The 57,671-nt window shown below is 45.3% G+C and carries 47 protein-coding genes (1 of these 47 running past the window's edge); 23 read left to right on the forward strand and 24 right to left on the reverse strand.

The window, feature by feature from the left end:
• Positions 1–128: 128 nt before the first annotated feature.
• The 4 genes from R7Z47_RS13985 to argR form a co-directional block, all read right to left on the reverse strand.
• Complete coding sequence (locus R7Z47_RS13985) at positions 129–566, reverse strand: universal stress protein (protein WP_005379654.1); 438 nt, start codon at positions 564–566, stop codon at positions 129–131.
• A gap of 45 nt (positions 567–611) precedes the next feature.
• Positions 612–3,191, reverse strand: a complete 2,580-nt coding sequence (locus R7Z47_RS13990) for a TRAP transporter permease (RefSeq protein ID WP_005383099.1) — start codon at positions 3,189–3,191, stop codon at positions 612–614.
• Positions 3,192–3,482: 291 nt separating this feature from the next.
• Positions 3,483–4,451: a TAXI family TRAP transporter solute-binding subunit gene (locus R7Z47_RS13995; RefSeq protein WP_005379657.1), complete on the reverse strand. Its 969-nt coding sequence runs from the start codon at positions 4,449–4,451 to the stop codon at positions 3,483–3,485.
• Between the two features lie 405 nt (positions 4,452–4,856).
• Positions 4,857–5,327, reverse strand: a complete 471-nt coding sequence (gene argR, locus R7Z47_RS14000; protein WP_005379659.1) for a transcriptional regulator ArgR — start codon at positions 5,325–5,327, stop codon at positions 4,857–4,859.
• 359 nt (positions 5,328–5,686) lie between these two features.
• Between argR and mdh the strand changes: the two genes are divergently transcribed.
• A complete protein-coding gene (gene mdh / locus R7Z47_RS14005; RefSeq protein ID WP_005379660.1) occupies positions 5,687–6,622 on the forward strand; it encodes a malate dehydrogenase in 936 nt (311 codons plus the stop codon).
• Between the two features lie 113 nt (positions 6,623–6,735).
• Positions 6,736–6,927 carry a hypothetical protein gene (locus tag R7Z47_RS14010; protein WP_005379661.1) on the forward strand — a complete coding sequence of 64 codons (192 nt, stop codon included), beginning with the start codon at positions 6,736–6,738 and terminating at the stop codon, positions 6,925–6,927.
• A 93-nt stretch (positions 6,928–7,020) separates the two neighbouring features.
• Here the strand turns inward: R7Z47_RS14010 and ispB are convergent, their stop codons facing one another.
• Positions 7,021–7,992: an octaprenyl diphosphate synthase gene (ispB, locus tag R7Z47_RS14015; protein WP_005383097.1), complete on the reverse strand. Its 972-nt coding sequence runs from the start codon at positions 7,990–7,992 to the stop codon at positions 7,021–7,023.
• A gap of 256 nt (positions 7,993–8,248) precedes the next feature.
• On the opposite strand from ispB, the gene rplU reads away from it, so the two are divergent.
• The 6 genes from rplU (at position 8,249) to folA (ending at position 12,184) form a co-directional block, all read left to right on the forward strand.
• Complete coding sequence (rplU, locus tag R7Z47_RS14020) at positions 8,249–8,560, forward strand: 50S ribosomal protein L21 (protein WP_005383096.1); 312 nt, start codon at positions 8,249–8,251, stop codon at positions 8,558–8,560.
• 20 nt (positions 8,561–8,580) lie between these two features.
• The gene (gene rpmA, locus R7Z47_RS14025) at positions 8,581–8,838 is read left to right on the forward strand and encodes a 50S ribosomal protein L27 (RefSeq protein WP_005383095.1); all 258 of its coding nucleotides are present in this window, start codon (positions 8,581–8,583) and stop codon (positions 8,836–8,838) included.
• Between the two features lie 212 nt (positions 8,839–9,050).
• Complete coding sequence (gene cgtA / locus R7Z47_RS14030) at positions 9,051–10,226, forward strand: Obg family GTPase CgtA (protein WP_005383091.1); 1,176 nt, start codon at positions 9,051–9,053, stop codon at positions 10,224–10,226.
• Between the two features lie 195 nt (positions 10,227–10,421).
• Positions 10,422–11,222, forward strand: a complete 801-nt coding sequence (locus R7Z47_RS14035; protein ID WP_262606797.1) for a threonine/serine exporter family protein — start codon at positions 10,422–10,424, stop codon at positions 11,220–11,222.
• Positions 11,222–11,695: a threonine/serine exporter family protein gene (locus R7Z47_RS14040; RefSeq protein ID WP_053306852.1), complete on the forward strand. Its 474-nt coding sequence runs from the start codon at positions 11,222–11,224 to the stop codon at positions 11,693–11,695. The genes R7Z47_RS14035 and R7Z47_RS14040 overlap by 1 nt, the downstream gene beginning before the upstream one ends.
• A gap of 9 nt (positions 11,696–11,704) precedes the next feature.
• A complete protein-coding gene (folA, locus tag R7Z47_RS14045) occupies positions 11,705–12,184 on the forward strand; it encodes a type 3 dihydrofolate reductase (protein WP_262606798.1) in 480 nt (159 codons plus the stop codon).
• A 269-nt stretch (positions 12,185–12,453) separates the two neighbouring features.
• Here the strand turns inward: folA and apaH are convergent, their stop codons facing one another.
• The 6 genes from apaH to lptD all read right to left on the reverse strand — a co-directional run bounded on the left by apaH (position 12,454) and on the right by lptD (position 19,211).
• A complete protein-coding gene (apaH, locus tag R7Z47_RS14050) occupies positions 12,454–13,260 on the reverse strand; it encodes a bis(5'-nucleosyl)-tetraphosphatase (symmetrical) ApaH (protein WP_169644226.1) in 807 nt (268 codons plus the stop codon).
• Between the two features lie 15 nt (positions 13,261–13,275).
• On the reverse strand, positions 13,276–13,656 hold the full coding sequence (apaG, locus tag R7Z47_RS14055) for a Co2+/Mg2+ efflux protein ApaG (protein ID WP_005379668.1): 381 nt from the start codon (positions 13,654–13,656) through the stop codon (positions 13,276–13,278).
• Positions 13,657–13,728: 72 nt separating this feature from the next.
• Entirely contained in the window at positions 13,729–14,538 is an 810-nt protein-coding gene (gene rsmA, locus R7Z47_RS14060) for a 16S rRNA (adenine(1518)-N(6)/adenine(1519)-N(6))-dimethyltransferase RsmA (protein ID WP_005379669.1), read from the reverse strand.
• On the reverse strand, positions 14,535–15,533 hold the full coding sequence (gene pdxA, locus R7Z47_RS14065; RefSeq protein ID WP_005383085.1) for a 4-hydroxythreonine-4-phosphate dehydrogenase PdxA: 999 nt from the start codon (positions 15,531–15,533) through the stop codon (positions 14,535–14,537). The genes rsmA and pdxA overlap by 4 nt, the downstream gene beginning before the upstream one ends.
• Positions 15,523–16,806, reverse strand: a complete 1,284-nt coding sequence (surA, locus tag R7Z47_RS14070; RefSeq protein ID WP_053306855.1) for a peptidylprolyl isomerase SurA — start codon at positions 16,804–16,806, stop codon at positions 15,523–15,525. The genes pdxA and surA overlap by 11 nt, the downstream gene beginning before the upstream one ends.
• Positions 16,807–16,865: 59 nt before the next feature.
• Positions 16,866–19,211 (reverse strand): LPS assembly protein LptD, encoded by a 2,346-nt coding sequence (lptD, locus tag R7Z47_RS14075; protein WP_005379673.1) that lies wholly within the window; start codon positions 19,209–19,211, stop codon positions 16,866–16,868.
• A gap of 266 nt (positions 19,212–19,477) precedes the next feature.
• On the opposite strand from lptD, the gene djlA reads away from it, so the two are divergent.
• Positions 19,478–20,332 (forward strand): co-chaperone DjlA, encoded by an 855-nt coding sequence (djlA, locus tag R7Z47_RS14080; protein WP_005383076.1) that lies wholly within the window; start codon positions 19,478–19,480, stop codon positions 20,330–20,332.
• 142 nt (positions 20,333–20,474) lie between these two features.
• Here the strand turns inward: djlA and R7Z47_RS14085 are convergent, their stop codons facing one another.
• The 5 genes from R7Z47_RS14085 to leuA all read right to left on the reverse strand — a co-directional run bounded on the left by R7Z47_RS14085 (position 20,475) and on the right by leuA (position 26,439).
• A complete protein-coding gene (locus tag R7Z47_RS14085) occupies positions 20,475–21,257 on the reverse strand; it encodes a DUF547 domain-containing protein (protein WP_262606799.1) in 783 nt (260 codons plus the stop codon).
• A gap of 335 nt (positions 21,258–21,592) precedes the next feature.
• Positions 21,593–22,195 (reverse strand): 3-isopropylmalate dehydratase small subunit, encoded by a 603-nt coding sequence (gene leuD, locus R7Z47_RS14090; protein WP_005383071.1) that lies wholly within the window; start codon positions 22,193–22,195, stop codon positions 21,593–21,595.
• Positions 22,196–22,206: 11 nt separating this feature from the next.
• The gene (gene leuC, locus R7Z47_RS14095) at positions 22,207–23,607 is read right to left on the reverse strand and encodes a 3-isopropylmalate dehydratase large subunit (protein WP_005383069.1); all 1,401 of its coding nucleotides are present in this window, start codon (positions 23,605–23,607) and stop codon (positions 22,207–22,209) included.
• Positions 23,608–23,717: 110 nt separating this feature from the next.
• Positions 23,718–24,809: a 3-isopropylmalate dehydrogenase gene (leuB, locus tag R7Z47_RS14100; protein WP_258454482.1), complete on the reverse strand. Its 1,092-nt coding sequence runs from the start codon at positions 24,807–24,809 to the stop codon at positions 23,718–23,720.
• Between the two features lie 82 nt (positions 24,810–24,891).
• A complete protein-coding gene (gene leuA, locus R7Z47_RS14105) occupies positions 24,892–26,439 on the reverse strand; it encodes a 2-isopropylmalate synthase (protein ID WP_005379685.1) in 1,548 nt (515 codons plus the stop codon).
• 517 nt (positions 26,440–26,956) lie between these two features.
• Between leuA and R7Z47_RS14110 the strand changes: the two genes are divergently transcribed.
• From R7Z47_RS14110 to R7Z47_RS14145, 8 genes are all read left to right on the forward strand, one after another.
• Positions 26,957–27,754, forward strand: a complete 798-nt coding sequence (locus R7Z47_RS14110; protein ID WP_025998525.1) for an SH3 domain-containing protein — start codon at positions 26,957–26,959, stop codon at positions 27,752–27,754.
• Positions 27,755–27,906: 152 nt separating this feature from the next.
• Positions 27,907–28,455: a phosphatase PAP2 family protein gene (locus R7Z47_RS14115; protein ID WP_033906038.1), complete on the forward strand. Its 549-nt coding sequence runs from the start codon at positions 27,907–27,909 to the stop codon at positions 28,453–28,455.
• 3 nt (positions 28,456–28,458) lie between these two features.
• The gene (locus R7Z47_RS14120) at positions 28,459–29,505 is read left to right on the forward strand and encodes an MJ1255/VC2487 family glycosyltransferase (RefSeq protein ID WP_005379691.1); all 1,047 of its coding nucleotides are present in this window, start codon (positions 28,459–28,461) and stop codon (positions 29,503–29,505) included.
• A gap of 555 nt (positions 29,506–30,060) precedes the next feature.
• Positions 30,061–31,020, forward strand: a complete 960-nt coding sequence (gene calR / locus R7Z47_RS14125) for a LysR family transcriptional regulator CalR (RefSeq protein ID WP_005379693.1) — start codon at positions 30,061–30,063, stop codon at positions 31,018–31,020.
• A gap of 293 nt (positions 31,021–31,313) precedes the next feature.
• Positions 31,314–33,122 carry an AMP-dependent synthetase/ligase gene (locus R7Z47_RS14130; RefSeq protein ID WP_005379694.1) on the forward strand — a complete coding sequence of 603 codons (1,809 nt, stop codon included), beginning with the start codon at positions 31,314–31,316 and terminating at the stop codon, positions 33,120–33,122.
• Positions 33,123–33,570: 448 nt separating this feature from the next.
• Positions 33,571–35,295: an acetolactate synthase 3 large subunit gene (locus R7Z47_RS14135; protein ID WP_005379695.1), complete on the forward strand. Its 1,725-nt coding sequence runs from the start codon at positions 33,571–33,573 to the stop codon at positions 35,293–35,295.
• Between the two features lies 1 nt (position 35,296).
• Positions 35,297–35,791: an acetolactate synthase small subunit gene (gene ilvN, locus R7Z47_RS14140; RefSeq protein WP_005379697.1), complete on the forward strand. Its 495-nt coding sequence runs from the start codon at positions 35,297–35,299 to the stop codon at positions 35,789–35,791.
• A gap of 110 nt (positions 35,792–35,901) precedes the next feature.
• Positions 35,902–37,782, forward strand: a complete 1,881-nt coding sequence (locus R7Z47_RS14145) for a GGDEF domain-containing protein (RefSeq protein WP_213869518.1) — start codon at positions 35,902–35,904, stop codon at positions 37,780–37,782.
• A 54-nt stretch (positions 37,783–37,836) separates the two neighbouring features.
• Here the strand turns inward: R7Z47_RS14145 and R7Z47_RS14150 are convergent, their stop codons facing one another.
• Together R7Z47_RS14150 and pykF are read right to left on the reverse strand one after the other, a co-directional pair.
• Complete coding sequence (locus R7Z47_RS14150) at positions 37,837–38,523, reverse strand: GntR family transcriptional regulator (RefSeq protein ID WP_318130167.1); 687 nt, start codon at positions 38,521–38,523, stop codon at positions 37,837–37,839.
• Positions 38,524–38,680: 157 nt separating this feature from the next.
• Positions 38,681–40,093, reverse strand: a complete 1,413-nt coding sequence (pykF, locus tag R7Z47_RS14155; protein WP_005392243.1) for a pyruvate kinase PykF — start codon at positions 40,091–40,093, stop codon at positions 38,681–38,683.
• Between the two features lie 433 nt (positions 40,094–40,526).
• On the opposite strand from pykF, the gene R7Z47_RS14160 reads away from it, so the two are divergent.
• Positions 40,527–41,288, forward strand: a complete 762-nt coding sequence (locus R7Z47_RS14160) for a DeoR/GlpR family DNA-binding transcription regulator (RefSeq protein WP_005379701.1) — start codon at positions 40,527–40,529, stop codon at positions 41,286–41,288.
• Between the two features lie 110 nt (positions 41,289–41,398).
• A complete protein-coding gene (gene glmS, locus R7Z47_RS14165; protein ID WP_033906046.1) occupies positions 41,399–43,231 on the forward strand; it encodes a glutamine--fructose-6-phosphate transaminase (isomerizing) in 1,833 nt (610 codons plus the stop codon).
• An 83-nt stretch (positions 43,232–43,314) separates the two neighbouring features.
• Here glmS and R7Z47_RS14170 read toward each other — a convergent pair whose 3' ends face one another.
• The gene (locus R7Z47_RS14170) at positions 43,315–44,397 is read right to left on the reverse strand and encodes a glycerol dehydrogenase (protein WP_005379703.1); all 1,083 of its coding nucleotides are present in this window, start codon (positions 44,395–44,397) and stop codon (positions 43,315–43,317) included.
• A 353-nt stretch (positions 44,398–44,750) separates the two neighbouring features.
• Between R7Z47_RS14170 and dhaK the strand changes: the two genes are divergently transcribed.
• From dhaK to ptsP, 3 genes are read left to right on the forward strand one after another with little or no spacing between them, the layout of a single operon-like run.
• Positions 44,751–45,809, forward strand: a complete 1,059-nt coding sequence (gene dhaK / locus R7Z47_RS14175; RefSeq protein ID WP_005383055.1) for a dihydroxyacetone kinase subunit DhaK — start codon at positions 44,751–44,753, stop codon at positions 45,807–45,809.
• Positions 45,810–45,824: 15 nt separating this feature from the next.
• Positions 45,825–46,460: a dihydroxyacetone kinase subunit DhaL gene (gene dhaL / locus R7Z47_RS14180; protein ID WP_005379705.1), complete on the forward strand. Its 636-nt coding sequence runs from the start codon at positions 45,825–45,827 to the stop codon at positions 46,458–46,460.
• 1 nt (position 46,461) lies between these two features.
• Positions 46,462–48,861 (forward strand): phosphoenolpyruvate--protein phosphotransferase, encoded by a 2,400-nt coding sequence (gene ptsP, locus R7Z47_RS14185; protein ID WP_318130169.1) that lies wholly within the window; start codon positions 46,462–46,464, stop codon positions 48,859–48,861.
• 78 nt (positions 48,862–48,939) lie between these two features.
• On the opposite strand, the gene dhaR is transcribed toward ptsP, so the two are convergent.
• The 5 genes from dhaR to R7Z47_RS14210 form a co-directional block, all read right to left on the reverse strand.
• Positions 48,940–50,865 (reverse strand): dihydroxyacetone kinase operon transcriptional regulator DhaR, encoded by a 1,926-nt coding sequence (gene dhaR / locus R7Z47_RS14190; protein ID WP_031779030.1) that lies wholly within the window; start codon positions 50,863–50,865, stop codon positions 48,940–48,942.
• Between the two features lie 145 nt (positions 50,866–51,010).
• On the reverse strand, positions 51,011–51,541 hold the full coding sequence (locus tag R7Z47_RS14195; protein WP_005379708.1) for an MltR family transcriptional regulator: 531 nt from the start codon (positions 51,539–51,541) through the stop codon (positions 51,011–51,013).
• A gap of 86 nt (positions 51,542–51,627) precedes the next feature.
• Positions 51,628–52,776 carry a mannitol-1-phosphate 5-dehydrogenase gene (locus R7Z47_RS14200; RefSeq protein ID WP_154204858.1) on the reverse strand — a complete coding sequence of 383 codons (1,149 nt, stop codon included), beginning with the start codon at positions 52,774–52,776 and terminating at the stop codon, positions 51,628–51,630.
• Between the two features lie 111 nt (positions 52,777–52,887).
• Positions 52,888–54,840, reverse strand: coding sequence for a PTS mannitol transporter subunit IICBA (locus tag R7Z47_RS14205; protein ID WP_005379710.1), 1,953 nt, complete (start codon positions 54,838–54,840; stop codon positions 52,888–52,890).
• Positions 54,841–55,448: 608 nt separating this feature from the next.
• A complete protein-coding gene (locus R7Z47_RS14210) occupies positions 55,449–57,200 on the reverse strand; it encodes a lysophospholipid acyltransferase family protein (protein ID WP_262606801.1) in 1,752 nt (583 codons plus the stop codon).
• A gap of 233 nt (positions 57,201–57,433) precedes the next feature.
• Between R7Z47_RS14210 and R7Z47_RS14215 the strand changes: the two genes are divergently transcribed.
• Positions 57,434–57,671: the start of an SIMPL domain-containing protein gene (locus R7Z47_RS14215; RefSeq protein ID WP_130544775.1), read on the forward strand. 482 nt of this gene lie beyond the right edge of the window; 238 of the gene's 720 nt are visible here — the first part of the coding sequence; the start codon lies at positions 57,434–57,436; its stop codon lies beyond the right edge, outside the window.

Genomic DNA, 57,671 nt, shown 5'->3' on the forward strand with positions numbered 1-57,671 from the left:
TCTTTTAGTGGTTGATTTCATAACACTCTCCAATTTTTGGGGTGGAAAGTGTCAACCTTATTTAGGACGGCATAATTTAATATAAAAAGGACGCTAATGTTAGCGTCCTTTTTCGTTTCTGTATTTACTTAGCCTTGCGGTTTTACGACCATCACATTGATTGGAGAATATTCCACAACCTTACTCGCGACAGAGCCAAGCATTACTTTATTGATTTTAGAGCGCTTGTGACTTGGCATAATGATGAGATCTGCGCCTAAACGTTCTGCATAATCAAGAATGGTCGCGTAGGCCTTGCCTTCAGCAACATGCACTTGGTAAACCACATCTTCAGCAATATGCTCATTAGCGAAAGTTTTTAGTTGCTGCTTCACGTCTTGCTTCATTTTGGCCGCAGCATCTTTCGGAAAGTATGTGGCAACCATCGACATGTGAATACCAGGTAGTACCGTCAGAAGATGGATTTGAGCATTTGCTTGCTTTGCCTGCCAAACCGCTAGTTCAACCGCTCGGTCTGAAAAGCCTTGGTCATTTAGATCAACCGGAACAAGAATTTGTTTGTACATTCAATGTCTCTCATTAAGGCCCCTTTATCCTCGGGGCCAAATCGGTTATGCGCTCAATTGTTCCTTACGAGCACGACGTTTTTGGTTCATTGCAAGCACCAGCAAAATCATTAAGCATGGTACAAACACCCACTCTTTCATCGGACGGTCTGCATCCTGGATAACCCACTTGATTTCCCAATCAAAGTCGATACCTGCGGACTCTGCTGGACTACCAAATTCAACCATATCGACAATCATTTTGTTGTCACTTTCGGTCAGCATTAGACCCATAGATGAAATACGTGCGTCTGCTGTTGTCGCACTGTCTTCGAATGGAAGACGAACCGTTTTCTCAATGTAGTCGCCCTCAAGGTTTTCACCGGCAACACGTAACTCCAATGATTCTCCTACATTTAGTGTTTCCGTGATTTGAGCTACCTCAACGCCAGGAGAAAGAACTTTCGCTGGGTACAGCATGTCCCACCAAAAACCTGGACGGAAAAACGAAAACGTCAGTACTAATAATAGGACTGTTTCCCACCACTTGTTACGCGTGAACCACCACCCTTGAGTTGCCGCAGAGAAAATCAGCATTGCAATGATCGATGAGATGACCGTGAGTGCCAAATGCCACCAAGAGTCAATCCCCATTAACAATAGCTGGGTATTGAACACAAACATGAACGGCAAAATAGCGGTTCGAATATCGTAAGTAAAACCTTGGATACCAGTACGAATTGGATCTGATTTCGCAATTGCTGCTGCTGCAAAAGCCGCAAGGCCTACAGGTGGGGTATCGTCGGCCAAAATACCAAAGTAGAAAACGAACAAGTGCACCGCTATCAACGGAATAATTAAGCCATGCGCTGCGCCGAGCGTAACAATAACCGGCGCCATTAGCGTAGAGACCACGATGTAGTTCGCCGTTGTTGGCAGACCCATCCCCAGAACCAAGCTAATGATGGCGGTAAAGAGCAGCATAAGAATGATGCTGCCACCAGAGATAAACTCGACGAAGTCGGTCATCACTAGGCCGATACCCGTTAGTGTAACAACACCAACAACGGTGCCCGCTGCCGCGGTTGCAACGCCGATACCAATCATATTGCGCGCACCAGAAACTAAGCTCTCGGCAAGATCGACAAAGCCATCTTTGGTTTGCTGAAGCATGTCACCTTGCTTTGACAGCAGTGCAATCAACGGACGTTGAGTCAGCAAAATGAAAATCATGAACACCGTTGCCCAGAATGCCGAAAGGCCAGGTGAGAAACGTTCGACAGTCAAACACCAAACCAATACGACGATAGGGAGTAGGTAGTGCAAGCCTGACTTAACGGTTGGGCCAGGATCAGGTACTTCTGTTAATTCTGCATCAATCTCAATTGCGCCATCTTGCACGTGATTTGCTGAGACTTTCACCAACCCAACGTACGCGATTAATAGTGCGACGGTAACAATTGGTGTCGCGGCATCACCAAAGACGTCCTTTGTCCAACCCACTCCGTAGTAAACCAATGCGCTGATCACACACAATCCTAAGATTGTGCCAGTAAAGGACAGCAGACTTTGTACTAGTGTTGGGTTGTGGCGACGAGGAAGGCCTGTCATGCCTGCTTTACATGCTTCAAGGTGAACAATGTAAATTAAAGCAATATAAGAGATTAGCGCTGGAAGTAGGGCAGCTTTAATCACCTCAACGTAGGAGATACCGACGTATTCCACCATCAAAAATGCTGCTGCACCCATGATTGGCGGTGTTAACTGACCATTGGTTGAAGCCGCTACCTCTACCGCACCCGCTTTTGTGCCGGGAAAGCCAACACGCTTCATCAGTGGAATGGTAAAGGTGCCAGTTGTTACTACGTTTGCGATTGAAGAACCAGAAACCAGACCAGATAAACCTGATGCAACAACGGCCGCTTTAGCTGGACCACCTTTCATATGGCCAAGCAACGAGAAGGCAACTTTAATGAAGTAAGCACCAGCACCAGCGCGTTCCAGCATTGCTCCAAACAATACAAACAAGAAGACAAAAGAGGTAGAAACACCTAGCGCAACTCCAAATACGCCTTCAGTTGTTAGCCACAAGTGAGACATGGCCTTGTTCAAGCTTGCCCCTTTGTGCGCGATAACGTCAGGCATGTAAGGGCCTGCAAAGGTGTAAGTAAGGAAAACAGCAGCCACGACCATTAATGGTGGACCAAGTGCTCGGCGTGTTGCTTCTAAAAGGAGGATCATACCGATAACAGCAACAACGATATCAACCGTTGTCGGTGCGCCTGAGCGTCCTGCTAGCTCGGTATAAAAAAGGTATATATAGGCTGCTGAAAAGCTGCCAGCCAACGCGAGTATCCAATCAACAAGAGGGATATGATCGCGAGGAGAATTCTTCATCGCTGGATAAGCAGTGAAAGCCAAAAAGATCGCGAAAGTAAGGTGGATAGATCGCGCTTCCGTGTCGTTCAGTACGCCAAAATTGAAAATAAATGGTAACGGGGATGCGTACCATAATTGAAATAGTGACCAACACAGAGGAACAAACCAAAGGATTCGTCCTTGCATTCCCGAAGGGCTACGTGCACCTGTGTCTGCCTGAGCCACCATTTCTTGCACATCTTGTGACGGAGCTTGATTCGTCGCCATGTACTTTTTCCTTATTATTGATGGTCCTGTCTGATTTTTATCGAGAACCACACTTCGCCTCTATCAGTGTAGTGAATGGAGCGAAGTTTGCTTTCGAGTATTTTGCTGCCTGAACTCAAAGTGTTGATTGTTGGATACTCTGTTAGGCGGCGTTTAAGTTTTCTTGGGTATGAGCTCGCAGTTTTCAGAAGAAAACTGGCGAATGAAGCATACAGTTAGAACGTGCTACAACCTGTATGCTCAAACAGGCAGAAAATATTCTTTCCTGCCTGTATGTAGAGTCTGAGGAAATTACTTAATTAGACCCATTTCTTTGTAGTATTTTTCTGCACCTGGGTGAAGAGGAATAGAAAGACCAGCTTTCACCATGTCTTCTTTCTTCAAGTTTGCGAATGCAGGGTGTAGACGTTTGAAGGTATCAAAGTTTTCAAACACAGCTTTTGCCACGTTGTAAGCGACATCGTCTGAAACATCAGAGGTCGTTACCATTGTTGCTGCAACACCAAAGCTGTTTACGTCTTTGTCTGTGCCGCGGTACATACCAGCCGGTACTGAGCTAAAGGCGTAGTATGGGTTGTCGGCAACAATTTTATCGATTTTAGGGCCTGTTGCTGAAACTAGCTTCGCATCACATGATGTGGTTGCTTCTTTGATTGAACCGTTCGGGTGGCCGACCATGTAAATGAAGGCGTCAATTTTGTTATCACAAAGTGCCTGAGAGCGTTCAGAGCCTTTTAGCTCAGACGCCAATTTGAAGCTGTCGTTTGTCCAACCCATCGCTTCCATGACAACGCCCATCGTTGCACGGTCACCAGAGCCTGGATTACCGATGTTTACGCGCTTACCTTTCAGGTCTTCAACGTTTTCAATACCTGAATCTGCACGCGCAATGATGTTGAAAGGTTCTGTATGAAGAGAGAACATTGCGCGTAGCTTCTTGTACGGGCCTTGTTCTTCAAACTTGCTCGTACCGTTGTAGCCGTGGTACTGCCAATCCGATTGCACGATACCAAAATCTAATTCGCCTGCACGGATAGTGTTAACGTTGTAAATTGAGCCACCAGTCGATTCTACTGAACAACGGATGTTGTGGTCTTTACGACCTTTATTTACCAACTTACAGATAGCACCACCAGTTGGGTAGTAAACACCTGTCACAGAGCCAGTACCGATGGTAATAAACTCTTGAGCGTTAACTGCGCCTGCGCCCATTACGGCTGCAGCGATAGCGCCTACTTTGAGAAGTTTGTTAAATGCCATGAATTTCCCTTCCTTATATTCATTATTTACCCGGAAATAACCATAAATCACTTCTGGAGTTTCCTATTTGGAAACGGCACCTTTTTCAATCCAATCGTTTGAAAAAGCGAGCGAATCATAACAAAAAATTGGCAGAAAATTATCCAATTGTTAAATGTTATAGTTGATAAGTCTGAATTTTGTATCAGGGGATAGGATTCAATTTGTGATTTAATTCTTTTTAAAACAATTGCTTAATTAACGTTTAGTGACTGAAATGAAAAAGATCAATTGCGTGATGTTAATCACAAAATGGATGGTTGAAGAATGAGCGGAGTAAGCAAAAAATTTACATAAATTATGGGCTACAAAATGAGACTTCTTTTATAACCCACAATGAGTTAGCTGATTGAAGCTTTATAGAACTTAACCAGTATATTCGAACAGCTCGCACACTGATTTGAAGAGTTGCTCAGTCGTAATTGCCATGGTTGGCGTAATGAAAATGGTATCGTCACCTGCGACAACACCAAGAATACCTTCGGATTTACCGAGTGAATCAAGCAAGCGAGCAATCAACTGTGCTGCACCTGGGCCAGTGTGAATTACCACTAACGCTGCGTTACGATCGATGTCTAGTACTAGTTCACGCAGAGAGCTGCTGACTGTTGGGACACCTAGCTCAGCAGGAAGACAGTAAACCATTTCCATTTTTGCATTGCGCGTACGGACAGCGCCAAATTTAGTCAGCATACGTGAGACTTTAGATTGGTTGATACTCTCAAATCCTTGCTGTTTGAGTGCGTCAACAATCTCGCCCTGTGAGCCAAAGCTTTCTTCTTTTAACAGGGCTTTAAAGGCGCGAACTAAGTTGTCTTGTTTTTCTGAATTGCGCATAGTCATTACAAATCTCTTATTACGGGTCAGCAATTTTGCATATTCTCGCATATATATTCAGGCGGTGCCAAAGAGTCCCAGGATTATGTTAGATGCGTCACTGTAAACTATATACCACATAGAATTCTTTAGCGCGCTGAAGTAGGGCTGTATCTGTTTTCTTGAATTCCTTGTCATTTCAACAGAATAAAAGAATAATCCAAGCCCTATTTGTAGCACGGTAACAGCGAGTTGCGCGAGGTCGCAAAGCTAGCGTTAATTGATTGTAATCAAGTTGTGATTCCGATAGCTTTATTTAAGTTGGTTACAAACTACCCTACGAATACGTTTATAAGAGAAATACTCTCAAGGAGAACTACATGAAAGTAGCCGTTATTGGTGCCGCTGGTGGCATCGGTCAAGCCCTGGCCCTTCTACTTAAGAACCGTCTTCCTGCTGGTTCTGATCTAGCCCTATATGATATTGCTCCAGTAACTCCTGGTGTGGCCGCTGATCTTAGCCACATCCCTACGCCAGTTTCTATCAAAGGTTACGCTGGTGAAGATCCTACTCCAGCACTAGAAGGCGCGGATGTTGTGCTAATTTCTGCTGGTGTTGCGCGTAAGCCAGGTATGGATCGTGCGGATCTATTTAATGTAAACGCTGGTATCGTTAAATCGCTAGCGGAGAAGATTGCGGTTGTTTGTCCGAAAGCTTGTGTTGGTATCATCACAAACCCTGTAAATACAACAGTGCCAATTGCTGCTGAAGTTCTTAAAAAAGCGGGTGTTTATGATAAGCGTCGTCTATTTGGTGTAACAACGTTGGATGTTATCCGTTCAGAAACGTTTGTTGCTGAGCTAAAAGACAAAGATCCAGGTGACGTTCGCGTGCCAGTTATTGGTGGTCACTCTGGCGTAACGATCTTACCTCTACTGTCTCAAGTAGAAGGTGTTGAGTTTACAGCTGAAGAAGTAGAAGCATTAACGAAACGTATTCAAAATGCAGGTACTGAAGTTGTAGAAGCGAAAGCGGGTGGTGGTAGTGCAACACTATCAATGGGCCAAGCTGCATGTCGCTTTGGTCTGTCTCTGGTTCGTGCTCTTCAAGGTGAAGAAGGCGTAGTTGAGTGCGCTTACGTTGAAGGCGACGGCGAACACGCGACGTACTTCGCGCAACCTGTGAAACTGGGTAAAGAAGGCGTTGAAGAAGTACTAAGCTACGGCAAACTCAGCGATTACGAAAAGTCTGCATTAGACGGTATGCTAGAAACACTAAATGGCGACATCAACATTGGTGTTGAATTCGCAAAGTAATCTAGAAAGCCTATATAAGAAGAAAGCCGATCATTTTGATCGGCTTTTTTGATCCTTGATTTCTCAACTTCGTAAAAATGGTCGAATAAAACCACGTAGTGAAGGAGAAGATGATGGAAGCGAGTCGAATCCGTAAAGGCATGGTTGTTGAGTGCCAACAAGGCGTCGGTACGATATTAGTGGTCGACCATGAAGCAGAGACGGTATTGTTGTCCAAACAAGGGACTGAACAGCAGCTCGCCGTTAGCTTTGATGAAATAGAAGATGATCCACAACTGCATGGCGGTAGTGACAGATATTACTAGCGTCTCGGGCGTCGTCATTAGGTATCAAACGTAAAAAAGGAAGAGCATGCTCTTCCTTTTAGCTATAAGCCTTGCGTTATGGGTAGCTATTGATTACTTCGTGCGTTGTACAGCGACATGAGCCAGAGTAACAAGCGCTTGTTTGTATTCAGACTCTGGCAACACTGATAGTTCTGCGATTGCTTTGTCTGCTTCTTCTAGAGCTTTTTGCGTTGTGTATTCCAGAGAGCCTGCTTCTTTCATGACCGCAAGAATTTCTTCTAAGCGATCCATGCCATTCGCTTTCTCAATCGCTTCACGAATCATGATGGCGTTTTCTGGTGTGGTATTACGCATAGCATGGAGTAGAGGTAAAGTTGGCTTGCCTTCGGCCAAGTCATCACCCACATTTTTACCCATGTCTTCGCCATCAGAAGTGTAATCCATGACGTCATCAATGAGCTGAAACGCAGTGCCTAGATACTTACCGTAATTTTGCATTGCGATTTCCACATGCTCAGGAGCATCATTTAAGATTGCACCGATTTGAGTTGCGGATTCAAATAAGCGCGCAGTCTTAGAGTAGATGACTTGCATGTAGCTTTCTTCTGTCGTGTCAGGGTCGTTACAGTTCATCAACTGCTGTACTTCACCTTCGGCGATCACGTTTACGGCATTGCTCATTAGTTTAAGGATCTTCATGGATCCTAGTTCCGTCATCATCTGAAATGAGCGTGTATAGATAAAGTCCCCAACTAATACGCTAGCCGCATTGCCAAATGCTGCATTCGCAGTGGCTTTACCACGGCGCATGTCTGATTCATCTACCACGTCATCATGCAGCAAAGTCGCTGTATGGATGAACTCAATAAACGCAGCTGCCATTGTATGACCATTGCCTTGGTAACCAAGTGCACGGGCAGACAGTATCGCTAAAAGCGGTCTTAGACGTTTGCCTCCACCACTCACGATATAAAAACCGAGCTGGTTGATTAAAGAGACATCAGAATTAAGTTGGGCTTGAATTGTTTCATTCACTTTTGCCATGTCATCGGCAGTAAGCGCTTGGATAGTTTTAAAATCCATCGTATATCCGGCTGAAGTTAGACCCTGCAAGGCTTATTCGATTTATATAATTGTCGAATAATACACTAAAAAACGTTGATTAATACATTACTAAAGGGCATGATTGCCGCACTTTTCTTTGGCGATTAGCTTTTCGCCAATTTTTTCAAAATATGGCTTGTCATAGGAGCATCTATTCTGTAGAATCTGCGCCCTATTGATGATTAGTTTAGCGCACACCCTCAAGAAAGGCTGTGCGGAAAAAGCGGAGTAAAATATGTACGCTGTTTTCCAATCTGGTGGTAAACAACACCGTGTAAGCGAAGGTCAAACTCTTCGTTTAGAGAAATTAGACGTTGAAACTGGTGCAACTGTAGAATTTGATAAAGTTCTTCTTGTTGCTAACGGCGAAGACATCAAAGTTGGTGCTCCTCTTGTAGAGGGCGGCAAAATTGTTGCTGAAGTTGTACAACACGGTCGTGGCGATAAAGTTAAAATCGTTAAGTTCCGTCGTCGTAAGCACTCTCGTAAGCAACAGGGTCACCGTCAGTGGTTCACTGAAGTGAAGATCACTGGTATCAACGCTTAATCTATTAGGAGAGTTTAACAATGGCACACAAAAAAGCTGGTGGTTCTACTCGTAACGGCCGCGATTCAGAAAGCAAACGTCTAGGTGTTAAGCGTTTCGGTGGTGAATCTGTACTTGCAGGTAACATCATCGTTCGTCAACGTGGCACTAAGTTCCACGCTGGTAACAACGTAGGTATCGGTAAAGACCACACTCTATTCGCTCTTACTGAAGGTAAAGTGAAGTTCGAAGTGAAAGGTCCTAAGAACCGTAAGTTTGTAAGCATCGAAGCTGAGTAATTAGGTTTTTAACCAAATTACTTAATAGCTTTAAGCTGAATTCAAAAGCCCTGCCGAATCGGCGGGGTTTTTTATTTGTGGCAGTCGACATATCGAAGTTTCTCGCTAAGATCCTAAGCGATTTGAATCTGGGAGCTTAGATCTGTCATCTGCTAAAATTGTCGGATGACATAGTAAGATTTAATCCACGCACGAAGTAGTCGGAGTAAAAGATGAAGTTCGTAGATGAAGCGGTAGTAAAAGTTCAGGCTGGTGATGGCGGTAGTGGCGTTGTCAGTTTCTGGCGTGAAAAATTCATCACTAAAGGTGGCCCTGATGGCGGTGATGGCGGTGACGGTGGTGATGTTTATATCCAAGCTGATGAAAACCTAAATACTCTGATTGATTACCGTTTCCAGCGCTTCTACGAAGCTGAGCGTGGTGAAAACGGTCGCGGTGGTAACTGTACAGGTAAGCGTGGTAAAGACATCGTTCTTCGTGTACCTGTGGGTACGCGCGCTGTGGATATCCACACAAATGAAATCGTGGCGGAAGTTGCTGAACACGGTAAGAAAGTGATGATCGCAAAAGGCGGTTGGCACGGTCTAGGTAACACGCGTTTCAAATCTTCAGTAAACCGCGCGCCTCGTCAGAGAACATTGGGTACAAAGGGTGAAGTACGCGAAATTCGCCTTGAGCTATTGCTTCTTGCTGATGTGGGTATGCTTGGTCTACCTAATGCTGGTAAATCAACCTTTATCCGCGCAGTATCAGCAGCAAAACCGAAAGTCGCTGATTACCCATTCACGACTTTGATCCCAAGCTTGGGTGTCGTAAGTGTCGTACCAGAGAAAAGTTTTGTTGTTGCAGACATCCCTGGTTTGATCGAGGGTGCAGCAGATGGCGCTGGCCTTGGTATTCGATTCTTGAAGCACTTAGAGCGTTGTCGAGTGTTGCTGCACATGATCGATATTATGCCAATTGATCAGTCCGATCCGGTGCAAAATGCATTGACGATCATTGATGAACTAGAACAATACAGCGAAAAACTGGCAAGTAAGCCGCGTTGGTTAGTGTTCAACAAAGTTGATCTAATGCCTGAAGAAGAAGCGAATGAGAAGATCCAAGAAATCTTAGACGCACTAGGTTGGGAAGACGAGTACTTTAAGATCTCGGCGATCAATCGTAACGGTACTAAAGAGCTTTGTTACAAACTGGCTGACTTTATGGATAACCTACCTCGCGAAGAGGAAGAAGTGGCTGAAGAAGATAAAGTTAACTTCATGTGGGATGATTACCATAAAGATGCAATGGCGGGTAAAGACGTTATCACTGAAGATGACGACGACGATTGGGATGACTGGGACGATGAAGAAGATGACGGTCACGTTGTCTACGTTCGTGACTAATCAGAACGGTCAAACAATGCCTGTTTGCCTATAATTCATTAAGCCGCAATTATTTATTGCGGCTTTTTTTGTATCTAAATCATATTTAGGTGATGTGATTTACGGCACAATAACCGATACGTCGTGTTTTTTGAGGGTTAGTTTGGCCCTCGCGCGTATGAATGAGTAACACCCTAAAAGGAATTAGACTTATTTATGATTCTAGAAACCATACCGCATAGAGAGTTGGCGGTATCTACTCAACGATCGATTTCTCGTCTTGTCGCCCAAGCCGGACAAATGCTACTCGCTCATGGTGCTGAAAGTACTCTTGTGAGCGATATTATGCATCGTATTGGCCTTGCTTGTGGGGTGAATGAAGTTGCGGTTGCACTATCAGCTAATGCATTGGTTGTGACGACGGTAATGGATGGGCACTGCATCACCACCACCCGAAGCTGCGCTGATCGTGGCATCAATATGCGCGTTATTACGCAAATTCAACGAATCTGTATCATGATGGAGCGTGGTTTGCTCGATGCAACCATGGCGCAGAAAAAGCTGAACGCTATCAGTCCAGAGCGTTATAACCGCTGGTTGGTGGTGTTTATGATTGGCTTGTCTTGTGCGGCATTCAGTCATCTAGCTGGTGGTGATTGGGGAGTCTTCATAATGACCTTTTTAGCTTCAGCGGGTGGCATGATCGTTCGCCAAGAAATTGGTCATCGTCATTTCAACCCTCTATTGAACTTTGCTGCGACCGCTTTTGTGACTACCTTAATTTCAGCACAGGCGGAAATTTACCAAATCGGTAATCTACCCACCGTAGCAATGGCATCGTCAGTATTAATGCTTGTACCTGGTTTCCCTCTCATTAACTCTGTCGCAGATATGTTGAAAGGCCACATTAATATGGGGATTGCTCGATTTGTGATGGCTAGTTTACTAACGTTGGCGACATGTTTGGGGATCGTTGCTGCGATGAGTGTAACTGGAATTTGGGGGTGGGCTATCTAATGAGTTTATTTGAATTGATGTTTGGCCTGTTGAATGACATGTTTTTTGCGGCGATTCCCGCCGTAGGATTTGCATTGGTTTTTAACGTGCCACAAAGAGCTTTAGTGTATTGCGCTGTTGGTGGCGCGATTGGTCATGGTAGCCGCTACTTGATGATGCAGTTTGGCATTCCTATTGAGTGGGCAACCTTTTTTGCCGCGACGTTAGTTGGGATGATTGGTGTGTACTGGTCTCACCGTTTTCTCGCGCATCCAAAAGTGTTTACTGTGGCTGCTTTGATCCCGATGGTGCCGGGTGTGTTTGCTTACAAAGCAATGATCGCTATGGTAGAGATCAATCATGTTGGCTACTCACCCGAGCTTGTCGCAACCTGTATGGAAAACTTTCTTAAGGCCATGTTTATTATTGCAGGTTTAGCAGTTGGTCTTGCGGTTCCTGGGCTGTTATTCTATCGCCGCAGACCTATTGTATAAGGACCTAACATGATCATTAGTATGATTGCCGCGATGGCCGACAATCGCATCATTGGCAAAGACAATCAAATGCCTTGGCATCTTCCCGCCGATTTCGCTTGGTTTAAGCGTTGCACCATGGGAAAACCGGTTGTGATGGGACGCAAAACCTATGAGTCTATTGGTCGCCCTTTACCAGGTCGCTTGAATATTGTTATTAGCCGTGATGAGACACTAAAGATCGAAGGTGTCACTACCGTAACATCGATTGAGCAGGCTCTGGAAGTCGCAGGTGATGTGGATGAAGTGATGATCATTGGTGGTGGTGCGATTTACACCACTTGTCTGCCTATGGCCAATAAACTGTATGTAACACACATTGAAGCGGCCATTGATGGTGATACTCAGTTCCCAGATTGGGGAGACGAGTTTAAGGAAACTTACTCAGAAATGTATCAAGCCGATGAGAAGAACGCCTACAACATGCGCTTTACTGTGTTAGAAAAGTAATTCGAGATTAACACCGCGTAGTTAATACGGTAATGCCGTTCGTATAACAGCGAGCGGCCATCCCAACCTACCGTCATCCTGAAAAGCGACGAACGAGCGAGGTTCAGGAGCCTCTATACGAGTACTTTGTTGTCAAAGGTATTTCTATCTATTCGCAGCGCGAGGATATTAGATTCCTAGTCTCGTTAAGGCTCGTTGGAATGACCCTACAGGAGGTGTTAAGTGACAGGTATTCCTCCTACTATGGATTATCGACTGTTATTCAGTGTTTAACTTAACGCATCCTGAGTAAAAATTTTCTTATCTTCCCAACGGATCATGGTTAGGCTTCCGCCCCAAACACAGCCAGTATCTAGCCCGATGACTTCGTTGTTCATATAACCTTGCAGTGCAGCCCAGTGCCCAAAGAGCACCGCTTTGTTTAAGTGGATACGTTTAGGCACCTCAAACCATGGAATAAGTTCGTTACCGGAAACTTGTTGCGGTGGCAATTTACAATCCATATCCAAACGACCATCAGGGAAACAAAAGCGCATCCGCGTAAAAGCATTGATAATATAACGGTATCGGTCCAAACCCTGTAGAGAGTCATCCCAGGAATCAGGTTGATTGCTGTACATGTTTTTTAATAGCCAAGGCAGCTCTTCACTTTGGATGATGCGCTCAACTTCACGGGCACACTTTCTCGCTGTTTTTAGATTCCACTGCGGTGATATGCCAGCGTGACACATCACGAACTCGTCATGCTCGGCCATTAGAGGTTGCTGAGCTAGCCATGTCAGTAGTTCCTCTTTGTCAGGGGCCGTGAAAATAGGTGCGGTTCTATCTTTGTCTTTGACCTTTTTTATCCCGTGAGCCACTGCGAGAAGGTGAAGGTCGTGATTACCAAGCACCACGATTGCGCTTGCGCCAAGTGACTTCACAAAGCGTAACGTTTCTAGTGATTTAGGCCCTCTGGCGACCAAATCACCAGCAAGCCAAAGTTGGTCTTTTTTCGCAGAGAAAGATACTTTTTCTAGTAATCGCTGCAATTCATCAAAACAGCCTTGGATGTCACCAACAATATAGGTAGCCACTGAATCTCCAATTTACTAATTTAAAACATTTGGAACAGCCAAGCGAAATGGTTCGATTTCGGTGATGAACTCTTGCCCTTTCTCATCCAGCATTTTGTAGTGTCCTTGCATAACGCCGACAGGGGTTTCTAACGCGGTTCCGCTACTGTACGTGTATTCATCATTGCTTGGAATAAAGGGCTGCTGGCCTACCACTCCGTCACCTTCAACCGTCATTTGCTTGCCATTCGAGTCTGTGATTAGCCAGCGGCGGCTCACTAACTGTACGGTTTGTTGGCTAAGGTTTTTGATGGTGATGATATAAGCGAAAACGTAGCGTTGTAGCTCTGGGTTGGACTGTTCTTCGATGTATTTGGTGTGAACTTGAATTTTGATGCAAGGTTGAATGACGTCCATGTGCACTCCTCAGAAACGTAATATCCCAATAATAAGCCAAACCTACAAGGGTTTGGCTCATTGTTTGAGTTCTTAGTGCTGCGGGTTATCCGCAAGCCAGTTCGCCATTGCGACGAATTGTTCTAGCGTCAGGTTCTCTGGACGCATGCTTGGATTAACACCTAGCTCTTCTAGTACTTCTGTGCTTAACAACGATTTGTAGCAGTTACGAACTGTTTTACGACGTTGGTTAAAGCCTTCACGACAAACGCGATCGAGCAAACGCAGATCTTTCGCCGGGCATGGCAGCTCTTCGTAAGGCACTAAACGAACAACGGCAGAGTCCACTTTCGGTGGTGGAACGAATGCCGTTGGCGGTACTTCCAGTACTGGTACCACTTTACAGTAGTACTGAGCCATTACCGTTAAACGGCCGTAAGCTTTGCTGCCAGGGCCGGCGGCTAAGCGGTTTACCACTTCTTTTTGCAGCATAAAGTGCATGTCTTGAATGTCTTTATGGAACTCAAAAAGGTGAAACATCAATGGTGTAGAGATGTTGTATGGCAAGTTACCAAAAATGCGCAGCTTGTTGTTTGGCTTCACTAGTTGAGTGAAGTCAAAACGCATAGCGTCACCCTCATGGATGGTCAACTTATCTGCCAGTTCAGGGTGAGTACGTAGGCGTTCCGCCAGATCGCGGTCTAATTCGATAACTGTGAACTTATCTACTTCACGACCTACTGGCTCAGTGATTGCACCAAGACCAGGACCGATTTCAACCAGGTTTTGACCTGGTTTTGGGTTAATCGCTGATACGATTCCATCAATAATGTATGGATCGTTCAGGAAGTTTTGACCAAAACGTTTACGCGCTTTGTGTCCTAAATGGACATCATTTCTCATTGTTTCTTCTCTACCAAATCTATCGCATGCGTGAGCGCTGTTCGGAAACTCCCTGTATCCGCTTGACCTGTCCCTGCCAGATCTAATGCAGTACCGTGGTCCACCGATGTTCTAATAAAAGGTAGACCAAGAGTAATATTTACTGAACGACCAAAGCCTTTGTATTTTAATACTGGCAATACTTGATCATGGTACATGCCTAAAACAGCATCAGCATCATTTAAATATTTTTCATTGAAAATGGTATCAGCCGGCAGAGGGCCGATCAGGTTGATACCTTTTTCTTGTCGAATTTTTTCCAGTGTCGGAGTGATGGTCTCGATCTCTTCACGACCTAAGCAGCCATCTTCGCCAGCATGAGGGTTAAGCCCGCAAACGTAGATGTTTGGTTGTGCGATAGCAAACTTTTCTACAAGGTCTTTATGAAGAATATCGATGATTTTTTCTAATCGCTCTTCGGTGACAGCTTTGGACACATAAGCTAAAGGAATATGTGTTGTAACCAGCGCCACGCGTAGTCCTTCCGTTGCTAGCATCATTACGACTAGCGGCGTTTGTGACTTCTCGGCGAAAAATTCAGTATGACCACTGAATGCAACACCTGCGCGATTAATCACCCCCTTATGAACAGGGCCGGTGACAATAGCATCAAATTCATCATTCATACAGCCTAAAGCCGCTCTTTCTAGCGTTTTTAGTACATAGTGGCCATTCGCTTCATTGAGCTCGCCTGCGACCGCAGGTTCCGATATTTGGATATGGTCAACGATAAGCGTGCCCGCTTTTTGTGCTTTAGGTGCTTCTTCTGGATTGTAATCAGACAGTTGGACTTCGATGCCAAGCTGCTTGGCTCGCTCCGTCAGCATATTCTTATCGGCACAGACGACAATTTGGTGCGCCCAATCTTCTTTCGATAGGGCAAGCACTAAGTCTGGGCCGATACCCGCAGGTTCCCCTGCGGTTACGACAATTCTACGAATTGTATTAGTTGTCATTGTTGTCATCCACGATTTCAACAAACGCACTTGCGCGTAGCTCTTGCATCCATGCGCCCGCTTCTTCATTAAATTTACGGTTAAATAGAATACGGTAAGCTTTGTTCTTCATCGCTGAGTCAGTACGGTCAACTTGGCGACGATCCAACACTTCAACGATATGCCAGCCGTGAACGGTTTTGAACGGTTCGCTGATTGAGCCAACTGGCAGAGTTTCTACTTGGTGCTTGAATTCTGGCACGTAAAGATCTGGTGTTTGATAACCTAGTTCACCGTCTTGTGCTGCCGAGCCAGGATCTTGACTGTATTGTGTTGCCAATTGAGCGAACGTTGCTTCACCGGCTTTGATGCGGCGTACAAATTCATTCAGTTGCTTCTTCGCCCCTTCGTCGCTCAGAATCACGGTTGGTTTAATCAAAATATGACGCGCATTTACTTCCGTTACCGCAACCGTTTCTAGGCCTTTTACATCCTCTATTTTTAGGATGTGGAAACCAACGCCACTACGGAATGGACCAATAATGCTGCCTTTGTTTTGCATCTTGATCTGATCAGCAAAGATGGTTGGCATCTCTTCTTTACGCATCCAGCCCCAATCACCACCTTGTAAAGCTTTAGGACCTTTAGAGTAGGTGTAGGCCATCTCCGTAAAATCTGCACCTTCGTTTAGCTTTTTCGCGAGCGCTTTAGCTTCTGCTTCTACAGCAGATTTTTCTTTATCGTCAGAGAAGCGCAGTTGAATGTGTCCAATTTTGTATTGAACAGTCGCATTGGTTTCTTGTGATAGTTGCTCAGCAAGGCTATCTACCTCTGCTGGAAGGATATTAATACGGCGACGAACCAGTGCATTGCGGGCTTCTGATGCGGCGATTTCCTTACGAATTTGTTCGCGGAATTCTGGGTAACTTAAACCTTCACTTTCTACAGAAGCGGCGAGTTGTTCTACTGTTTGCTCATTATTACGTGCGATCTCTGCAATCGCTTGGTTTAAACGGTTGTCGTCAATACGCACACCAATACGGTCTGCTTCTTGGCCTTGCAACGTGTCAATAATAAGTTTTTCAACAACTTGTTCTTTTAATACGCTGGTAGAAGGTAAGCTCTTTCCACTTTGACGTGCGTTGGCTTGCAGCGTTTTCATCGCTGTTTCGATGTCGCTTTGTAGAACTACACCGTCGTTCACGATGACCGCAACCTTATCGATCTCTACTGGTGCTGCAACCGCTCCGCAAGAGAGTAGGGTCGTGAATAAGATTGATTTCCAAATTTTCATTTAAAATTCCGTCAGTATTTTTGAATAGGCGTCTTATTCATTTAAGACGCCTATTTTGATTAATTGTTCAGATAGAATGGGCGGCCGTACTTAATCGCGTTGTCAGAACCATCCAGTTCTTTGACAGCAGTGTCTTCACGCTGGTTGGTCGCAAAGCCTTGAATACCGAAGTTAACGCTGAAGTTATTTTCGTATTCAGGTGATGCCCCGGTGCTGCCGATAGCTTGGTCTTCCCAACCAAGCAATTGGTTTGAGTAAGTGACGCCAATGTACCAACAGTCAGATTGGTAACGTAGGCTCGCTAACCATTCTAGGTCCGCATTTTCATTGAGGTCGTAGTAGTATTGACCACTCGCAGACCAGTTCGGGTTGAACTCGTAGGCCGCTACAATACCTGCTTGAGAAATACCTTTACGAGTAATTGTGTCTAGGTTTTCGAGAATGATCGTATCTTCGATGTATTCACGCGTAACGTAGCGATAGTTACCCTGAATAAAGCCGCCGTTGAATTGGTATTCCAAGGTACTGTTTGCCAACTGCATGGAGCTCAAATCAATATCGTATTGAATTCCACCGTGATAGAACAAGTAATCGTTGTAGTTGAAATCAGCTTCAATCGCCCATGATGAGTAATTGGTTGTCTCATCCGGAAGATTTGGGCTGTTGCTCAGTTTGGTCTTTTTATCGAAGTAGTAAATCTGACCAAATGAAACGTTAAGACGCTCTTTATAGTCATCATCAAAGAAGCGAGTACTCGCACCGTAGCTTAACTGGTTCGCCGAGGCGATTTTATCAATGCCACTGTACTTACGACTGCGGAATAGCCCGTAGTAGTCGGTTTGTAGCAAGGTGGTATCGTAGTTGTAGATGTTGGTTTGATCTTCTTCAGGTACGTACAAGTACTGCAGCTGAGGCTCCAGTGTTTGTGTGTAGCCCTTGATCCAGCTTGTATCTCGCTCTAAGTAAAGTTGCGCATGCGTACGGAACTCAGGAATAACACGAGAAACTTCATCATCCAACTGGTTTTGCAAGTTTACATCTGTCAAACCCGTTAAGTCTTGAGAGTAATACGTAGAGAGCACACGCGCTTCTGTTGTCCACGTTGCCCATGAGTTTGAGAGTGGTAATGTAAGCCCTGGTTCAATGTGAACACGGGTCGCATTTGGTCGCGCAGCATCGCTCGTATCGAAGCGGCTGACTTGGCTCTTCACGTCAAAGTTAAGGTAATCTCCCCACAACGGCGTGTAGTAGTTCAAGTCTAACTGAGGAAGCAGGCGATAAGGGCGGTTCTCTTCTTTCAATAAGATTTGGAAGTCACGAACGGTTAACGAGGCATCCCAGAAGTCAGAACGATATTGTACTTGTCCTTCTTGAACCAGTTGACCATCTTCACGGTTACCAATGTCGGAGTCGAGATCGAGGAAGTAATCAATATCACTCACTTTTGAGTAATCGACTTTGACTATCCACTGTTTATTGATGATACCGTCGTGTTTAACTTGGTAGCCCCAACGAGACTCGTCCTGGTATTTGCGATCACTATTGAGGTATTCGCCTTTGATTTCCCCATTTCCCCAACCATCTGTTAGGTAGCGGAAGTCAGTATCGAGTTTTGTACCACGTTGCTGCATATAGAGCGTGGTGAGTGTCATGTCATATTGAGGCGCGATGTTCCAATAGAATGGCACCTCGACTTCCATACCATCACTAGAACCGTACGATAAAGAAGGGAAGAGGAAACCCGTTTTACGCGTATCTCCAATTGGCATGGTTAGATACGGCACATAGAAAACAGGCACATCTAACACTTCAAATCGAGGATGGTGCAGCGTCGCTGTCTCTTCATCTTGGTCAACATCGATGCCTGACGCAACCAATCGCCATGAATTATCGCCTTGAGGGCACGATGTGATAGAGCCGTCTTCGAGTTCATAAACCGACTGACCTGTGCGAGCGATATAGGCTGCAGTGCCTCGGCCTTGTTGGCAAAGGAACTGATAATCAGTGTTCTCAAGTGAAAACGTATCTTGATTAATGTCGTTAGTAACACGATCAGATCGAGCTTTGACTTGGCCGTCATTGAAAGTCACGTTGCCTTCGGCAACCACGACGTTGTCTTGTTGGTGCAGCGTTACGCTATCTGCGGTAATTTTCTTCTGGCCTTGGGTGACTTGTACATTACCTGAGTACTGAGCTTTGTCACCATTGATGGCTTGCAGGGTGTCAGCTTCTACCACTACTGGGGTATTAAGAGCGTCCTCCTCGCCACTTGTATCGACCAAACATTGATCTGTGGCGGGCATTTCCTGCACACTATCATGGATATTCGCTTCAGCTTGAGTGGTGGGTACAAACAAGGCGGTGCTGATAGAGGCCGCTAAAAATGTGCGGGAGAAATGTTGCATTGAATTGAACTTTCCTGTGTCACTACTACTCGATGGCTATAGGGCTTGTTGTACCCTAGCGTAATAGCCAAATGAATCAACTATAGTCGCATTTATCCCAGCGTATTGATTCACTGTGGCATAATGACGACAAAATAGCTGCAAAGATAAGCAGGCGAAATGGCCTAGCCGAAATAAAACTAATTCCATTATCATAAAGGAAATCGTTGCATCCGGCACTATAAGACCGCCGTCGTCGATAAAAATTCATTGATAGAGAACACATAATGCATATTTTTGGCAAAATTCTGGGTGCCTTTTTTGGCTTGTTACTTGGCGGGCCGCTAGGTTTACTCTTTGGCTTATTTATTGGCCATCAATTCGATAAAGCACGTCGCTTGAGTCAAGCCGGGTTCTCTACTGGCGGCTTTGGAAAAGGGCCAAGTCAAGCTCAACGCCAAGAAGAGTTTTTTAAAGCGGCGTTTGCGGTAATGGGACATGTGGCAAAAGCGAAAGGCCAAGTCACCAAAGAGGAAATCCAACTGGCTTCTGCCATGATGGACCGCATGAATTTGCATGGCGAACAGCGTCGCGCAGCGCAAGACGCGTTTCGTGAAGGTAAAGACAGCGACTTTCCGTTAGAAGATGTTCTTGTTCGTGTGAAAATTTCGACAGCTGGTCGCTTTGACTTGTTGCAATTTTTCTTAGAGCTGCAAATCTCGGCGGCCTTTGCAGATGGCTCAATCCACCCGAGTGAACGAAATGTACTACACAAAATTGCACGTGGTTTGGGTTTCTCTTCTGAGCAATTAGAGCGTCGTTTGCAAATGCAAGAAGCCGCATTTCGTTTCCAAAGCCAGGGCGGTTTTCATGGTCAGCATCAAGGCCAATCTTCAGGTGGTAGCTGGCAACAAGCTTCACAAGCGGATCAGTTGGCCGACGCGTACAAAATTCTGGATGTGTCTTCAGATGCAGACAGTAAAACCGTTAAGCGTGCTTATCGTAAACTGATGAACGAGCATCACCCGGACAAATTGATGGCTAAAGGCTTACCACCAGAGATGATGAACGTCGCGAAAGAGAAATCTCAAGAGATTCAAAACGCTTACGATCTTATTAAGAAGGTTAAAGGCTTTAAGTAGTCGGACGTTTTCTATCAAACATTTGGATGTAAAAAAGGGCACTCAGTGCCCTTTTTTTTCATGTCTTAGTCTTTGAGTTGCCGGTGTCTTTAGCTTTTGGCCTATTATGTCCCTAATGCTAATTGACCTCACATCCCCCAGTTTAGTTGGCTTGATTCAAGTCCCAATCGTATTCGTATTTCACTTTGCCAGATAAGTTTTTGTATTGCGGTGCGTACTTTGCGATGTGTTTGAAGATTTGTTTTTCTCCACCAAAGTCCGTTGCAAACCAATCATAAATAGAAGACAGCTGTGCCGTGTTACCTTGGATAGATACGCCTTTGCTGCTGTTGATAAATGTTTTGGCGGCACTATCCAGTAGAGCTTGCGTGTTGTCAGCAGTGAATGCTTGAGATTGCAGATTAGGGCATCCTAGGCTGGCACAGTTAACCGCGTAATGCGTTCTTGGGTCATTCCAAATTGGACGCAAAATTCGATGTTCAATATCGTTTAAAGTTAGATCCTTCCCATTGACCACGACCACATCGTCTCCCCAAGGACCAAAGCTAAATAAACCACCTAGCTTGGTGATTGATTCGACTGGATAGTTATCCAAAATAAGATCTACCGTGATGGCGTTGTAAAGGTTTACCCAATAGGCATATTGCTCTGCTTGGTTGTATTGTAGAGGGTCTAGTTTTGCCAAACGCTGGATGTATTGTTTCAGCTTAGTTTTATCGACAGAGGAGACTTGGCTATAACGAAACAAGGTATTCTCGCCTTGTTCAACTAAATAAGTATCGAGCAGTTGTTGCCATTCTTGATGAGAAATTTGGGTTTGGTTGGCTTGATTCGATTGTTTCCAATATGGCCATAAGTCGGATTTAGGCGCGGACAATGTCGAGAAAGAAACCAGAGCACACAACAGCAATAACAGACGCTTCATAGAGATACCTTTGAATGAGATATTGTTGATAGTGTAGACCAGTTTAGTGCTTGTTTTCTTTCAGTAATCAGTGGCCTTTATTCGCTGTCATTCCGAGGAGCATAAGCGATATCAGGAATCTAATACCCACAAACTCTTGAGTAAAGACAGTATGAATCTGTACAGTGCGCTCTGGTAGTCGATCCTGAATCACGCTCCTTCGTCGCTGTTCAGGATGACGAATTTCAACAGAGGCGTTCGGTATTCTGTAAGCAAAGCGATATGAGATCAGTCACCCAAAACAAATCAAGGGCCGACAATTGCCAGCCCTTGATTTGTGTATTTACTAACGCGTCTTAACGCAAGAAGCTTGGAATATTCGCTTCGTACTCAGCAATCTTATCTTCGTGTTGAAGGGTTAGGCCAATGTTGTCCAAACCGTTTAGCAAGCAATGACGACGGAACGAATCGATTTCAAAACCATATTCTTTGCCGTTGGCACGAACGACATTCGCTTCTAGGTCGACCTCGACTTCTGCACCTTCATTTGCCTCAACAAACTGGAAGATTTCATCCACTTCTTGTTCAGTCAAACGAACTGGCACCATTTGGTTGTTGATCGAGTTGCCGTAAAAAATATCGGCAAAGCTTGGTGCGATCATCGCTTTGATGCCGTAATCCGCTAGTGCCCACGGTGCGTGCTCACGAGATGAGCCACAGCCGAAGTTTTCACGAGCCAGCAAGATAGACGCGCCTTGGTAGCGAGGTGCGTTCATCACGAACTCTGGATTTGGCTGTTCGCCAGCATCGTCTAGGAAGCGCCAGTCATGGAATAGGTGCTTACCAAACCCTAGGCGGGAGACCTTTTGTAGGAACTGCTTTGGAATGATGGCATCAGTATCAACGTTCGCTGCATCTAGAGGAACAACTAAGCCTGTGTGTTGTTTAAAGCCTGACATTGGTTTGCTCCTTAGTCTAGTTCACGAATATCTACAAAGTGACCAGCAATTGCTGCTGCCGCTGCCATCGCAGGGCTCACTAGGTGGGTACGGCCATCACGACCTTGGCGGCCTTCAAAGTTACGGTTTGAAGTAGACGCACAACGTTCATGTGGGCCCAAACGGTCATTGTTCATTGCTAGACACATCGAGCAACCTGGTAGGCGCCACTCAAAGCCCGCTTCTTTAAAGATAACGTCCAAGCCTTCCGCTTCTGCTTGCGCTTTTACTTGCTCAGAGCCAGGAACGATCAGCGCTTGAACGTGAGGCGCGACTTTGCGACCTTTCGCTACTTCAGCGGCTGCGCGCATGTCTTCGATACGTGAGTTAGTACAAGAACCAACGAAGACTTTATCGACGTTGTAATCAGACAATGACTTGCCTGCCTCTAGGCCCATGTAAGCCAATGCTTTTTCTGCCGATGCTTTTTCTACTGGGTCGGCAAAGCTTTCTGGTGCTGGGATAGGTTGATCTACTGCGATCACTTGGCCTGGGTTAGTACCCCAAGTGACTTGTGGTCTGATATCCGCTGCGTTTAGTGTCACGACTGCATCAAACTGAGCATCATCGTCAGTTTTTAATGTCTTCCAGTATTCTACTGCTGCATCAAAGTCGGCACCTTGAGGTGAGAATTTACGGCCTTTGATGTATTCGAACGTGGTTTCATCTGGCGCAATCAAACCGGCTTTCGCACCTAGCTCTATCGCCATATTACATACGGTCATGCGGCCTTCCATTGAAAGGTCAGTGATCGCTTCACCACAGAATTCAACTACGTAGCCTGTACCGCCTGCTGCTGTCGTTTCACCGATGATGGCTAGCACAATGTCTTTCGCAGTAATGCCCGGAGCCACTTTGCCTTTCACTTCGATCTTCATCGTTTTAGCGCGCGCTTGTTTTAGCGTTTGAGTTGCTAATACGTGCTCAACTTCAGATGTTCCAATACCAAAAGCTAGCGAGCCGAACGCACCGTGTGTAGCAGTGTGCGAGTCACCACAAACAATGGTCATGCCCGGTAGGGTAATACCAAGCTCTGGGCCCATAACGTGCACAATACCTTGATATTTATGGTTAATGTCGTAAAGCGTAACACCAAACTCTTCACAGTTTTTCGATAGCGTTTCCATCTGGATACGAGCCATCTCACCGGATGCGTTGATGTCTTTGGTGGTTGTTGAAACGTTGTGGTCCATGGTGGCAAAAGTTTTGCTGACCTGACGCACCTTACGACCTTTTTCACGCAAGCCGTCAAATGCTTGCGGAGACGTCACTTCATGTACCAAGTGACGGTCGATGTACAAGATTGGGTTTTCCCCTTCTGCTGCGACGGCAACGTGTGCGTCGTAGACTTTTTCGTATAGTGTTTTGCCCATTGTTTGCTTCCTTTCCTCGTTATCCTTGTTGCTTTGTTTTAGCACCAATGACTTAGAGGTAAGTCATTGGTGGATAGAGGATTTAGTATTTATTATGAATCTGTTCTGTATTACGAGTTTAAGATGTACTCAGCGATCTTATCGCCCATCTCAGATGTTGTAAGCGCAGGGTTGTCACCAGCAAGATCGCCCGTTAGCTCCCCAGCTGAAAGTGCTTTTGATACTGCGTCTTCAATGTCTTGCGCCGCAGTTTCTTCACCTAGGCTGTAACGCAGCATCAGTGCTGCTGATAGGATTTGCGCCACAGGGTTAGCAATATTCTTACCTGCGATATCGGGTGCACTGCCACCTGCTGGCTCGTACAGACCGAATTTGCTTTCGTTTAGACTTGCTGATGGCAACATACCCATAGAGCCTGTGATCATCGCACATTCATCAGAAATGATGTCGCCGAAGATGTTTGAACACAGCATTACGTCGAACTGAGCAGGGTCTTTGATAAGCTGCATAGTCGCGTTATCAATGTACATGTGTGACAACTCGACATCTGGGTAGTCTTTTGCGATTTCTTCGACTACTTCACGCCATAAGATAGAGCTTTGTAGAACGTTCGCTTTGTCGATAGAGCACACTTTCTTGCGACGTAGACGAGCAGAGTCAAAAGCGATTTTTGCAATACGTTCGATCTCAAAGCGGTGGTACACCTCAGTATCAAATGCTTTTTCTGTTGCGCCTTCACCTTCACGACCTTTCGGTTGGCCGAAGTAGATACCACCCGTCAGTTCACGGACTACCACGATGTCAAAGCCGCGACCCGAGATGTCTGCACGTAACGGTGAGAAAGCTTCAAGACCTGAGTGAATTTGCGCTGGACGTAAGTTACAGAACAGTTGGAAGTGTTTGCGTAGTGGAAGTAGGGCACCGCGTTCAGGTTGGTCGTTTGGTGGTAAGTGCTCCCACTTAGGGCCGCCAACCGAGCCGAATAGGACTGCATCAGACTCTTCACATGCTTTTATTGTGCTCTCTGGAAGTGGACAACCGTGATTGTCGATCGCGATACCACCTACATCATGCTCGTCACGCTCAAACGCAATACCATGTTTCTTTTCGATTGCATCCAATACTTTATGTGCCTGCGCCATTACTTCCGGGCCAATGCCGTCACCGGGTAGGACGGCAATTTTGTACGATTTGTCTGTCATGTTAATCCTTTAAGTTTTCTAATTTTGAGCTTAATTATTTCAACGAGCGTGTTCTTTCCTGAGCCGTGTAGCCCGGTTGTTATTACACAGTCGCAATCTTTTTCTGCTTCATTTCTTCGATTTTATCTGCACGATGAATGCTGTTAATAACGTGCAATAATGCTTGGCCGGAAGCCTCAACGATGTCGGTGGAAACACCCGTACCGTGGTATTTGCGACCTTTGTAGTTGGCAATGATGTCTGCTTGACCCAAACCATCTTCACCTTCACCTTTCGCGGTTAGGTCGAATTTATCCAGAACGATGTCGTAGCCTGTCACGCGGTAGATACATTGGTATAGCGCATCAACTGGGCCATTACCGACCGCTGCTTCACACATTTCTTCATCACCGCATTGCATTTTGATGCTGGTGGTAGCCATTACGCTGCCAGACTGCACGCTTAGGTAGCTCAATTTGTAGAAGTCATCTTCTTCACGCAAGTTCGAGAAGTGCATTAGGGCTTCTAGGTCGTAATCGAACACTTGGCCTTTGCGGTCAGCAAGTTTCAAGAAATCCGCATACAGTGCGTCTAGGTTGTACTCGTCTTCGTTGTAACCCATGGTGTCCATATGGCTCTTCACGGCAGCGCGACCGCTGCGGCTGGTTAGGTTCAGAGCTTGGTTTTTTAGGCCAATAGACTCAGGGGTCATGATTTCGTAGGTATTCTTATTCTTCAACATGCCATCTTGGTGGATGCCTGAAGAGTGGCTAAACGCATTTGCACCCACAATTGCTTTGTTGCTTTGAATAGGCATATTGCATAGCTGGCTAACCAACTTACTGGTGCGGTGAATTTCATCATGCTTAATGCCAGTGTGAACGCCCAAAAACTCTTGACGAGTCTTGATGATCATTGCGATCTCTTCAAGTGAACAGTTACCCGCTCGCTCTCCAATGCCATTGATCGTGCCTTCTATCTGACGTGCGCCAGCTTGAACGGCGGCAATAGAGTTGGCAACTGACATCCCCAAATCGTCGTGACAGTGAACGGAGATGATCGCTTTATCAATGTTCGGAACGCGGTTAAATAGAGTTTCAATAATCCCACCAAACTCACTTGGTACGGTGTAGCCAACGGTATCTGGAATGTTGATTGTACTCGCACCTGCATTGATGGCGGCTTCTACCATGCGACATAGGTTGTCGATTGGAGTACGACCAGCATCTTCACAAGAAAACTCGACATCATCAGTGTAGTTACGTGCATGTTTAACGGCGTTGACTGCCATTTCTAGTACATCGTCGTAGCTGCGGCGTAGTTTGTCTTCTACGTGAATGGTGGAAGTGGCTAAAAACGTGTGGATACGGAATTGGTCGGCCACTTTTAAGGCTTCAGCGGCAGCATCAATGTCTTTCGCAACGGCACGCGAAAGGGCACAAACTCGACTGTTTTTTATGTTTTTTGCGATAGTTTGTACAGACTCGAAATCACCTGGTGAAGAGATTGGGAAGCCAGCTTCGATAACATCAACGCCGAGTCTTTCCAGCGCATAGGCAATCTGCAGTTTTTCTTTAACCGTCAAGCTTGCTGACAACGCTTGCTCGCCATCACGCAATGTGGTGTCGAATATAATGACCTGATCGTTCATGTTTGCTTCCTTCCTGATTTCTGCACTTTCGCGCAAGTGAATCGTTTACTTCCAGTATTTAGATATAAAAAAACCCGCATTCTCATGCGGGTTCTTAGAAATTGGTGTGGTTATTTTTCTTCCACAGCCTACCCGCGCGAACTGGTCACGATCAGGAGGAGGCTAAGCAGGATAGAAAAATGAGCTGACATAGTTGTTAAGCTTTCCACATAATTAAGTTAACAAATTAGTACCGCACTCCATGAAGCGCGTCAACCCTAAAGTCGATTTTTTATTCATATCGGATGAGTCTTTTCGTTTGCTTGAAAAAAATGATGCACTAAGTGAAACGACATGATGCGATAGAAACGTGCCAGAAGAAGTAAGTTCTCATCAAGTTTGCGACGTTTCATTACCAAAACAAGCATCGGGATTGCGACTTGTCACACAAAGGTCCGAATTGTTTGGCAAAAGTTTTGAATGACCATTTATAGTAGTGCAGTTGCACTAGGTAAAAGAAATAAGGGTTAGGGAAAGAATGAGGTTAACAAAACAATTTGGACGTTCAGCCATAGTATTTACTCTGGTCAGCTTGTCGGGTTGTCAGCTGTTTCAATCGCAGACCTATGTGGAAGTGGCTTCCCCCGTTGTTATGAATGATCACTCGCAGAGCGTCATGGTTATCAATGATCAAATGGATCGATTTTTGAGTTATGAGGGACGCGAATCGTTCTTGAATCAGATGCTTGTTGCCCTTGAGTCTGACAGCCGAAATAAGTTTAAAGGTAAAGATCCGGAAACGTATTCTTGGTGGAAGATCCGCGTTCAACCTAGTGAGAAACAGCAAGCGGAAGTTTTCCGACCAACCACTGAAGGTGTCGATACTTCAAACCCAGTAGAGTTTATGGATGTTTCTTACCGCTCTAAGACCACATTAAACCTACGCTCCAAACCGAGTCTTGAAGGGGAAAAGCTTGGCGTATTATCGAAAGGGGAAGTCTTTAATGTGCTAGCAAAAGTAGTTGATCAACCTTGGTTTCTCGTTGAACAGAAAGGAGTGATAAAAGGTTATGTCCATAAGGATTATGCGCGCAGCAATGTGATAAATCGTGACATTTTATCTACACAGCCTAACCCTTTACTAGAGCCTAACTCGAGTAAAACGGAGCAAACGAGTATAGAGCATGAACTGTCGGGAAACTATACTTGCCGCTCACTGAGCTATGAGCTTACAAAAGATGGCGACATGACGACGGGCTCTTTGCGCGCCTGCCGCAAGAAGAGAAAAGTCTGGTATATAGACACCCCTCAACCGCAACTATCAAACCCTTCTTAATGTTCTATTTTTATGGTTATGCCCAATAGATAAATTGTTGGGCGCACCTTAATTTGGCCTTTGTCATTAATTGTCCAAACTCCCGTCATGCTGTTGTCACCTAAACCTCCTACTTTTCACAGAAAGGCGTTGTCAAAGTAAGGAAAGGTCACATGCGAACCATAGAGACAATTACACAGCCAATTGCAACCATTGCTAAGTTTGATTTAGCGCTCTCTAGTGTTTGTCTTAAGCACCGTTTTAATCAACAAGTCGCCAATATCAGTAAAGGAGTTTCCCACAGTGGTGACGGGCATCTTTACTTGGTGTTGGGGTTATTAGCTTGGTATTTAGATAAGGAGCAAGGAGTCTGGTTTTTACTGGCGGGTTTACTTGCTTTTGCTATCGAGCTACCAATTTATTGGACGCTGAAAAATAGTTTTAAGCGTCGTCGCCCTGAAGAGCTTAATGCACTCCTTCCTGCTTTTATTACCCCCTCTGATCGCTATAGTCTTCCTTCAGGACACACTGCCGCTGCGTTTGTCATGGCGACGCTGATTGACCATTTCTATCCGAGCCTAGGCGTTGCTGCATTCTTTTGGGCAAGTTTAATCGGAACCGCGCGAATCTTATTGGGTGTGCACTTTTTTACCGATGTCATCATTGGTGCACTGCTTGGCAGTCTTTGTGGTGGATTAGCGATTGCGATGTTGGGAGGCTAATTGATGAAAATCTTGTACGGTGTTCAAGGGACAGGAAACGGACATATTGCACGCGCAAGGGCGATGAGTCATGCGTTTAAAGAGCACGATGTTGAGGTCGACTTTTTGTTTTCTGGGCGAGCGCCGGAAAAATATTTTTCAATGGAAGCATTTGGCGATTACCAGACTCGCCGAGGCTTCACCTTTATTACCGAAAAAGGCTCTGTAAACTACGCGAAAACAGCATTGAATAACAATTTGGTGCAGTTTTTCAAAGAAGTTAAGCAACTCGATCTGTCGTCCTACGATCTTATCATTAATGATTTCGAACCTGTGACAGCGTGGGCAGCGAGACAACAAAATAAACCTTCTATTGGTATCAGCCACCAAAATGCTTTCCGTTATCCGGTGCCACTAAAGGGAGCAAGTTGGTTAGATAAATCCGTCATTGAATACTTTGCGCCTTCTCAACACCACCTTGGTTTGCATTGGCATCATTTTGATCAACCTTTGTTACCACCGATAGTGCATACCGTCGATAGCCAAGCAGAAAACGACGACTTCGTGTTGGTGTATCTACCGTTCGAATCGATTGAAGATATCTCGGACTTATTGTTCCACTTTAATCAACAAGCGTTTATCTGTTATCACCCGGATGTGATCGAATGTGAGCAGGTAGAAAACATAGAACTGCGCCCTTTATGCCACAGCAACTTCCAGCATCATTTGCATCGCTGTAGTGGTGTCATTGCTAATGGTGGGTTTGAGCTTCCTTCAGAAGCCTTGTCTTTGGGGAAAAAATTGTTACTAAAGCCACTCGCGGGTCAATTCGAGCAGCAGAGCAATGTTGCGACCTTAGAAGATTTAGGGCTTGCGATGTCGATGGAGAGCTTAGACATTTCCGCAGTACGCCAGTGGCTAAAGGAGCAACAAGCCGAAAGTGTGAAATACCCAGATGTTGCTCAGGCTATTGTTCATTGGGTACTGCAAGGTGCATGGGATTCAAAAGCAGAGTTATCCAGACAGCTGTGGGAGCAGGTTGATTTTCCAAGTTACGTGTCGAACATTTAAGTACGTTGTTCTAAGTACATTGTTCCTTCCATTTTTGACACGATTTTGTTGCAGCCTTTCTGTTTGGAAGGCTGCATTTTTATTCTTCCTCTCTCATTTCTATTCAGTGTGTATTTGCTGATAATTTGACTGATAAGTGCAAAATTCAATCAGAGATATAGCTGCTATATGTTGTTCCTATCCCAACCAATAACCGAGCTAAATGCATGCTTGTGTTAACCGCCTGTCCTATCAATTTGCTAAATACGTCCTCAAAGAATGCATTTTTACGTGTTTTATAGTTTTTTATGTTTTTATCAAGCTTTTGTTATTTAAAGAATAAATACCTAATTGGCTAAAATTTACTGATTAAATATCAATCTAGTTGCGAAACCGCAATCGATTAGTTGATAGTACAGTTCGAGCCGGAAGTATCCGGACGATAAATATAATAAAAAGTTAGGTTATCTATTCGTAAAATGATTCGAATCCAGCCGCCGTCTTTTGTGCGAGATGGGATTCTATTCGTTATGAATTTAATGAACAAAGTTGACGATTACAAAAGAGGCGCACTCAATGTTAGAGAAGAAAGACGCGATGAGCGCAATTGCTAGCTACCGTATGGAAAGCACTTTGCGTGGTGTAGATTTAAACCTACTGACTGTATTTGATGCTGTAATGCAAGAGCAAAATATTACTCGTGCAGCACATAACCTAGGCATGTCTCAACCGGCGGTAAGTAACGCCGTGGCACGCTTAAAAGTGATGTTTAACGACGAGCTATTCATGCGCCAAGGCCGTGGTATTCAGCCTACGCAACGAGCTCGTCAACTGTTTGGCCCTATTCGCCAAGCACTACAGCTGATTCGCAATGAACTTCCTAGCTCTGTATTCCAACCAGAATCTTCGACTCGCTTATTCAAGCTTGCGATTTGCAGCCCTTGTGACATGCGTTTTGCTCCGAAGATCATGGCAAAAGTGAATCAACAAGCACCAAACGTTCAGCTTCATCTAGATGCAGAATTTGACCGTTTGTTGTCTGAGCGTATGCGCTACCAAGAAATTGATTTCGTGATCGACTACGCTCGTTTTGATGAGCAAGGTTTCTCAAGTACTGAAATCTTCAAAGATGAATTAGTGGTTATCGCATCAAAAACCCACCCACGCATTCAAGGTGGTGTGACGGCTGAGCAACTGCTTAACGAAAAGCATGCGAAGTTATCGAAAGTGCATGGCCAACGTAGTTTCTCAGAGCAAGCGTACCGTGAACTGGATTGCCAAGCGGCGTATGAAGGTTCTAGTTTAAGCAACCTACTATACGTGGTGGGTCAATCTGAGCTTGTGACTATTGCACCACGTTGGATGGCGGAAAATGCGGTAAACAGCGATCAACTGCAAATTCTTGATTTCCCATTTGCGAACAAAGAAATCAGCGGCTTCTTAAGCTGGCATGAATCAAGCGAAAAAGATAAAGGCCACATTTGGCTGCGCGATCAACTGATGATCACTTGTGGTGAAGTCGTTGCCGCAAAATAAGATGACGTTTGGTCTTCTCGATTAGACCATATTGGTAATCATCAATTTTTACAATTCATTGGTCCCCGAGCGATTTTTGTCTCTCGGGGCTTTTTGTTTTCGTAATCAACAATCGAAACAGTAAGTTAAATAGAGTAATCATTCAGCAATTTGAGGTACGTTCGCGACGTATAAGTGATAGTTGTCTCTTATTAGTGATAAGTTTGATACTGGTCAGTTGCGTTTTAGCAAGCCGTGAGTACACTTGTTCGCTCAATTAGCTTACGCCTGTAAGCCAAAAGGTAAGTAAAAGAATGGCCAAGTTAGATTTTCATATCGTTAAACGTATTCGTGAACAAATTGCGAACGGTGGTACACGCGTTGCACTCAAGCATAAAGTGGGTGAGGAGTGGCAAGGTATTACGTGGACGCAATTTGGTCAGCAAGTTGATGCTTTATCACTTGCACTTTTGGCTCAGGGATTAGGAGTCCAAGATAAGATCGGCATTTTCTCGAACAACATGCCGCAATGGACGATCGCTGATATCGCAGCACTGCAATTACGCAGCGTGACAGTACCTATTTACCCAACCAATACTGCCGCCCAGTCGGCGTACATCATTAACAATGCAGACGTCAAAGTTCTGTTTGTTGGTGAACAGCCTCAATTTGATGCAGCAGTGAGCATTTTCGACCAGTGCGAACAGTTAGAGCTCATTGTTGCGATGTCTGATGATATAGAACTTGGCGATCATGATTTCGTTATCTCTTGGCAAGCATTTGTTGCCAAAGGCGACGCTACATATCAAGTTGAATTGGACGCGCGTTTAGATCAGGCAAAAGAAGATGATCTACTCACGCTGATCTACACCTCGGGTACAACAGGCCAGCCAAAAGGCGTTATGTTGGACTACGCAAACATTGCGGCGCAATTGGAAGGGCACGATCAGCGCTTGAGCCTTTCTCAAAGTGACGTGTCATTATGTTTCCTTCCGTTGTCACACGTATTTGAGCGCGCTTGGACCTTTTATGTATTGTACAAAGGGGCGACCAACTGCTATTTGCAAGACACCATGCAAGTACGTGATGCACTGAGCCAGGTGCGACCTACCGTGATGTGTGCCGTACCGCGTTTCTATGAGAAGATCTTCTCTGCGATTCACGAGAAAGTGTCTCGCGCGCCGATTCATCGTAAGATCATGTTTACTTGGGCAGTCAACATGGGCGCAAAAATGGCCGCTTGTCATCAAGAAAAACGTCAGCCATCGCTCTTGCTGCGTAAGTCATACGCTTTGGCGGATAAGTTGGTTCTGAGCAAACTGCGTGCGCTACTTGGCGGGCAAATCAACTTTATGCCTTGTGGTGGTGCAAAGCTGGATGAAACCATCGGTCGATTCTTCCATGCGATTGGTATCAACGTTAAGTTGGGCTACGGCATGACTGAAACCACGGCGACAGTATCGTGTTGGGATGATAAATGTTTTAACCCCGACTCTATTGGTATGTCGATGCCTGGCGCACAGGTTAAGATTGGCGAAAACAACGAGATTCTGGTTCGTGGTCCAATGGTGATGCGTGGCTATTACAAAATGCCAGAAGAGACGGAAAAGACCTTTGATGAGCACGGTTTCCTAAAAACGGGCGACGCTGGTTACATTGATGAAAATGGCAACTTGTTCATCACCGATCGTATCAAAGAGTTGATGAAAACTTCAGGTGGTAAATACATCGCTCCACAAATGATTGAAGGTGCGATTGGTAAAGACCACTTTATCGAGCAAATAGCAGTCATTGCGGATACTCGTAAGTTTGTTTCTGCGCTTATCGTGCCTTGTTATGACTCGCTAGAAGAGTACGCGAAAGAGCTGAATATCAAATATCACGATCGCGTTGAGTTGATTAAGCACCACCAGGTGGTCGAAATGCTTGAGAAGCGTGTGAACGATCTTCAAAAAGAGTTGGCAAAGTTTGAACAAGTGAAGAAATTTAAATTGTTACCAAGAGCTTTCTCTATGGATGATGGTGAGTTAACGCCAACTCAAAAACTTCGTCGTAAAGTCATCAATGACAAATACCAAGATGAAATTGAAGAAATGTATAAGGAAAAGTCGGATAAAAAGTAACTTAAGCTGACTTAGATTTTATATTGATGAAAAAATCCCAGTGATGTGATCGCGCATTGCTGGGGATTTTTGTTTGTATTGATTTTTTCTGTTCTGCTCGTCAAATAACGCTATTTCGCACCCTGTAGCTAAAAGCTTATGAAATAATGTTCTTTTTTTGAGCGTTAACTTTTTAGGTTGTACTGTGAAATAGGAGATGTGTGGCTGCTATTCCTACTAACATTCTAATTACTAGTATCTTGTTTAAAAAGTAGACCAATCTCTCATTAGACCCTTTGATAATAAAACGTTACATTTGTTGGGTAACCTTGCGGGATGTTATGACGAACGCAAGACATAGCCGAAAACGTGGAAGTATTTCGATTAGGCTACGAATAAGACCTAGACTATGTAAAACCAGACCAATCCGTTGACCTTACGGTGAGGAAACTGGCTAAGGAGAGCAATTATGACAGCAATGTTGTCAGGCGCAGAGATGGTGGTTCAATCTCTGATAGAAGAGCACGTAGAGCAGATCTTTGGCTACCCAGGTGGCTCTGTTTTGGATATCTACGATGCACTGCATGCCAAAACCGATCAAATCAAACACGTACTTGTAAGGCATGAGCAAGCCGCCACTCATATGGCAGATGGTTACGCTCGAGCTACCGGTAAACCGGGTGTCGTACTTGTGTGCTCGGGGCCGGGCGCGACCAATACCATTACGGGTATTGCAACAGCGTATATGGACTCTATCCCAATGATCGTTATCTCGGGTAACGTACCGAATAGCCTAATTGGTAATGATGCTTTCCAAGAGTGTGACATCGTCGGTGTCTCCCGCCCAGTGGTCAAACACAGCTTTTTAGTAAAAAAAGCGGAAGATATTCCTGAAACAATCAAAAAAGCGTTTTATATCGCGACTACAGGTCGACCTGGTCCAGTTGTGATTGATTTGCCAAAAGATGTAATGAACCCGCAAATCAAACTGCCTTATCAATATCCAGAAACGCTTTCAATGCGCTCTTACAAGCCGACAACTTCGGGCCATAAAGGCCAGATTAAAAAAGCGCTTAAATCGCTATTAGAAGCGAAAAAACCAGTGCTTTATATCGGTGGTGGTGCGGTGATTTCTGGCGCTCATGAACATATTTTAGAGCTTTCCGACAAACTGAACCTACCCGTTGTGAGTACTTTGATGGGCTTGGGGGCATTCCCGGGTACACATAAAAACTCACTGGGCATGTTGGGTATGCACGGCACTTACGAAGCTAATATGGCAATGCATGAAGCGGATCTTATTTTTGGTATCGGTGTGCGTTTTGATGACCGTACAACCAACAACCTTGAAAAGTACTGCCCAAACGCAAAAGTGATGCATATTGATATCGATCCGTCATCGATCTCGAAAAACGTGAAAGTGGATTTGCCGATCGTAGGTTCTGCGGAAAAAGTGCTGACAACCATGCTCGGGCTGCTTGCAGAGCAAGGTAGTGGAAATGATCAAGATGCTATCACTGCATGGTGGGATGACATTCAAGTATGGCGTGACCGCAACTGCTTGTCTTATGAAACGTCTCCAGAACGAATCAAGCCACAGCAAGTAATTGAAACGCTGCACAAGCTAACTAATGGCGACGCGTATGTGGCGTCTGATGTGGGCCAGCATCAGATGTTTGCGGCACTGTACTACCCATTCAATAAGCCGCGCCGTTGGATAAACTCTGGTGGTCTTGGCACCATGGGATTTGGTCTTCCGGCTGGCATGGGCGTGAAGTTTGCCATGCCACAAGAAGAGGTCGTGGTTGTGACTGGTGACGGCAGTATTCAGATGAATATTCAAGAATTGTCGACAGCCATGCAATACGACATTCCAGTGAAGATCATCAACCTGAACAACCGATTCTTAGGCATGGTAAAACAGTGGCAAGACATTATTTATCAAGGTCGTCACTCTAATTCTTACATGAGTTCTGTTCCTGACTTTGCAGCGATTGCAGAAGCTTATGGTCACGTCGGTATTCGTATCGAAACGCCTGATCAGCTCGAAGAAGGGCTACAAAAAGCGTTGGATATGAAAGATCGTCTGGTGTTTGTGGACATCAACGTAGACGAAACCGAACACGTATACCCGATGCAAATCAAAGGTGAGGGTATGGATAAAATGTGGCTAAGCAAAACGGAGAGAACTTAATATGAGACACATTATTTCATTGCTATTGGAAAACCAACCGGGTGCGTTGTCTCGTGTTGTTGGTTTGTTCTCTCAACGTGGTTACAACATTGAATCTTTGACGGTATCACCGACTGATGATGAAACCCTGTCGCGAATGAACATTACCACGACATCTGATGAGATGCAGTTGGAACAAATTCAGAAGCAGTTACACAAATTGATCGATGTGCTGAAAGTGCAAGAAGTCACCGAGTATGAGCACATTGAGCGTGAACTGATGATGGTGAAAGTGAAAGCCAGTGGTTTTGCGCGAGCAGAAGTGAAGCGGACGGCAGACATCTTTCGTGGCCAGATCGTGGATGTCACGGCTTCCCAATACACCGTACAACTTGCGGGTACGAGTGAAAAGCTAGATGCCTTCATTCAAGCGATATCCGAAGTGACCGAAGTTGTCGAAGTTGCTCGTAGTGGTGTCGTTGGCATTGCGCGAGGAGAGCGAGCTCTCAAACCTTAACTCTCTGATTGCATATAGAAAAGCCACTTAATCTAAGTGGCTTTTTTGTTTAGAAAATAACAATTAATGATATAATTGTCGTTTTAGTAAGCATGATAGGCATTAGACGTGTGAAAGTACCTAAGCGAGTCGGCACCTTATTGGCGACAGCACTATTTTTTAGTGCACTCACTGCCGCTTACTACTATCAGAAATATCTGACGTTGTTAGAAAACAATGTTGAGAACACCGCTCAAGAAGCGGTACATCAATTGGCCTATACTGGCCGTGAATACAGCAATATTCAGGATCAAATCGAAACGATCAGTGACCTACTTGGTCACAGCCAAAGTCTGTATGAATATCTGCGCCAACCTAACCGGGTGAACCGTTCCATCTTAGAAGACATGTGGATCTCGGTCGCAATCAATCAAAAGTTGTATAAGCAAATTCGCTTTCTTGATGTTTCTGGTCGAGAAAAAGTGAGGATTAATTATGAGATTGAAACAGGCGCTGCGTTGCCCGCGATCAAATTGCAAAATAAGTCAGAGCGAGATTACTTTCAATTCGCTAAGAACTTAGACGATGGCGAAATCGCTTCGTGGGGGATAGGTTTAGAACGAGAATATGGCGAGTTAGTCTATCCCTATAGCCCGTCACTGCGTATTTTGATGCCTATTTCGCTTAACGGAAAGCGCGAAGGGTATCTTGTGCTTAATGTTGATATTGACTATTTATCCTCTCGACTCAACTATTCGTCAGTGCTTGATTTCCATATTGAGCTGATTAAGAGTGACGGATTTTACATTGATAGCCCTAAATCAGCTCGTTTGTATGGCCATATAATTCCCGCTCGCTCTCAATTTAATTTTGGCCGGATGTACCCAAACATTTGGCGTAGTTTAAATTCAAAAGATTCGGGCTATGCTTACAATGGTTCGAATTTGGTCGCGTATCGCACCATCCAGTTTGTTTCTAGCGAACCTCTTCATCTGGTTATTGATCTTACCAATGAGCAGTTATTATCCCGAGCTCAGAGGGATATTGATGACTTAATCCAAGAAGCGTTTTTTGTTCTAAGTTTGGTGCTCGGCTTCACTTTGCCGACGGCAGCCCTTGCTCTGCATTATCGGCGTCATAGTATGGAATCGAAGTTGGCTCGAGCTGCTCTTGATGGTATGACTGCGGTGATGATCTCGGATGCTTCGCATAGAATCATCATGGTTAATCAAGAGTTTGAAAACATGATGGGTTACTCAACCAAGCATGCCCAAGGTTGGAGTGCACATCATTTAATTCTCTTACCTGAAGATCTCGAAGCAAACCTGAGTATCTGGAAAACACTGAAGAGTGAACACGTATGGGAAGGGGAGATTCGTTGTCGAACTAAGTTTAATCAAGTCTTTACCGCAATAATGCGTATTCAGGCGAATTTAACCAAATCAGGTAAAGTGAGTTATTACATTACGTCGCTGGTGGATATCTCTGGGCAAAAAGAGTTAGAAGAAAAATTACGAAACCTAAGCGAAAAAGATGGCTTGACGGGGTTGTGGAACCGCCGAAAATTTGAAGAGCAATTGGCGCAATATGCGGGGATTATTGAACGCTATCCTGATAGCCCTCCTGCTTGTTTGGCGTTGTTTGATATTGACCACTTTAAACGTATTAATGACGAGCTTGGCCACGACGAAGGAGACAAGGTGATTTGTAGTGTCGCAGAAACCCTCCTAGAAGAAGTCCGCAGCACAGACTTTGTATCTCGTGTCGGTGGTGAGGAATTTGCAGTGATTATGCCGCATACAACACTAGAAGAGGCTGAAATTGTATTGAACAGGCTACGTGTCGCGGTTCAAATGCGTAGTGATAGAGGCATTACTGTCAGTGCTGGGTATAGTGATTTAACCTCTGATCGTACAAGAACGTATAAATGTGCTGATATTGCTTTGTATGAGTCAAAAAGTGCAGGGCGTAACTGCGTATCGCTATGTCATAGTTATGATGATATTGCTTAGTGCTTTTACAAAAACGAAAAAACGGGGATAGACCCCCGCTTTTTAGTCTCAGCGTTATTCGCTAGCCAGTATGCGACATTGGTTGTCGATGGCGGCTTCGATACACTGTATTGACTGTCTCAAATAACGCTCTAGATAACCTAAAGCATCCCGACTCTTTTTGTCTAGCGATGCCTTCATCAGTATTTCTTGCTCATCGAGATTACAGTGCCCAGGGTTCCCTGTGCCTAAAATCTGCATCGCGAAGTATTGGTAGCGTTTAATTTGCGTGAGTAGATCGCGGAAAAAACCAAACATATTGACAGAGCCAGCACCTTCAAACAGCGCAGTAAGAAACTGATTTTGGCGCTCTTCCCATTCCCTCCAACAAAAGCTTTCGCCAGGTTTTACTCGGGATAACTTGTGATAAGCAGTTAGTACATCCAGTTCCCATTTTTCATCGCCAATCATAATTGCCTTACTGAGTAAGCATGCGGAGACCATTTGCAGGCTTTCGTACAAGTCATGTAACTCATCTTTACATACAGGTGCAACCCAGCAGCCTTTTTGCGGCTCGAGTTTGACGTATTTGCTCCAAGATAATTGCACCAATGCTTCTCGAATGGGTGACGCTCCTACGTTGTACTTCTCTTTGAGTTCGGCAACCACGAGTTTTTGACCTGGTTTAAGCTCGCCATCGAGAATATCCTGACGGATCATTCTTAATACTTTGTCGGTAAGAGTGGGACTAGACACATACACCTCATAGAAACTTTAATCGTGACGATAAAATTAAACAGTACGAAATTCTGATAGAGGTAAATAATACAATTAGCCTATTATGAGAGCAAGAAAGCCATATAAAAAAGGAGGGCATAAGCCCTCCTTCTCAAGAAACTGAAGTGTTAAAAGTTCAGTCTTATAGCACGTGTACAGAAGCTGTGTTCGTAGTACCTGAAGCAACTAGAGCGCCAGAAACCATAACAACGATATCGCCTTTGTTACCTAGACCTGATTCTAGAGCAAGTTCTTTACCCGCTACGTAGAATGCGTCAGTGCTTTCGATTGAATCAACAACTACAGGAGTAACACCTTTAGTTAGAACTAGCTGTGCAGCAGTTTTCTTGTTAGTTGTTAGCGCTAGAATGTTTGCAGTTGGGAAGTACTTACGTACTGAACGTGCAGACTTACCGCCTTCAGTTGCAACAACGATAAGTGGAGCAGCTAGTTTCTCAGCTGTGTCTACAGCGCCTTTACATACTGCTTCAGTGATGCGTAGACGTGGGCTGTCTAGACGAGAACCTAGTTCAGCTTTTAGCGCTGAGTCAGTACGGTTCGCGATTTGAGCCATGATAGTTACCGCTTCAACAGGGTATTTACCTTTCGCCGTTTCACCAGAAAGCATTACTGCGTCAGTACCGTCCATTACTGCGTTAGCAACGTCGCCTGCTTCCGCACGAGTAGGACGTGGGTTGTTGATCATAGAATCAAGCATTTGAGTTGCAGTGATAACCATCTTACGTGCACGGTTACACTTCTCGATCATCATTTTCTGAGCGAAGATTACTTCTTCAGCTGGGATTTCAACACCTAGGTCACCACGAGCAACCATGATGCCGTCAGAAAGCTCTAGGATCTCGTCGAAGTTATCAACACCTTCTTGGTTTTCGATCTTAGAGATGATGTGGATGTTCTCGCCGCCGTTTGCAGCAAGTACTTCACGGATTTCTTGAACGTCAGACGCTTTACGGATGAAAGAAGCTGCTACGAAGTCAACGCCTTGCTCACAACCAAATTTAAGGTCGTTCTTATCTTTTTCAGATAGTGCAGGTAGGTTTACAGAAACGCCAGGAAGGTTAACACCTTTGTTTTCGCCTAGTGCACCGTTGTTAAGAACTTTACATTTAACTTCAGTTTCAGTCTTAGAGATAACTTCCATCTCGATTAGACCGTCGTCTACTAGGATAGTGTTACCTACGTTTAGGTCTGCTGCGAAACCAGCGTAAGTTACTGCAACTTTATCTTTGTTACCTACAACTGAAGTGTCAGTTGTGAAAGTGAATTCTTGACCTGCTACTAGATCAACATCGTTACCGCCTTCTAGCTTGATAGTGCGGATTTCTGGACCTTTAGTATCTAGAAGAATTGCTAGTGGTTTGCCAGTAGCTTCCATTACTTTACGGAAGTTCGCGATACGAGTGCCGTGTTCTTCGTAGTCACCGTGAGAGAAGTTAAGGCGCATTACGTTCATGCCTGCGTTAACTAGTTCAGTTAGCTTCTCTACAGATTCTGTTTTAGGGCCAATCGTACATACGATTTTGGTCTTTTTCATGGAAGATACTCTCCGGTAAGTATAGTTACAATTTGAAAGTCGGTTATTTACTCTGAAGTCAGGACGTTTTTGATGACATTTAGTACCTGTCACCCACCGATTTTTCGTCTCATTATTAGAACTTCAGATTCTGAAAGTCTTTCACCAAGTTTAGTCATTTTATGACTAAAAGATCGGCGATTTTGGTTACCTTTTTGTGACTAATCCCACTTTATATGCAGAAAGTTGCAAAAAAATAGCCTTCAATTCTGTAATTTTTTTTCTTTTCGGTGGCGAATTCTACCACTGAATGAATCCAATATCACTGTTTAAGAATTGTCTTAGGACAAGGTTTTATCGAGAAATATTAATTTTTTGGATCGAAATAAATGGACTTAAAAGTTTCGGTTTGACTATAATAAGTTTCACATCGAAACTTAAAATCAAAACTTAAATGTCGAAACGAAATACTCAATTAAGAAGACACGCCATTTCTAACTTGGTTTCTGAACTAGGAGAAGTCAGCGTTGATGAACTTGCTCAGAAATTCGAAACCTCAGAGGTCACGATTAGAAAGGATTTAGCTTCTTTAGAGAAAAACGGCCAACTTCTACGCCGCTATGGCGGTGCGATTGCTATCCCAAAGGAAGTCATTCACGAAGAATTGGGCGCTAATGTTTCGACTCGAAAGTTAAGCTTAGCAAAAGCAGCAGCATCATTGATTCGCGATCATAATCGCATCGTGATCGACAGTGGCAGCACGACTGCCGCGCTGATTCAACAGTTGAATGACAAACGTGGCTTAGTGGTCATGACCAACTCGTTGCATGTTGCTAACGCCCTAAATGAATTAGAGAGCGAACCGACACTGCTGATGACTGGCGGTACTTGGGATACGCACTCAGAGTCCTTTCAAGGCAAAGTGGCCGAATCTGTATTACGAGCTTACGACTTTGACCAACTATTCATCGGTGCGGATGGCATCGATCTCGAGCGTGGAACCACGACATTTAATGAGTTGGTTGGCTTAAGTAAGGTAATGGCAGAAGCGTCACGTGAAGTGATCGTAATGATCGAGTCCGAAAAAATCGGCCGTAAGATCCCAAACTTAGAGCTCGCTTGGCATCAAGTTGATGTGTTGGTGACCGATGCAGATATCCAAGCAGAGCATAAAGTACAGATTGAACAACATGGCGTGAAAGTCATTTGCGCCTAATAATGTAATCAGTTTCATATTTTACTTCCCTCTGGATAAAGGCCTTTGCTTGCTGCCTCTATTTGAAATCATGGCTAGGGAAGAACAAAACTACAAACGGAGATAAACACATGTGTGGAATCGTAGGTGCAGTAGCACAACGAGATGTTGCAGAAATTTTGGTTGAAGGTCTACGCCGCTTAGAGTACCGCGGTTACGACTCTGCTGGCGTTGCGGTTGTTGATGGCGAATCAAACCTAACGCGCGTTCGTCGCTTGGGTAAAGTACAAGAATTGGCTGATGCAGTAGAAGAAGCAAAAGTGATCGGCGGAACTGGTATTGCGCACACTCGTTGGGCGACGCACGGTGAACCTTCTGAAATCAATGCTCACCCACACATGTCTGGTGATATCGCAGTGGTCCATAACGGCATCATCGAAAACCATGAAGAGCTGCGTGAGCTGCTTCAATCTCGTGGCTACGTGTTTGAATCGCAAACGGATACAGAAGTTATCGCACACATGGTTGAGTGGGAACTTCGTACTTCAGAAACGCTATTAGAAGCGGTACAAAAAACAGCAAAACAACTTGAAGGCGCATACGGCACGGTAGCGTTGGATCGCAAAGATCCTTCACGCATCGTAGTAGCGCGTTCAGGCAGCCCGATCGTGATCGGTTTTGGTGTAGGTGAAAACTTCCTAGCGTCTGACCAACTTGCATTACTTAACGTTACGCGCCGTTTCATGTACCTAGAAGAAGGGGACGTAGCAGAAATTACTCGCCGTGAAGTCACTGTGTTTGATGCAACGGGTGAGCCAGTTGAGCGTGAAATTGTTGAATCTAACGCAGAGCATGATGCAGGTGATAAAGGCCAATACCGTCACTTCATGCAAAAAGAAATCTATGAGCAACCTAAAGCGTTGATCAACACAATGGAAGGTCGTATCACGGCAGACTCTGTTGTGACAGACGCGATCGGTGTGCACGCGGCAGACATTCTAAGCAAAGTAGAACACGTACAAATCGTGGCGTGTGGTACGTCTTACAACGCAGGTATGACCGCACGTTACTGGTTTGAAGACATTGCAGGCGTTAGCTGTGATGTAGAAATTGCGTCTGAATTCCGTTACCGCAAGTTTGTGACTCGTCCAAACAGCCTATTGATCACGTTGTCTCAGTCTGGTGAAACCGCTGATACCCTAGCAGCACTTCGCCTAGCAAAAGAGAAAGGTTACATGGCGGCGATGACCATTTGTAACGTAGCAGGCTCTTCTCTGGTTCGTGAATCAGATTTTGCATTCATGACTCGCGCTGGTGTCGAAATCGGTGTGGCTTCAACCAAAGCGTTCACGACTCAACTTTCTGCACTACTTATGTTGGTAACGGCACTGGGTAAAGAGCAAGGTCGCATCAGCAAAGAGAAAGAAAAAGAGATTGTTGAAGCGCTACACGCACTTCCTAAGCAAATCAACGCGGCACTTTCTTTCGAGAAAGAAATTGAAGCACTAGCAACGGATTTTGCAGACAAGCACCACACATTGTTCCTAGGCCGTGGCGAGTTCTACCCAATCGCGATGGAAGCGTCTCTAAAACTGAAAGAGATCTCGTACATCCACGCAGAAGCGTACGCGGCGGGTGAACTGAAACACGGTCCTCTTGCGCTGATTGATGCTGACATGCCTGTTGTTGTGGTTGCACCAAGCAACGACCTACTTGAAAAGCTAAAATCAAACGTTGAGGAAGTACGTGCGCGTGGCGGTCTTCTGTATGTATTCGCAGATGCAGACGCAGGCTTCGAAGGCGATGAAACAATGAAGATCATCACGATGCCTCACGTTAGTGAAATCACGGCGGCGATCTACTACACCATCCCAATGCAATTGCTGTCTTACTACGTAGCACTGATCAAAGGTACGGACGTAGACCAACCACGTAACCTGGCGAAAGCGGTAACGGTTGAGTAATTACGCTTAACAGCAAAAATCCAAGCGGCACATGCGAGAGTATGTGCCGCTTTTTTATTTAAGCCCACTTTAAGGGGGGTGAGTTATTGACCCAACTGGTGAGCGGTTAGAATTGCAGAGTAGACATTTTCTGCCGTTACTGGGAATGGCATATTGTGGATGGTTTCTCCCTCGGCCGTTGAGGCTTCGGCGACCTCGCGCAACTTAGCGTGGTTAAGCTCTTTAACGCCCATATCAAATAAGTTGGTTGGTAGACCTACAGAGCGGCAGAATGCAAGAACCGTATTAATCTCTTCCATCGCTGCGTTTTCTAATACCAGCTGAACTAGTGTGCCGAACGCGACTTTCTCACCATGATAGAGATGATGACACTCTTCAAGCTTAGTTAGGCCGTTATGAATAGCGTGAGCACCCGCTAGACCACTGCTTTCAAAACCGATACCGCTCAGGTATGTATTGGCTTCAATAATGTTTTCTACCGCTTTGGTGCTCACACCATTTTCTACCGCAGCTTTTGCTTTTACACCATCTTCAAGCAAGGTTTCATAGCAAAGTTTCGCAAGCGCTTGTGCTGAACGCGTCGCTAACCCACCAGCCATTGTTGCCTTACCAGAAGTCATGTTGGCACGAGCTTCAAAGTAGGTGGAAAGCGCGTCGCCCATCCCCGATACAAGTAAGCGAACAGGGGCTTTGGCGATGACTGACGTATCCATGATGACCATGTCTGGGTTTTTAGGGATCATCAAATATTCTGCAAATTCACCTTCAGGTGTGTATATCACCGCAAGCGCTGAGGTTGGCGCATCAGTCGAGGCAATCGTAGGAACCACCACGACAGGAATTTTGGTGTAAAACGCAACAGCCTTTGCTGTATCTAACGTTTTACCACCACCAATACCGACAATGACATCGTGTTTCTGAGTGGCACAAATGTCCGTGATGCGTTCAATCTCAACGCGCGAACATTCGCCACCAAAAATGTTCATAGTGAGTGGAAGCTTTTCGTCAGCAAAACTTTGCTTGACGTCATCACCAACCAGGTTAGTCACGAACTCATCGGCAATTACTAACGGACGTTCACCCAATGTTTTCACATAGTGAGCGATAGATGTAAGTACTTGTTCACCTTGGACGTATTTGCTTGGGCTGATAATAATTTTGTCCATAATTCAAACCTTTAACCTTTTTTATGTGTGTTTTGGACTGCAATGAATATCCATTGTAGGGATAAGGTTTATATTAGGTTTGGTGTGGTAAGTGGTGAAGGATATCTCTGGTTTTGTTCCATGCTTTTATGACCTCTGTGTCAAACCGACTGTCAGAAGTAATAAGCATCAGCATGCTTTATGGCGACGATCACTATTCAGGACAATTTGTCGTTTTACGTTTCATATTGAAACAAAAATGCCGAAGTTTTTGTTTCAATATGAAACAGATTGATTTTTGTTGAGCACGCTTTTTCTCTGTTTAAGATGAATTCATACCCTACATAAAAATATAAATGGAATGAGATAGAACGATGAAAAAGTTAATTAACCAAGTTGATGATGTTGTATTGCAGCAAATGGAAGGCCTGGCATTGTCCCGCCCTGAGCTAAAAGCGAACTACGAACCTCGTTACATGTGGCATGAGGAAACTCCGGGGCAAGTGGCACTGGTTTCTGGTGGTGGCTGTGGTCATGAACCTTTGCACGCAGGTTTTATTGGTAAAGGCATGCTGACAGGCGCCTGCCCAGGAGAGGTATTTACTTCACCTACGCCTGATCAAATGTACGAATGTGGCAACCAAGTGAATACCGGTGAGGGCGTGCTGTTTATCATTAAAAACTACACCGGTGATGTGTTGAACTTTGAAACGGCTGTGGAGCTGCTTCATACCGATGGTATCAAAGTTGGGTCGGTGTTGGTGGATGACGATGTTGCAGTCAAAGACAGCCTATACACCGCTGGTCGCCGTGGCGTTGCTGGAACGGTATTGGTTGAAAAGTTAGTTGGGGCTGCCGCGAACAAAGGTTATTCGTTGGAGCAATGTGAAGCGCTGGCTCGTCGCGTTAATAACCACTGTCGTTCATTTGGCGTGGCGCTTAATGCTTGTGTTGTACCCGCAGCAGGTAAACCATCTTTTGTTCTGGAAGATGATGAAGTGGAGTTTGGTGTTGGTATCCATGGTGAACCAGGTATCAAGCGAGTGAAATACACCGATGTCGATACGTTAGTGGATGAAATGTTTGCTGAAGTTGCTGAAAACACACCTTATCAGCGCACATTGCGTATTTGGAATCGTGACGAAGGTGAATGGGATGAAGTGGAATCCAGCATTGAGCCTTTCGCCGCTGAACACGACTACATCGTGATGGTGAATGGTATGGGTGGTACGCCAACTTCAGAGCTTTACGGAGTGTACCGTCGTCTGGCTCATAACTGCGAGCAAGCAGGGTTCCGTATCGTGCGTAATATGGTTGGTAACTTCTGTACGTCACTCGATATGGAAGGCGTTTCGATTACGTTGCTAAAGGCAGACAAAGAGATGTTGGAGCTGTTTGATGCTCCTGTCGATACGGCCGCGATCAAGTGGTAACAGGGGAGAGCAAACATGCAAATTGAAAAACAACATATCGTTCACTGGCTAGAGTTATGTGCAAAAACGTATCAAGAGAATCAAGATTTTCTGACCGACCTTGATCGTGATATTGGTGACGCCGACCACGGTCTCAATATGAACCGTGGCTTTAAAAAAGTTGCGGAAAAACTGCCGCAATTTGCGGACCAAAATATCGGCAGCATTCTCAAGAATACGGGTATGACCTTGCTTTCTAGTGTCGGTGGGGCAAGTGGCCCGCTGTATGGCACGCTGTTTATTCGTACGGCTGCCGCTGTCGGAACTCGAGAGCAATTAACGTTTGAAGAGTTAGTGGATGCACTAAAAAGCGGTGTGGATGGCGTGGTGTCTCGTGGTAAAGCAGAGCTGGGTGATAAAACCATGTGTGATGTTTGGTTACCCGTTTTAGTTAGCGTGAAGGCGTCGTTAGAAAATGGCATGAGCGCCGATCACTTACTTAATGAAATGGTTGAGCTAGCAGAAACGAACGCGGTTGCCACGATTGAAATGTTGGCGAAAAAAGGGCGAGCAAGCTATTTAGGTGAACGCAGTATTGGTCACCAAGATCCCGGTGCAACCTCTTCTTTGTTAATGATTAAAGCACTACAGCAGGCAATAGCAGGTAATTAAGATGGTGGGAATTGTAGTTGTATCTCATAGTCGTCGACTTGCCGAAGGGGTGGCAGAACTTGCCACCCAAATGACGCAAGGCAAAGCCAAGCTTGCGATTGCTGCTGGGATTGATGATCCAGAGAACCCGATCGGAACCGATGCCATTGCCGTGATGGAAGCGATTGAGCAGGTACAAGATCAACAAGGGGTTGTTGTGTTGATGGATCTTGGCAGCGCGTTGCTTAGCACGGAAATGGCTCTGGATCTGATTGATGATCATGTGAGGGAAAATGTCACCCTTATCTCGGCACCTATTGTTGAAGGAACCATGGCGGCGTCGGTGGCTGCCGCCGCCGGACTGCCTTTATCGACGGTAGTCGAAGAGGCACAGAATGCGTTAAGCGTAAAACAAGAGCACCTTGGTGATCAGCCACTAACATCCGCTGAGATAGCGCCAGTATCAGAGAGCTTTGAGCAAGAATGGACATTTGATTGGGTAGTGCAAAATCCGCATGGATTACATGCTCGTCCCGCTGCGGCCATTGTTGGTGCACTCGCGCCTTTTGACTGCCAATTATGGTTGAAAAAAGGCGAGCTCCGTGTGAACGCGAAAAGCTTAAACAGCATTGCGAAACTTGGCGTTCGTAGCCAAGAGACGATCACGCTGTGCGCACTCGGCTCTCAATCCAGTGAAGCAATCAAGGCATTTGAAGCCTTAGCTTATGAGCACTTCGGAGAAAAAGAGGCGGTTGAGCAAGGCATTATCGAACCTGAAGAAAGTTCAGATACTCTGCTCGATGGCATGGCCTCAAATCAGATTGAAGGTGCTGTTGTTGGTATTCGAGTCAATGACGGTATCGCTACTGCTCCTGCTGTCCTTTTTACTCATGAAATGCCAGCAGTGCCTGAACGTGATTTCCAAAGTGAACAAGATGAAATTGAACGGGTTAAGCGTGCGATAGGCGTGGTTGTTCAACATTTGCAGGAGCAAGCGAAGCAGCCGAAAGGGGAAATATTTGCTGCTCATAGCATGATGCTCAGTGACCCAGAATTATGGGCATCGGTCGAGTCGCGAATTCAAACGGGCATGATAGCCGAGCAAGCTTGGGTAGAATCACTGCAAACGTTGGCCGAAGAGTTTCGCCAGGCAGAAAGTCAGTACATGCGGGAACGCGAAGCAGATGTACATGATATCGCACGCCAAGTTATGGTCGAAATGACAGGCGTAACGCCTAATGCCATCGACATTCAGGAACCGAGTATTTTGTTGGCCCGCGACCTGATGCCTTCTGATGTGGCCGGGCTTGATAAATCGAAAGTGCTTGGTATCTGTTTGAGTGAGGGAGGGAAAACCTCTCACAGTGCGATTCTTGCTCGTGCGATGGGGATTCCTGCCATCGTTAAAGCTCAGGGCTGCCTTGATGCTGTGCGTGCTGGTCAAGTGGTGACTATTGATGGCTTCCGAGGGCATTTATGGTTCTCTCCTTCAGATGCCGTACAGCAGGAATTAGAAGCTCAGCAAATTGAGTGGCAAAGCATCCGACAACGTGCATTAGCGAGTGCTCAGCAAGCCGCAGTCACCTGTGATGGTGTCCATATTCCAGTATTCGCCAATATTGGTGGACCGAAAGATATTGATGATGCACTAACATCGGGGGCTGAGGGCGTTGGTCTATTTCGGACTGAGTTTCTATTTCAAAACAGTGATGAGTTGCCGACTGAGGAAGCGCAATATCAAGTGTATCGTGATATTGCTGCCGCACTTGGTGATAAGCCACTTACGATTCGTAGTCTAGATGTTGGCGGTGACAAGCCTTTAGCCGCTTATCCTATGCCAGCAGAAGATAATCCATTTTTAGGTTTGAGAGGGGTGCGGTTGTGTCTTCAACATGAGTCATTGTTTACCGCTCAACTTCGAGCCATTCTGAGAGCCTTTCACGAGCAACCGAATATTCAATTGATGATACCGATGGTGGCTCAGGTTGAAGAAGTGAGAAAAGTAAAAGCGCTGTTGGCGCATCAAGCAAACCAACTCGGCTTGGATGCGACTCATTTGCCCGTTGGTATTATGATTGAGGTGCCAGCCGCAGTATTAAATGCTGATGCGTTAGCCCAAGAAGTCGACTTTTTCTCTATCGGCACCAATGATTTGACTCAATATGTTATGGCCGCCGATCGAGGTAACGCCGCTGTTGCTGAATTGGTGAACTATTTTGAACCATCGGTACTAAAAGCCATTGAGCTCACGTGTGCAGCAGGCGATCGCGCGGGTATACCGGTTAGTATGTGTGGTGAGATGGCTGGCGATCCAAATGCCACAGAAACATTGCTTCGCGTGGGGTTGCGAAAATTCAGCGCCAGTGCGAGTCTGCTACCGGGACTAAAAGCGCAGATTCGTCAGTTGTCTGTCGATGTTTAGTCGATATCTTATCGTTAGTACATCTGTACCGGCGTGCTTACGCCGGTTTTACTTTTTGTAGGAACGCCACTTCTTGGCTTAATACAGCTTCATTTGCTCCTGCAGCCCAAACTTATTAATTTTTCTCCATAAGGTCGTGCGGCCAATTTGCAATGCTTTCGCCATATCATGCATTTTGCCATCACACTGATTCCAAGCCTGAACAATCGCTCTTCTCTCGGCTTCTTCTAACGTGATTACTGGCGTATTTTCTGCGGTATGGCGAGAATTCAGTTTAATGTCTTCAGGAATATCGTTCAGCTTGATTAAGTTGGAACTGCGGTTAAGCAAAATTCGCTCAGTTCGATTTCTTAATTCAGAGTTGTTGCCTGACCAACGAAAATTCATCAACGCTTCCAGTGCGACTGGCTCTATCGAGATCGTCACATTGTGGCGGCGTTCATAATGGCTGATAAGTTGCTGGACGAGAAATTCAATGTCTTCTTTACGCTTTCGTAGTGGCGGAATATGCAGCTCGTTCGAGGAGATTTCATAATAAAGTTGCCGACCAAATGAGCGCTGAGTGACATACTCGCTGATCTCTGAAGCGGTGCTCGTAATAAGTTGAAAGTCTACGGGGATCAATCGCAAACTGTCGCTGCGGCTGACGAGCCCAGTTTTTAACAACTTAAGTAACACGGCTTGTAAATCGGGCGACAGATATTCCACCTTCTCTAAAAAGAGCGTACCGCCATGGGCGAGTTCAAACTTAGAAGGCATGCCTTGCCCTTCGTCGTAGCCTAGGGTTTCTTTGACCAGTTGCTCTGTATTGATGGAGCGGCAGTTGAGCGTAATGAACGGCCCTTCTTTGTAAGTGCTTTCGTTATGGATCGCCATGGCGAGAGTGGCTTTTCCTACACCTTCTTCACCTGTAATTAGAATCGGTGATTTGGACTTTATGGCCCGTTTTGCAACGGTAATGACATGCTTCATTTTTCGTGAAATGACAGGCAAAGTGCTGAACGTATAGCGCGCACTGCCACCTATTTGTTGTTGAGCAAGTTCGCGAATTTTATCGATAGGGTGCAAGAACAATAAGTGTGTGCCGTCGTTGAGTGGACGCAAGGTGATGATCGCCTCAACAAACTCGCCACGAACCTCTACCGTTGTGAGTTTTCGGTTGATGCTTGCACCCGACTCAATACTATTGAGGACATTTGGCGGGAAGCGTAAAACAGCAAAGACTTCTTTATCCAAGACCTGACTGGCTTCAATGTTTAACAAACGCTCGGACTGGTGATTTACCATGGTTATACGGCTTTCTTCATCCCAGGCCAGAAGGCCGTCATCCATGCATTCTAACGTTGCGTTGTGCGCACAAGTAAGGCGGTTCATGTTTTCTTGTTCCGACTGAATGTGGATTTGCAAGCTGACTTCTTTCGCGCTCGACGCGATGATGACTAAGTCTTCTTTCTTATAGCTTTCCGCTTTTCTGAAAAGGCATGTTGTACCGCGTAATTTGCCAAATTGGTCGAAAACAGGCGCCGCTACAGAGGCATAAGAGTGCAAGTGGCGATTGAAATGTTCGGCAGCAAAAACTTCACACGGGATATGAGTGTTGATACAGAGATTGACTGCATTTGTGCCTATCTTTCCTTCGGAGAGAAAACAGCCTTGTTTTATGCCGAGCGTTTGCATCTCTTGTCGCATAGAGTCGTGCCCGACGGTGGAGAGAATACAGCCGTTGCCATCGGTTACCATCAATACCAGGTCTTCGTCACCAAGCATATCGTACGTATCTTCAAGTACGGTCGTGGCGCATTCGATGAGATGTTCGTTGCGCTTCATTAGAGATGAGAAGGTAAAACCAGAGGCAATATGTGGTTTTGACCAGGTATAAGGGCTGCATTGCTTTATGCAACGCTCCCACGACTCGAGGACGGGAGTGCGGGAAAATTCTGGAGATACCCAGTGGTGTTTCTGGAAAAACTCCCACTTAGTTTTAGTGTCTTCGATTGAAAGCATGCGATCCCGTTTCAATACTAGCGATAGATTGGTCTGATGTTACAGAGACATCCGAATATGGACTGTGATGGCTTTCACGCACGTTGTATAGAAGAATGTGCAAAAAGAGGGGCGAGTTGAGGAGGCTTCCGTGCCAGTTTTTCGATTAAAAAGGGCTGTCTTTGCCGAGCTCATTGCAAATCTCGACAATGGCAAGTGAGAGCCCTGACTTAATGATTTGTTGTTGACGTTGCAGTTGTAGCTGATAAAACTCAAGGTCGATGTCGTCATCTGGTTCGCTGACTTCCAGTTGTACCATGCCCATTTTCTTCACCAAGTGCAGTTTCTTAATTGGTTCTAGAATATTCGGGTCAGTGAATTCGTAATCTGAAGCGTCACTATTGAGTTGGTTTTTGAGTTTGATGATGTCTTCGATGTCGTGGTAGATGTCATCGGGGAGCACTCCCAAGCCAAACAATAACTTCAAACGAACAGACAGATCGCCCAGCGGTCCAGAGTCTTGTAGCAGCGGACCGACAACCGATTGAACAGCGAAGTTATCTTTACGAAAGATTCTTTGCACCAACCCGTCGATCGAATCGTTAAAAACGTCGACTGCTGCAATGAAAAAGCCTCGTACCGATGGTGCGCTGTTTAATCGCTCAATGATCTCGGTTTCGTTGATGTTATCTGCCATATACTGAATACATTTCTAATTATTAGCTATCCCAACTCTTCAAGCAGAGAAGGACATAGAAGGGGAGCCGAGCTCCCCTAGGTAAATCAAAGTTGGTTGTAAAGTGTCTCGATTTGAGCCACTTCCTCGCTGTCTTCTGCAAGACCTGTGTATGTCGCTAGCGTCTTCTTCACACCCACTTCTTTTAATGAGTTTTGTAGCTCTACGGCTTGTGGGTCAGTGTCGTTAGTGTACTTCAACGCAGCGGCAATGCCTTTCAAAAGTGTTTGATTTTCAGTGCCATACTCAATTGTACCGAGTAAAGGCTTCACTAATCTATCGTTTGCACCCAATTTTCGAATTGGTTGACGACCTACGCGATCCACCTCATCCACTAAGTATGGGTTGGCAAAGCGTCCTAAAATCTTCTCGATGTAGGCGTTGTGCATGTCACGGTCGAAGCCGTAGCGTTTGATCAGCACTTCACCACTTTCTTGCATCGCCTGTTTTACTTCAGCGTGAATGCTTGGGTCTTCAATTGCTTCACGAATGGTACGATGGCCTTTCAAGCAACCTAGGTAAGCGGTAATGCAGTGGCCTGTATTGAGAGTGAATAGCTTGCGTTCTACGAATGCCATTAGGTTGTTGGTTCTTTCCATGCCAGCTATGTCAGGGATTTCGCCCTTGAATTGCTGCTCATCCACAATCCATTCGCTAAAACTCTCTACAGTGACTTCTAGTGGGTCATCGTTCGCCGCTTCTGCTGGTGGTACGATGCGGTCCACTGCGGAGTCGACGAAGCCAACTAGCTCGTCTGCTTTCGCGTGTAATGATTCATCCAAATGTTTGTACACTTCACCTTTTAGGTGAGTCGTGCCACGAACCATGTTTTCGCACGCGATGATGTTCAATGGTTTATCGTTACCTGCTGCAAAGCGTTTAGCAATGCCGGTAGCGATGGTTTTTGCAATGATGTCCAGTACGTTAGGGCCAACCGCTGTTGTTACCAAGTCGGTTTTTACAATGCGGTCGATGACATCTTCACTGGCTGAGTTTACCGCGGTGACGTGAGTTACTGTGTCGATTTGGCACTCAGTACCGACCACTTTTACTTTGTATTCTTGCTTGTGACTCAGTTGGTCGACGAGTGGAGCGTCAACGTCTGCAAATGTGACCTCGACTTCTGCATCTGCTAAGAGTTTTCCGATGAAGCCACGACCAATGTTACCTGCGCCAAAATGAACTGCGTTTTTCATAATTCTTACCTACCAATGTCTAAAATGTTGACTTACGAAACTAGGGGGAGGCCAACCGCATAGGGGGTGACAGCTGACCTCATTTGCCTCAGGAGCAAATTAAAGGGGTAATTAAGCCGCTTGTTGACCGCCAAGGATGTTTAGAATCTCTTCCACATCGTTGGTGCTGGTTAGCTTCTCAATTGCCTCCGGCTCATCGAGCGCGTTCGTAATGGTGGTAATCACCTGGATGTGCTCATCGTTCTTAGCGGCAATGCCGATAACCAGTTTCGCAACATCATCGTCGTCTTCAGTAAATTGGATACCCGATGGGTATTGGCATATTACAATGCCGGTTTTCTTCACGCGGTCTTTCGCTTCCACCGTGCCGTGAGGCACTGCGATAGATTCGCCTAGGTAAGTTGGAACCAATGCTTCACGCTCAAACATCGCGTCTACGTATTCTGGTTCTGCGTAGCCAAGTTCGACCAACTTGTTGCCCGCGAAGCGAATCGCTTCTTCTTTGTTGGCAGCTTTCAAACCTAGGTGAATGTTTTCACGCTGGATTTGGAACACCGACGTTTGCTGTGGCTCGAAGTTGTCGTCGTTTGCTGCCACGAGCGACACTTTTACCATTTGGTCGTCATTGGCTGCGGATTGGTTTTGTGCTGCTAGTAGTTTGGTGACTAGCTGGTTGTACATCTCGCTGTCTAGGAAGTTAGTCAATGAAATGTGGTGTGCGTTTGGAGCATGCTTACGTGCACGATCCGTTAAGTCTTTATGAGTAATCACGATATCTGCACTCTCTGGTAAGCTGTTAATGGCAAGGTTGGTTACGTGGATGTTCAGACCTGCGTCTTGAACCTTTTTGCGTAGCATGCTCGCGCCCATTGCACTCGAGCCCATGCCCGCATCACAAGCGACAATGATGCTTTGTACTGTCGCTAGGTCTACGTCACCTTTGCTTTGGCTGTTTACCACCGCATCGTTTTTAGATGCAGATTTCATGTCTTTCATTTGTGATGTTGCTTTCTCTAGTGCTGCTTCATCACCGTCTTCTTCTGTTGACGTTTGCGTCTTCATTAGCAGTGCTGCTACCGCGAATGACACACCTGTTGCTGCTGCGATAGACGCTAGAACACCAACGATTGAGCCTTTCTGAGTCATCAACAAGATTGCAAAGATTGAACCTGGTGATGCTGGAGAAACAATACCTGCGTTAAAGATAGTTAGAACGAATACGCCAGTCATACCACCTGCGATAGCCGCAAGGATTAGGCGAGGGTTCATTAGAATGTATGGGAAGTAAATCTCGTGGATACCGCCGAAGAAGTGGATGATTGATGCACCACCTGCCGTTTGACGAGCCGTACCTTTACCAAACACCATGTAAGCTAGCAGGATACCTAGACCAGGACCTGGGTTTGCTTCGATTAGGAAGAAGATCGACTGACCTGTTTCAGACGCTTGTTGGATACCCAGTGGAGAGAAAATACCGTGGTTGATCGCATTGTTTAGGAACAGGATCTTCGCAGGTTCAACGAAGATTGAAGTCAGTGGTAGTAGGTGAGCAGAAACTAGGAAGTTAACGCCAGCCGCCAAGCCACCAGAAAGAATTTTTACGAATGGACCGATAAAGATGAAAGCAAGGATCGCACATAGCATGCCGATGATGCCCGCAGAGAAGTTGTTAACCAACATCTCGAAGCCACTTTTTACTTTACCATCGATGTAGTTATCGAATTTCTTGATAGCCCAGCCGCCCATTGGGCCGACCATCATTGCACCCATAAACATTGGGATGTCTGTGCCGACAATCACACCCATTGTTGTGATTGCACCGACTACCGCACCACGATCGCCACCAACTAATTTACCACCGGTGTAACCGATAAGTAGTGGCAGCAAGTAGGTAATCATTGGGCCAACCATAGAGGCTAACGTTTCGTTTGGTAGCCATCCAGTTGGGATAAATAGAGCAGTGATAAAGCCCCACGCGATAAACGCGCCGATGTTTGGCATTACCATGTTTGACAGAAAACGACCAAAATTTTGTATCTTGATCTTGGCATCTGGTGATATCATAACAATTCCCCGTTCGATGTTCTGATGAATCTTGTTGTAGTAAACGGTTCGCCAAAACCGTTTGTTTGATTGCTTAGTACCCAATCAATTTACCACACATTTTCCAATTGGAACTGACAACGGGTTTTTTGTGATCTACGCCCGCATTTCTTAGGCTGAGAAACGGTTTTTAAGTGACCAAGTTCAACTTATTAACTTGTAACTTAATAACAAAAAGCCACTTTCAAATCTGTCAATAAAAATCTTAGTGATCAATCCGATCTTCTGACAAATTTAAAATTAAAATACCTTGTGACTTTGATCACTTTTAATTTTTTTTGAAATTCGAATTAAATACTTGTGATGATCAATGTCACGTTTTGTGTTGAGTTGTGGTGAATTTAAAGTGTGACTTGGATCTGTTTTTGTTTTTTGTGAAAGTTTGTGACGGAATTGGTGAGATAAATGCTATCTAGATCTTTCGATAGATTGTATCTATAAGAGTCTTTTCGGCGCACTTCACGGAGCACGCCTAATTAGTTAATGAAAGGGTAAATAAAGAGAGTCGCCACACGGTTCTTCTTGTGATTCCCAACTCTCTATTTAATCACTGTTCTTAATCATCGTTGCTATTTAGTATGATAGACGAGGTAGTCATGAGCTTGCTCGCGTCCCATATACCTTGCCAACGTCTTTTCTTGAACATCGCGCAAATCCACCATAATCAATCCATCTAGAGCGTTATTGAATGCAGGGTCGACGTTGAAGCATACCAGCTTGCCATTGAGGCTTAAGTACTGACGCAGCAAAACGGGCACTCCTTTCCCTTCATCGATTCTGGCAATGACACGTGACAATAGCTGTAAATCACCCAGAGCAGTGAGCATGCTGGTGTTCCAGTCACGGTGGTGCTCAGGAAGTGGGTTAGAAGGTGTGACATACTCTGCGCAGTTGTTATCGTAGTGGTGAAGCGTCATTGATTGAGCCAGCAGTTGGCGTGCAGTATCACTATAGTCGTTGCTAATGCTTACCGGACCAAATAGGTGAGTGTAATCTGGGTTTTGATGAACGAACGTTGCGATGCCTTTCCACAGCAGCAGTAGCGCGCTCATGCTCTTTTGATATTGCTGTGCAATCACAGAGCGCCCCATCTCAATGGATTTACCCATTTGGTCGATAAAGCGTTGGTCATAGTTAAACAACGTTCGTGAATACAGACCTGCTACGCCGCGCTTTTCAATCAGTTGATCAACCAGACCTAAACGATACGCGCCCACCAAGCATTGGTTCTCTCTGTCCCACACAAACAGATGCAGGTAATCATGATCGAAATGGTCAATGTCTATTGCTAGTCCAGTCCCTTCGCCAACTTGTCGGAAATTGAGCTCACGTAGGCGACCAATTTCATGCAGTAGGGAAGGGATACTCTGCGACTCCGTGCAGTAAACATCGAACTCACCACTTGTTAGCAGCTTGGACTCTTTTGGTAAGTTGTTCAGCTCTTCAAGCAATTCGCCTACGGGTAACCCTGCCGCTATTGGAGAGAGCATTTCTGATGAAGAAGAAGGCTTCACTGAATGGGTTTCACGATTGAGCAAATAAGTGTTGAGCCGCAAATAGTTCACTACTTGATCATCGTTAAGCGTGTTGATCTCTTTGAATTTGATTGATTGGCCAAAAGATAAATTAATGGTTTGCGCCTGTTTGTTCAGCAGTTCTCGCCCAAGCAGTAGGGTGCGCAAAAGTGGATGGATTTTCCCTGCCATATAGAAGCGTTTCGAGTTCTGACCACTGATGAATACTGGAACTGTCGTTGCTTTGTTTTTGCGGATTAGGCTACTTACGCTTCGACTCCACGCTTTATCTTCCAAGCGTTGCTGTTTGGCATCGACTAACTGGGAAACCTCACCGGCAGGAAAGACAAGCAATAAGCCGCCACTTGCTAGGTGTTTATTAGCCGCTCTGAGGGCCTTCATATTCGATTTGACGGCGTCTTTGCCTTCAAACACATCGACACCAATGAAGAGCTGATCTAACTCCGGCACGGTTTTCAGGTATTGATTGGCTAGAATTTGGATATCGTCTCGTACCATCAACAAGAGTTCGGCCAAGATGACGCCTTCCACACAACCAAGCGGATGGTTCGCCACAATGACGGTAGCACCTTGTTTAGGAACTGAATCGAGTGAACCATGAGCAATGCGATAGTCGATACCTAAGATATCCAGCGTGAAGCGGAGAAAAGTTTTGGTATCGGCATTAACGGGGCGTTGGGCGTAGAACTTATCAAGTTGGTTTAAACCGGTTGCCCATTCAGCAACGTTTTCACCAATGCCAAACGGCGTTTTACGAGGGAGACGAAAAGGGGTTGAACTATCCATATTTACCTCAGCGTACAAGTTGCTGATTGGATAGTAGAAATTACAGATGACAGTTCAGAGGCAAATGCATGAGCCTTTGGTGACAAACTAATGAAGCTTTATTGACTAAAGAAAACGGTATATCACTGTGCTATGAATCAAAACTCGCGTTATGTCTCCCTCTTAAAACAATAGATAGGCTATCTTATCTAGAACAAAGATTAAGCTAAGTTGATATTTATCAGGGGGAAATAATGGAACGAGTTTCCAATAAAGCAGCACTTTGGATTGGGCTAAGTTTGATACTTGGTCTTGGCATCCTTGGCTATTTTATGCAGCAGACGGCGGTGAAATACCGAGCCTATGAAAGAGTCGTGACAGTAAAAGGTTTGTCGGAGCGTGAGTATCCTGCTGATACGGTGATTTGGCCGATTCAATTTACTCTAGCGAGTAATGATATGGGGGCCATGTTTGATGAAATTGACCAGCAAA

Origin of the sequence: Vibrio sp. 1641 (genome assembly GCF_033339995.1) — a bacterium.
Classification (GTDB): Bacteria; Pseudomonadota; Gammaproteobacteria; order Enterobacterales; family Vibrionaceae; genus Vibrio; species Vibrio alginolyticus.

Coding starts and splice junctions, on each gene's coding strand:
- glmS (WP_033906046.1), top strand. CDS start 41,399: ATGTGTGGAATCGTAGGTGCAGTAGCACAACGAGATGTTGCAGAAATT.
- R7Z47_RS14160 (WP_005379701.1), top strand. CDS start 40,527: ATGTCGAAACGAAATACTCAATTAAGAAGACACGCCATTTCTAACTTG.
- R7Z47_RS14085 (WP_262606799.1), bottom strand. CDS start 21,257: ATGAAGCGTCTGTTATTGCTGTTGTGTGCTCTGGTTTCTTTCTCGACA.
- R7Z47_RS13990 (WP_005383099.1), bottom strand. CDS start 3,191: ATGGCGACGAATCAAGCTCCGTCACAAGATGTGCAAGAAATGGTGGCT.
- leuD (WP_005383071.1), bottom strand. CDS start 22,195: ATGTCAGGCTTTAAACAACACACAGGCTTAGTTGTTCCTCTAGATGCA.
- leuB (WP_258454482.1), bottom strand. CDS start 24,809: ATGACAGACAAATCGTACAAAATTGCCGTCCTACCCGGTGACGGCATT.
- dhaL (WP_005379705.1), top strand. CDS start 45,825: ATGCAAATTGAAAAACAACATATCGTTCACTGGCTAGAGTTATGTGCA.
- ilvN (WP_005379697.1), top strand. CDS start 35,297: ATGAGACACATTATTTCATTGCTATTGGAAAACCAACCGGGTGCGTTG.
- lptD (WP_005379673.1), bottom strand. CDS start 19,211: ATGCAACATTTCTCCCGCACATTTTTAGCGGCCTCTATCAGCACCGCC.
- R7Z47_RS14115 (WP_033906038.1), top strand. CDS start 27,907: ATGCGAACCATAGAGACAATTACACAGCCAATTGCAACCATTGCTAAG.
- mdh (WP_005379660.1), top strand. CDS start 5,687: ATGAAAGTAGCCGTTATTGGTGCCGCTGGTGGCATCGGTCAAGCCCTG.
- R7Z47_RS14195 (WP_005379708.1), bottom strand. CDS start 51,541: ATGGCAGATAACATCAACGAAACCGAGATCATTGAGCGATTAAACAGC.
- cgtA (WP_005383091.1), top strand. CDS start 9,051: ATGAAGTTCGTAGATGAAGCGGTAGTAAAAGTTCAGGCTGGTGATGGC.
- surA (WP_053306855.1), bottom strand. CDS start 16,806: ATGAAAATTTGGAAATCAATCTTATTCACGACCCTACTCTCTTGCGGA.
- folA (WP_262606798.1), top strand. CDS start 11,705: ATGATCATTAGTATGATTGCCGCGATGGCCGACAATCGCATCATTGGC.
- R7Z47_RS14170 (WP_005379703.1), bottom strand. CDS start 44,397: ATGGACAAAATTATTATCAGCCCAAGCAAATACGTCCAAGGTGAACAA.
- ispB (WP_005383097.1), bottom strand. CDS start 7,992: ATGGATTTTAAAACTATCCAAGCGCTTACTGCCGATGACATGGCAAAA.
- calR (WP_005379693.1), top strand. CDS start 30,061: ATGTTAGAGAAGAAAGACGCGATGAGCGCAATTGCTAGCTACCGTATG.
- rsmA (WP_005379669.1), bottom strand. CDS start 14,538: ATGAGAAATGATGTCCATTTAGGACACAAAGCGCGTAAACGTTTTGGT.
- R7Z47_RS13995 (WP_005379657.1), bottom strand. CDS start 4,451: ATGGCATTTAACAAACTTCTCAAAGTAGGCGCTATCGCTGCAGCCGTA.
- dhaK (WP_005383055.1), top strand. CDS start 44,751: ATGAAAAAGTTAATTAACCAAGTTGATGATGTTGTATTGCAGCAAATG.
- R7Z47_RS13985 (WP_005379654.1), bottom strand. CDS start 566: ATGTACAAACAAATTCTTGTTCCGGTTGATCTAAATGACCAAGGCTTT.
- R7Z47_RS14210 (WP_262606801.1), bottom strand. CDS start 57,200: ATGGATAGTTCAACCCCTTTTCGTCTCCCTCGTAAAACGCCGTTTGGC.
- rpmA (WP_005383095.1), top strand. CDS start 8,581: ATGGCACACAAAAAAGCTGGTGGTTCTACTCGTAACGGCCGCGATTCA.
- R7Z47_RS14035 (WP_262606797.1), top strand. CDS start 10,422: ATGATTCTAGAAACCATACCGCATAGAGAGTTGGCGGTATCTACTCAA.
- dhaR (WP_031779030.1), bottom strand. CDS start 50,865: ATGCTTTCAATCGAAGACACTAAAACTAAGTGGGAGTTTTTCCAGAAA.
- pykF (WP_005392243.1), bottom strand. CDS start 40,093: ATGAAAAAGACCAAAATCGTATGTACGATTGGCCCTAAAACAGAATCT.
- R7Z47_RS14205 (WP_005379710.1), bottom strand. CDS start 54,840: ATGATATCACCAGATGCCAAGATCAAGATACAAAATTTTGGTCGTTTT.
- R7Z47_RS14110 (WP_025998525.1), top strand. CDS start 26,957: ATGAGGTTAACAAAACAATTTGGACGTTCAGCCATAGTATTTACTCTG.
- argR (WP_005379659.1), bottom strand. CDS start 5,327: ATGCGCAATTCAGAAAAACAAGACAACTTAGTTCGCGCCTTTAAAGCC.
- R7Z47_RS14200 (WP_154204858.1), bottom strand. CDS start 52,776: ATGAAAAACGCAGTTCATTTTGGCGCAGGTAACATTGGTCGTGGCTTC.
- R7Z47_RS14130 (WP_005379694.1), top strand. CDS start 31,314: ATGGCCAAGTTAGATTTTCATATCGTTAAACGTATTCGTGAACAAATT.
- rplU (WP_005383096.1), top strand. CDS start 8,249: ATGTACGCTGTTTTCCAATCTGGTGGTAAACAACACCGTGTAAGCGAA.
- djlA (WP_005383076.1), top strand. CDS start 19,478: ATGCATATTTTTGGCAAAATTCTGGGTGCCTTTTTTGGCTTGTTACTT.
- pdxA (WP_005383085.1), bottom strand. CDS start 15,533: ATGACAACTAATACAATTCGTAGAATTGTCGTAACCGCAGGGGAACCT.
- R7Z47_RS14120 (WP_005379691.1), top strand. CDS start 28,459: ATGAAAATCTTGTACGGTGTTCAAGGGACAGGAAACGGACATATTGCA.
- R7Z47_RS14135 (WP_005379695.1), top strand. CDS start 33,571: ATGACAGCAATGTTGTCAGGCGCAGAGATGGTGGTTCAATCTCTGATA.
- ptsP (WP_318130169.1), top strand. CDS start 46,462: ATGGTGGGAATTGTAGTTGTATCTCATAGTCGTCGACTTGCCGAAGGG.
- R7Z47_RS14010 (WP_005379661.1), top strand. CDS start 6,736: ATGGAAGCGAGTCGAATCCGTAAAGGCATGGTTGTTGAGTGCCAACAA.
- leuA (WP_005379685.1), bottom strand. CDS start 26,439: ATGAACGATCAGGTCATTATATTCGACACCACATTGCGTGATGGCGAG.
- leuC (WP_005383069.1), bottom strand. CDS start 23,607: ATGGGCAAAACACTATACGAAAAAGTCTACGACGCACACGTTGCCGTC.
- apaG (WP_005379668.1), bottom strand. CDS start 13,656: ATGGACGTCATTCAACCTTGCATCAAAATTCAAGTTCACACCAAATAC.
- R7Z47_RS14040 (WP_053306852.1), top strand. CDS start 11,222: ATGAGTTTATTTGAATTGATGTTTGGCCTGTTGAATGACATGTTTTTT.